At 74.6% G+C, this 42,359-nt stretch carries 37 protein-coding genes and 2 pseudogenes (1 of these 39 only partly in view); 25 read left to right on the top strand and 14 right to left on the bottom strand.

Going from position 1 to position 42,359, the window contains the following annotated elements; translation table 11 throughout:
- Positions 1-356: 356 nt before the first annotated feature.
- Positions 357-1,028 (bottom strand): pirin family protein, encoded by a 672-nt coding sequence (locus AC3EQ1_RS17965; RefSeq protein WP_432095316.1) that lies wholly within the window; start codon positions 1,026-1,028, stop codon positions 357-359.
- Positions 1,029-1,098: 70 nt separating this feature from the next.
- Between AC3EQ1_RS17965 and AC3EQ1_RS17960 the strand changes: the two genes are divergently transcribed.
- The 5 genes from AC3EQ1_RS17960 (at position 1,099) to fabF (ending at position 6,038) form a co-directional block, all read left to right on the top strand.
- Entirely contained in the window at positions 1,099-2,283 is a 1,185-nt protein-coding gene (locus AC3EQ1_RS17960; RefSeq protein ID WP_432095315.1) for a PucR family transcriptional regulator, read from the top strand.
- An 89-nt stretch (positions 2,284-2,372) separates the two neighbouring features.
- Positions 2,373-3,323, top strand: a complete 951-nt coding sequence (locus AC3EQ1_RS17955) for an ACP S-malonyltransferase (protein ID WP_432095322.1) — start codon at positions 2,373-2,375, stop codon at positions 3,321-3,323.
- 13 nt (positions 3,324-3,336) lie between these two features.
- Positions 3,337-4,371: a ketoacyl-ACP synthase III gene (locus tag AC3EQ1_RS17950; protein ID WP_432095314.1), complete on the top strand. Its 1,035-nt coding sequence runs from the start codon at positions 3,337-3,339 to the stop codon at positions 4,369-4,371.
- Between the two features lie 83 nt (positions 4,372-4,454).
- On the top strand, positions 4,455-4,700 hold the full coding sequence (locus AC3EQ1_RS17945; protein WP_388845544.1) for an acyl carrier protein: 246 nt from the start codon (positions 4,455-4,457) through the stop codon (positions 4,698-4,700).
- A 75-nt stretch (positions 4,701-4,775) separates the two neighbouring features.
- A complete protein-coding gene (gene fabF, locus AC3EQ1_RS17940) occupies positions 4,776-6,038 on the top strand; it encodes a beta-ketoacyl-ACP synthase II (protein ID WP_432095313.1) in 1,263 nt (420 codons plus the stop codon).
- A gap of 374 nt (positions 6,039-6,412) precedes the next feature.
- Here the strand turns inward: fabF and AC3EQ1_RS17935 are convergent.
- Together AC3EQ1_RS17935 and AC3EQ1_RS17930 are read right to left on the bottom strand one after the other, a co-directional pair.
- Positions 6,413-7,293 (bottom strand): annotated as a pseudogene (locus AC3EQ1_RS17935) (NAD(P)-dependent oxidoreductase).
- A 123-nt stretch (positions 7,294-7,416) separates the two neighbouring features.
- Positions 7,417-7,911, bottom strand: a complete 495-nt coding sequence (locus AC3EQ1_RS17930; protein ID WP_351506504.1) for a DUF3145 domain-containing protein — start codon at positions 7,909-7,911, stop codon at positions 7,417-7,419.
- A 461-nt stretch (positions 7,912-8,372) separates the two neighbouring features.
- Between AC3EQ1_RS17930 and AC3EQ1_RS17925 the strand changes: the two genes are divergently transcribed.
- On the top strand, positions 8,373-9,488 hold the full coding sequence (locus tag AC3EQ1_RS17925; RefSeq protein ID WP_432095312.1) for an SGNH/GDSL hydrolase family protein: 1,116 nt from the start codon (positions 8,373-8,375) through the stop codon (positions 9,486-9,488).
- 362 nt (positions 9,489-9,850) lie between these two features.
- On the opposite strand, the gene AC3EQ1_RS17920 is transcribed toward AC3EQ1_RS17925, so the two are convergent.
- The gene (locus tag AC3EQ1_RS17920) at positions 9,851-12,844 is read right to left on the bottom strand and encodes a beta-glucosidase (RefSeq protein WP_432095311.1); all 2,994 of its coding nucleotides are present in this window, start codon (positions 12,842-12,844) and stop codon (positions 9,851-9,853) included.
- A gap of 309 nt (positions 12,845-13,153) precedes the next feature.
- Here AC3EQ1_RS17920 and AC3EQ1_RS17915 point away from each other — a divergent pair, with 309 nt between their 5' ends.
- Together AC3EQ1_RS17915 and AC3EQ1_RS17910 are read left to right on the top strand one after the other, a co-directional pair.
- Complete coding sequence (locus tag AC3EQ1_RS17915; RefSeq protein ID WP_432095310.1) at positions 13,154-14,461, top strand: pyroglutamyl-peptidase I; 1,308 nt, start codon at positions 13,154-13,156, stop codon at positions 14,459-14,461.
- Between the two features lie 184 nt (positions 14,462-14,645).
- Entirely contained in the window at positions 14,646-15,887 is a 1,242-nt protein-coding gene (locus tag AC3EQ1_RS17910; RefSeq protein ID WP_432095309.1) for an SMI1/KNR4 family protein, read from the top strand.
- Positions 15,888-16,089: 202 nt separating this feature from the next.
- Here AC3EQ1_RS17910 and AC3EQ1_RS17905 read toward each other — a convergent pair whose 3' ends face one another.
- The 3 genes from AC3EQ1_RS17905 to AC3EQ1_RS17895 all read right to left on the bottom strand — a co-directional run bounded on the left by AC3EQ1_RS17905 (position 16,090) and on the right by AC3EQ1_RS17895 (position 18,845).
- Positions 16,090-16,938 (bottom strand): EI24 domain-containing protein, encoded by an 849-nt coding sequence (locus AC3EQ1_RS17905; RefSeq protein WP_432095308.1) that lies wholly within the window; start codon positions 16,936-16,938, stop codon positions 16,090-16,092.
- Positions 16,939-17,161: 223 nt separating this feature from the next.
- The gene (locus tag AC3EQ1_RS17900; protein ID WP_432095307.1) at positions 17,162-18,178 is read right to left on the bottom strand and encodes a hypothetical protein; all 1,017 of its coding nucleotides are present in this window, start codon (positions 18,176-18,178) and stop codon (positions 17,162-17,164) included.
- Complete coding sequence (locus AC3EQ1_RS17895) at positions 18,171-18,845, bottom strand: RNA polymerase sigma factor (protein WP_432095306.1); 675 nt, start codon at positions 18,843-18,845, stop codon at positions 18,171-18,173. The genes AC3EQ1_RS17900 and AC3EQ1_RS17895 overlap by 8 nt, the downstream gene beginning before the upstream one ends.
- A gap of 264 nt (positions 18,846-19,109) precedes the next feature.
- Here AC3EQ1_RS17895 and AC3EQ1_RS17890 point away from each other — a divergent pair, with 264 nt between their 5' ends.
- A complete protein-coding gene (locus AC3EQ1_RS17890) occupies positions 19,110-19,586 on the top strand; it encodes a cupredoxin domain-containing protein (RefSeq protein ID WP_432095305.1) in 477 nt (158 codons plus the stop codon).
- 266 nt (positions 19,587-19,852) lie between these two features.
- On the opposite strand, the gene AC3EQ1_RS17885 is transcribed toward AC3EQ1_RS17890, so the two are convergent.
- Positions 19,853-20,281: an organic hydroperoxide resistance protein gene (locus tag AC3EQ1_RS17885; protein WP_432095304.1), complete on the bottom strand. Its 429-nt coding sequence runs from the start codon at positions 20,279-20,281 to the stop codon at positions 19,853-19,855.
- Between the two features lie 139 nt (positions 20,282-20,420).
- Positions 20,421-21,440, bottom strand: a complete 1,020-nt coding sequence (locus AC3EQ1_RS17880; protein WP_432095303.1) for an NADP-dependent oxidoreductase — start codon at positions 21,438-21,440, stop codon at positions 20,421-20,423.
- Positions 21,441-21,587: 147 nt separating this feature from the next.
- Between AC3EQ1_RS17880 and AC3EQ1_RS17875 the strand changes: the two genes are divergently transcribed.
- Both AC3EQ1_RS17875 and AC3EQ1_RS17870 read left to right on the top strand, forming a co-directional pair.
- A complete protein-coding gene (locus AC3EQ1_RS17875; protein WP_432095302.1) occupies positions 21,588-22,025 on the top strand; it encodes a MarR family winged helix-turn-helix transcriptional regulator in 438 nt (145 codons plus the stop codon).
- A gap of 307 nt (positions 22,026-22,332) precedes the next feature.
- Complete coding sequence (locus AC3EQ1_RS17870; protein ID WP_432095301.1) at positions 22,333-22,956, top strand: mycothiol-dependent nitroreductase Rv2466c family protein; 624 nt, start codon at positions 22,333-22,335, stop codon at positions 22,954-22,956.
- 99 nt (positions 22,957-23,055) lie between these two features.
- On the opposite strand, the gene AC3EQ1_RS17865 is transcribed toward AC3EQ1_RS17870, so the two are convergent.
- The 3 genes from AC3EQ1_RS17865 to AC3EQ1_RS17855 all read right to left on the bottom strand — a co-directional run bounded on the left by AC3EQ1_RS17865 (position 23,056) and on the right by AC3EQ1_RS17855 (position 25,612).
- Entirely contained in the window at positions 23,056-23,829 is a 774-nt protein-coding gene (locus tag AC3EQ1_RS17865; RefSeq protein WP_432095300.1) for an SCO2400 family protein, read from the bottom strand.
- Positions 23,830-24,238: 409 nt separating this feature from the next.
- Positions 24,239-25,441 carry a PucR family transcriptional regulator gene (locus AC3EQ1_RS17860; protein WP_432095299.1) on the bottom strand — a complete coding sequence of 401 codons (1,203 nt, stop codon included), beginning with the start codon at positions 25,439-25,441 and terminating at the stop codon, positions 24,239-24,241.
- Between the two features lie 3 nt (positions 25,442-25,444).
- On the bottom strand, positions 25,445-25,612 hold the full coding sequence (locus tag AC3EQ1_RS17855) for a hypothetical protein (protein WP_432095298.1): 168 nt from the start codon (positions 25,610-25,612) through the stop codon (positions 25,445-25,447).
- Between the two features lie 455 nt (positions 25,613-26,067).
- Here AC3EQ1_RS17855 and pgfA point away from each other — a divergent pair, with 455 nt between their 5' ends.
- From pgfA to AC3EQ1_RS17805, 10 genes are all read left to right on the top strand, one after another.
- A complete protein-coding gene (gene pgfA, locus AC3EQ1_RS17850) occupies positions 26,068-27,006 on the top strand; it encodes a cell envelope lipid trafficking protein PgfA (protein WP_432095321.1) in 939 nt (312 codons plus the stop codon).
- A gap of 351 nt (positions 27,007-27,357) precedes the next feature.
- Positions 27,358-28,695, top strand: a complete 1,338-nt coding sequence (locus AC3EQ1_RS17845; protein ID WP_432095297.1) for a glycosyltransferase family 4 protein — start codon at positions 27,358-27,360, stop codon at positions 28,693-28,695.
- Positions 28,692-29,441, top strand: coding sequence for a class I SAM-dependent methyltransferase (locus AC3EQ1_RS17840; protein ID WP_432095296.1), 750 nt, complete (start codon positions 28,692-28,694; stop codon positions 29,439-29,441). Before AC3EQ1_RS17845 ends, AC3EQ1_RS17840 begins: the two co-directional genes overlap by 4 nt.
- Positions 29,438-34,162: an alpha-(1->3)-arabinofuranosyltransferase domain-containing protein gene (locus tag AC3EQ1_RS17835; RefSeq protein ID WP_432095295.1), complete on the top strand. Its 4,725-nt coding sequence runs from the start codon at positions 29,438-29,440 to the stop codon at positions 34,160-34,162. Before AC3EQ1_RS17840 ends, AC3EQ1_RS17835 begins: the two co-directional genes overlap by 4 nt.
- Entirely contained in the window at positions 34,159-35,658 is a 1,500-nt protein-coding gene (locus tag AC3EQ1_RS17830; protein ID WP_432095294.1) for a condensation protein, read from the top strand. The genes AC3EQ1_RS17835 and AC3EQ1_RS17830 overlap by 4 nt, the downstream gene beginning before the upstream one ends.
- On the top strand, positions 35,655-36,440 hold the full coding sequence (locus AC3EQ1_RS17825; RefSeq protein ID WP_432095293.1) for a class I SAM-dependent methyltransferase: 786 nt from the start codon (positions 35,655-35,657) through the stop codon (positions 36,438-36,440). The genes AC3EQ1_RS17830 and AC3EQ1_RS17825 overlap by 4 nt, the downstream gene beginning before the upstream one ends.
- A gap of 16 nt (positions 36,441-36,456) precedes the next feature.
- The gene (locus AC3EQ1_RS17820) at positions 36,457-37,524 is read left to right on the top strand and encodes a hypothetical protein (RefSeq protein WP_432095292.1); all 1,068 of its coding nucleotides are present in this window, start codon (positions 36,457-36,459) and stop codon (positions 37,522-37,524) included.
- Between the two features lie 183 nt (positions 37,525-37,707).
- Positions 37,708-37,917, top strand: coding sequence for a Trm112 family protein (locus tag AC3EQ1_RS17815; protein WP_432095291.1), 210 nt, complete (start codon positions 37,708-37,710; stop codon positions 37,915-37,917).
- Positions 37,914-38,711, top strand: coding sequence for an FkbM family methyltransferase (locus AC3EQ1_RS17810; protein WP_432095290.1), 798 nt, complete (start codon positions 37,914-37,916; stop codon positions 38,709-38,711). Before AC3EQ1_RS17815 ends, AC3EQ1_RS17810 begins: the two co-directional genes overlap by 4 nt.
- 186 nt (positions 38,712-38,897) lie before the next feature.
- Entirely contained in the window at positions 38,898-39,413 is a 516-nt protein-coding gene (locus AC3EQ1_RS17805; protein ID WP_432095320.1) for a hypothetical protein, read from the top strand.
- A gap of 21 nt (positions 39,414-39,434) precedes the next feature.
- Here the strand turns inward: AC3EQ1_RS17805 and AC3EQ1_RS17800 are convergent, their stop codons facing one another.
- Positions 39,435-40,115: an endonuclease gene (locus tag AC3EQ1_RS17800; RefSeq protein ID WP_432095289.1), complete on the bottom strand. Its 681-nt coding sequence runs from the start codon at positions 40,113-40,115 to the stop codon at positions 39,435-39,437.
- A 374-nt stretch (positions 40,116-40,489) separates the two neighbouring features.
- Between AC3EQ1_RS17800 and AC3EQ1_RS17795 the strand changes: the two genes are divergently transcribed.
- Both AC3EQ1_RS17795 and AC3EQ1_RS17790 read left to right on the top strand, forming a co-directional pair.
- The gene (locus AC3EQ1_RS17795) at positions 40,490-41,035 is read left to right on the top strand and encodes a DUF6328 family protein (RefSeq protein WP_432095288.1); all 546 of its coding nucleotides are present in this window, start codon (positions 40,490-40,492) and stop codon (positions 41,033-41,035) included.
- A 51-nt stretch (positions 41,036-41,086) separates the two neighbouring features.
- Positions 41,087-41,599, top strand: coding sequence for a hypothetical protein (locus AC3EQ1_RS17790; RefSeq protein ID WP_432095287.1), 513 nt, complete (start codon positions 41,087-41,089; stop codon positions 41,597-41,599).
- Between the two features lie 82 nt (positions 41,600-41,681).
- Here the strand turns inward: AC3EQ1_RS17790 and AC3EQ1_RS17785 are convergent, their stop codons facing one another.
- Complete coding sequence (locus tag AC3EQ1_RS17785) at positions 41,682-41,978, bottom strand: type 2 periplasmic-binding domain-containing protein (protein ID WP_432095286.1); 297 nt, start codon at positions 41,976-41,978, stop codon at positions 41,682-41,684.
- Positions 41,979-42,031: 53 nt separating this feature from the next.
- Between AC3EQ1_RS17785 and AC3EQ1_RS17780 the strand changes: the two are divergent.
- Both AC3EQ1_RS17780 and AC3EQ1_RS17775 read left to right on the top strand, forming a co-directional pair.
- A pseudogene (locus AC3EQ1_RS17780) lies at positions 42,032-42,115 on the top strand (transposase); the annotation flags it as partial.
- A 94-nt stretch (positions 42,116-42,209) separates the two neighbouring features.
- Positions 42,210-42,359 carry the start of an HAD family hydrolase gene (locus tag AC3EQ1_RS17775; protein ID WP_432095285.1) on the top strand. 519 nt of this gene lie beyond the right edge of the window, so 150 of the gene's 669 nt are visible here — the first part of the coding sequence; the start codon lies at positions 42,210-42,212; its stop codon lies beyond the right edge, outside the window.

Genomic DNA, 42,359 nt, shown 5'->3' with positions numbered 1-42,359 from the left:
CCACCCCTGCGCCCCCACCCCCTGACGTCCACCCAGCCCTGCGGCACCGCGCCCTGCCATCGCCGGCCCTGCGCCCCCACCCCCTTGCGCTCACCCGGCCCTGCGGTCCCTGCTGCCGTCATGTCCGGACCGGGCCGGTGGCACCGCGCCCTTGCGTTCACCCGGCCCTGCGGCACCGCGCCCTGCGATCGCCGCCCTGCGCCCCACCTCCTTGCGCTCACCCGGCCCTGCGGCCCCATTCCCTTGCGTCCAGATCGCTGGGTCGGCGCACCGCGCCTCGGCCGGCGGTGCCGCGCTGAGCTGGTCCTCCCCGGAGAAGCAGCCATGCCCGCCGCGCCGACGGGCCTGGCCGTGCGTCACATCTCCCAGATCAGCAGCTCGGCCGGGGTGGCGGCGGTGAGCTCCGGTGCGTGGGGCCCCGAGATCCGCAGCTCGTCGCCCGGCCCGAGCAGCTCGTCCGGCAGCCGCACCCGGCCGCGCACCACCTGCAGATGCGTCCGCGTCTCCGCCCCGCTGCCGGCGTCGCTCATCGGCAGCGCCCGGCTCTCGCCCTCCGCCAGGCGCACGATGTGCAGCGCGGCCCCGGCGTTCCCCAGGGCGTAGGGCGTGCCGGCGGCGATGCCGCGGACGATCTCGTAGGACGGTTCGCCGCCCGGCCGCAGGGGCTCCAGCCACATCTGGACGAAGCGGAGCGGCTCCTCCCCCTCGTTGCGCTCGGTGTGCCGCACCCCGCTGCCCGCGCTCAGCCGCTGGACGTCCCCGGGGCGCACGACCGAGGCGTGCCCGGCCGAGTCGCGGTGGGTGAGCTCCCCCTCCACGACCCAGGTGACGATCTCCACGTCGCGGTGCGGATGCTCGTCGAAGCCCGCCCCGGGCTTCAGCCGCTCCTCGTTGCAGGCGATCAGCGGGCCGAACCGCAGGTTGTCCGGGTCGTAGTGCGGGCCGAACGAGAACGCGTGCCGGGTCTCGATCCCCGCCTGTGGATCGCCGCCCCGATAACGCTCCACGGCCCGCCTCAGCTGCATCATCGGTCCACCGTACCGAGGCACGAGGGAGGGGGCGGGGCAGGACGGACGCGGTATGAGGCAGTCTTGTCACGTGCCTGAATCCGGATCCGCCGACGCTCACCCACACGCCGCGACCCTGCGACGGCTGGAGAAATCCTCCGGCCACCTCGCCGCGAACGCGATCGCCCGCATGGACGAGACGCTGCCGTGGTACCGCGCCATGCCACCGGAGAACCGCTCCTGGATCGGCCTCGTGGCCCAGGCCGGTATCGCCGCCTTCACCGAGTGGTTCCGGCATCCGGAGACCCCGCAGGCGATCAGCACCGATGTCTTCGGGACCGCGCCCCGCGAGCTGACCCGCGCGATCACGCTGCGGCAGACCGTGGAGATGGTCCGGACGACCATCGAGGTCATGGAGGCCGCCATCGACGAGGTGGCGGCGCCCGGTGACGAGTCGGTGCTGCGCGAAGCGCTGCTGGTCTACGCCCGGGAGATCGCCTTCGCCACCGCCCAGGTGTACGCGCAGGCCGCCGAGGCGCGCGGCGCCTGGGACGCCCGGCTGGAGTCGCTGGTGGTGAACGCCGTGCTCTCCGGCGAGGCCGACGAGGGCGCCCTCTCCCGTGCCGCGGCGCTCGGCTGGAACTCCCCCGAGCACGTGATCGTGGTGCTCGGCACCGCGCCGGACGGCGACAGCGAGCTGACCGTGGAGGCGATCCGGCGCGCCGCCCGGCACGCCAAGCTCCAGGTCCTCACCGGGGTGCTCGGCGACCGGCTGATCGTCGTCGCGGGCGGCAGCAACGATCCGCTGCGCACCGCGAAGGCGCTGATCGGGCCGTTCGCCCCGGGGCCGGTCGTGGCCGGTCCGGTCGTCGGCGACCTGGTGTCCGCCACCCGCTCGGCGCAGGCCGCCAACGCGGGGCTGCGGGCCTGCACCGCCTGGCCGGACGCCCCCCGCCCGGTGCCGGCCGACGACCTGCTGCCGGAGCGCGCGATGGCGGGCGATGTCTCCGCCCGCGAACAGCTGGTGGAGGAGATCTACAGACCGCTGGAGGAGGCGGGCTCGGCCCTGCTGGAAACCCTCAGCGTCTACCTGGAACAGGCGAGCAGCCTCGAAGGGGCCGCCCGGATGCTGTTCGTTCACCCCAACACCGTGCGCTACCGGCTCCGACGTGTGACGGACGTCACCGGATGGTCGCCGTCCGATGTACGATCCGCGTTCACGCTCCGTATCGCACTGATTCTGGGGCGTCTAGCCCAAGGAGATCAGCAACTCTAGACTTTTGTCGGACACCCACAATTACCCTGACGGTTCTTGGTCCCTGTCCCCACCGGTCTTCCGGACCGGCCGCAAGAGAGAGTGTGAGAGTGCTCGTACTCGTCGCTCCCGGCCAAGGCGCTCAGACGCCCGGCTTCCTGGCTCCCTGGCTCGAACTCCCCGGCGTCACCGAACGTCTGCAGTGGTGGTCCGCCGTCTCCGGTCTGGACCTGATCCACTACGGCACCAAGGCCGACGCGGAGGAAATCCGTGACACCGCGGTGGCGCAGCCGCTGCTGGTGGCCGCCGGTCTGGTGTCGGCGCTGTCGGTGTTCCCGGACGCCGCCGAGGCCCGGCGGGTCGCGGGTGCGGTCGCCGGTCACAGCGTCGGTGAGCTCACCGCCGCGGCCGGCGCGGGCGTGATCTCGGCCGAGGCCGCGATGGTGCTGGTCCGGCAGCGGGGCCTGGCGATGGCGCAGGCCGCGGCCGTCACCGAGACCGGCATGTCCGCGGTGCTCGGCGGCGACCAGGAGACCGTCGTGGCCCACCTGGAGGGGCTCGGCCTGACTCCGGCGAACATGAACGGCGCGGGCCAGATCGTGGCCGCGGGCACCTCCGAGCAGCTGGCGGCGCTCGCCGCGGACAGGCCGGAGGGCGCGCGGGTCATGCCGCTGAAGGTCGCCGGCGCGTTCCACACCCACCACATGGCTCCGGCCGTTTCCGCCCTGGAGACCCTGGTCCCGGGTGTGACGGTGCGGGACCCGCAGGTCCGCTACGTCTCCAACAGCGACGGCGCGGTCGTCGGCTCCGGTCAGGAGATCGTGCGGCGGCTGGTCGCCCAGGTGTCCAACCCGGTCCGCTGGGACCTGTGCATGGAGACCTTCAAGGAGCTCGGCGTCACCGCGATGATCGAGGTGTGTCCCGGCGGCACGCTGGCCGGGCTCGCGAAGCGCGCCCTGCCCGGGGTGAAGACCGTCGCGCTGAAGACGCCGGACCAGATCGACGCGGCCCGCGAGCTCATCGCCGAGCACGCCGTTCCCGCCGACCGCCTCGCCGAATAGGAGTCGCGAGAACATGAGCGCGAAGATCAGGCCCGGTAAGGGCGCACCGTACGCGCGGATCCTCGGCGTGGGTGGCTACCGTCCGACGCGGGTGGTGCCGAACGAGGAGATCCTCAAGCACATCGACTCGTCCGACGAGTGGATCCGCTCCCGTTCCGGTATCGCGACCCGGCACTGGGCCGGCCCGGACGAGACCGTGGCCGAGATGTCGCTGGAGGCGTCGGGCAAGGCGATCGCCGCCGCGGGCATCACCGCGGACCGGATCGGCGCCGTGGTCATCTCGACCGTCTCGCACTTCAAGCAGACCCCGTCGATCGCGACCGAGATCGCGCACCGGCTGGGGTCGGGCAAGGCCGCCGCGTTCGACATCTCCGCGGCCTGCGCGGGCTTCGGCTACGGCCTGACGATCGCCAAGGGCCTCATCGTCGAGGGCAGCGCGGAGTACGTGCTGGTCGTCGGCGTCGAGCGGCTGTCGGACCTCACCGACGTGACCGACCGGTCCACCGCCTTCCTGTTCGGCGACGGCGCGGGCGCGGTCGTCGTCGGCCCGTCCGAGGAGCCCGCGATGGGCCCCAGCATCTGGGGCTCGGAGGGCGACAAGGCGGACGTCATCACGCAGACCGTCCCGTGGGACGACTTCCGCGTCGGCGACGTGCGGCGGCTGCCGGTCGGCGAGGACGGCGAACTGAAGTTCCCGGCCATCCGCCAGGAGGGCCAGACGGTCTTCCGCTGGGCGGTGTTCGAGATGGCGAAGGTCGCCCAGCAGGCGCTGGACGCGGCCGGGATCAGCGCGGACGACCTGGACGTCTTCATTCCGCACCAGGCCAACATGCGGATCATCGACTCGATGGTGAAGACCCTCAAACTGCCGGAACACGTCACGGTGGCCCGTGACGTGGAGACGACCGGCAACACCTCGGCCGCCTCGATCCCGCTCGCGATGGAGCGGCTCCTGGCGACGGGGAAGGCGAAGAGCGGCGACACCGCGCTCGTCATCGGCTTCGGGGCGGGTCTGGTCTACGCCGCAACGGTCGTTACCCTCCCATAGGCACGATCCACGCAGTCCGGGCCAACCGGGCAGCCCCGTTCCACCTTGTACGGAAGTACCGAAAACACCGAAGGAGCGCCGCAATGGCCGACCAGAAGGAGATCCTCGAGGGTCTCGCCGAGATCGTCAACGAGATCGCCGGTATCCCCACCGAGGACGTCGAGCTCGACAAGTCCTTCACCGACGACCTGGACGTCGACTCGCTGTCCATGGTCGAGGTCGTCGTCGCCGCCGAGGAGCGCTTCGACGTGAAGATCCCGGACGACGACGTCAAGAACCTCAAGACCGTGGGCGACGCTGTCGACTACATCCTGAAGCACCAGGCCTGATCCAGCCGAGCGTGTGTCGCCACCCCGCGGTGGCGCCGTCGATTCGGACCCCTCGAACGTGGAGAAAGAATTCCTGTGAATGCGACCAACCGCACCGTGGTCGTCACCGGTATCGGCGCAACCACACCGCTGGGTGGCGACACCGCATCGACCTGGGAAGGTCTGATCGCGGGGCGTTCCGGCGTGAGCCCGCTCGAGCAGGAGTGGGCCGAGCAGCTCCCGGTACGCATCGCCGCGCAGATCGCGGTCGAGCCGAGCGAGATCATCCCCCGGCCGCAGGCCCGCAAGCTGGACCGCTCGGCGCAGTTCGCGCTGATCGCGGCCCGCGAGGCGTGGGCCGACGCGGGCTTCACCGCCAAGGCCGGTGAGGACGCGGCGGTCGACCCGGACCGGCTGGGCACGGTCATCGCCTCCGGCATCGGCGGCGTGACGACCCTGCTCGACCAGTACGACGTGCTCCGGGAGAAGGGCGTACGCCGCGTCTCCCCGCACACCGTCCCGATGCTGATGCCGAACGGCCCCTCGGCCAACGTGGGTCTGGAGGTGGGCGCCCGCGCGGGTGTGCACACTCCGGTGAGCGCCTGCGCGTCGGGCGCCGAGGCCATCGGCTACGCCGTCGAGATGATCCGTTCCGGCCGCGCCGACGTCGTGGTCGCGGGCGGCACCGAGGCGGCCATCCACCCGCTGCCCATCGCCGCGTTCGGCAACATGATGGCGATGTCCAAGAACAACGACGACCCGCAGGGGGCGTCCCGGCCGTACGACGCGGCCCGTGACGGCTTCATCCTCGGCGAGGGCGCCGGTGTCATCGTCCTGGAGTCGGCGGAGCACGCCGCCCGGCGCGGCGCCCGTGTCTACGCGGAGGCCCTGGGCCAGGGCATCTCGGCGGACTCGCACCACATCACGCAGCCCGAGCCGTCCGGCAACGGCATCGCGCACGCGCTGCACAACCTGATGGACGGCACCGACCTGAAGCCGGCCGAGATCGTGCACATCAACGCGCACGCCACCTCGACCCCGCAGGGCGACGTGGCCGAGATCAAGGCGCTGCGCAAGGTCTTCGGTGACGACGTGGACCACATGGCGCTGTCCGCCACGAAGTCCATGACCGGTCACCTCCTCGGTGGCGCGGGCGGCGTCGAGACGGTGGCGAGCGTCCTGGCGCTGCACCACCGGGTCGCCCCGCCGACGATCAACATCGAGAACCTCGACCCCGAGGCCGACGCGGACGTCGTGCGCGACACTCCGCGCCCGCTGCCGGAGGGCACCATCGCGGCGCTGAACAACTCGTTCGGCTTCGGCGGGCACAACGTCGTCCTGGCCTTCCGGACGGTCTGACCCGCACCACCTGCCGCCACCCGGCCACCGGCCGCCCCGCACCACCGGGGCGGCGGGCCGGGCGAGGCGGCGCCCTACGCGGCCGACGGCCGGGCAGTCACCGACTGCCCGGCCGTTGCGTTGTCGGGGGTGGGGCGTGCGGGCGGGTGTGTGGGCGGTGCGGCGGGTGTCCGGGGCGGGGCACCCGGGGCCGGGTGTCCGGGGCGGGTTCCCGAGGCGGGGTGTCCGGGGCCGGGCGTCCGGGGCGGGGTTCCCGTGGCGGGTGTCCGGGGCGGGGTTCCCTGGGCCTGGGCGCGGCGCGGGTGGCCGGGCCCGTCAGCGTTCCCCAGCGGCTCCGCCGGGTCGGGCGGCGCTGCTCTTCCCGGCCGGCCCCCTCAGCCCTCCCGGATGAACCCCGCGAAGTAGCTCGCCGCCATGTCCTCGTCGCCGTGGCCCGCCCGTTCGGCCCGGTGCAGCCGCTCGGCGCCGGCCTCCGCCAGGTCCATCCGGACGCCGGCCCGCTTCCCCGCCTCCAGGATCAGCCGGGCGTCCTTCGCGGCCGTGGTCACCGAGAAGTTCGGCGCGTAGTCGTCGTTCATGATGGCGCCCGCCTTGAGGCGGAGATAGCCGCAGTCCAGCAGTCCGCCGGCGACGGCGTCGAGGAACGCCTGCGGTTCGACGCCAGCCCGTCGGCGAGGGCGAGCCCTTCCCCGACGGCGTTGTTGAGGGCCAGCACCCAGCTGTTGCACACCATCTTCAGCCGGGACGCCGCGCCGCTCGCGCCGTCCTCGGCGATCCAGACGGTGCGGCTGCCGATCGCGTCGAAGACGGGCGTCAGGGCAGTGCGGGCCTCGGCGGGCCCCGCGGCGAGCACGGTCAGCTTCCCGTCCTCGGCGGGCTGCCGGGTGCCCAGGACGGGTGCGTCGACGAAGAGCAGATCGTGTTCGGCCGCGAAGGCGGCCAGCGGTTCGAGAGCGTCGATGCCGGCGGTGGTCGACTGCGACCACACCGTTCCGGGGGCGAAGGAGGCGGCGGCCTCGCGCATCGTGTCCAGCACGGTCCGCCCGTCGTACAGCATCGTCAGGACGACATCGGCGCCCTCGACGGCCGCCGCCGGATCGTCCGCGATGCGGGCGCCGTCCGCGGCGAGCGGCTCGGCCTTGTCGCGGGTGCGGTTCCAGACCCGGACGTCCAGACCGGCGCCGCACAGGTTGCGGGCCATCGCGGCCCCCATGATGCCGGTGCCCAGCACCGCCACTGAAGTGTTGTCAGCCATGACGGCACGCTACGGCGTGGGTCCGCCCGGGGCGGCGAACCGGGCGGCGGCACCCGGACGACGGCGCTCCGGGGTCGTTGCACGATGAGCACGCGACCCGGGCGGGCATTGCGCAAGAGCCCCTCAGACCACCTGGTGCAGCCAGCGGACCGGCGCGCCCTCCCCGGCGTACCGGAAGGGTTCCAACTCGTCGTCCCAGGGCTTGCCGAGGAGCTTGGCGATCTCGGCTTCGAGGTCGGTCTCCCCCTGGCCTGCCCGGGTCATCGCGGCGCGCAGCCGGTCCTCGGGGATCAGGATGTCCCCGTGCATGCCGGTGACCGCGTGGAAGATGCCCAGCTCGGGGGTGGAGCTGTAGCGCTCGCCCTCGGCGGTGGGGCAGGGCTCGGCCGTCACCTCGAAGCGGAGCAGGTGCCAGCCGCGGAGTGCGGACGCCAGCTTGGACGCGGTGCCCGGCTCGCCCTGCCAGGAGAACTCGGCCCGCCACGTCCCGGGCGAGGCCGGCTGTCTGATCCAGTCGAGGTTGACACGCACGCCGAGCACGCCCGCGACAGCCCATTCGACGTGCGGGCACAGCGCGCGGGGTGCGGAGTGCACGTACAGAACTCCACGTGTCGTCACCGGGACCTCCAGTGTGGGACGAGGTTCGCCTTCCCCAGCGGCCTCGTGCTCCGTACCGGTCGTGTCCTGGACAGCACCTGACATTCTGCCCGAAAAGTCACTTCCGTACCAACTCCCGAGGTTACGTGCAGTAAACACCATGGGGAGCAAAAGTCCGCAAAAGGGGCAGTATGTGACGTGATGTAAGTCAACGATTTCCGGGGTGCACGCGCGCCACAGCTGAGGCGACCGGCCGTCAGGTCACTGCGCACGAGGCGCAGCAGACCGACTGCCACGGGGAAAAGCTACCGTGCACCACCGGCCCGGGGGTGACGTACCGTCGGTCCCGGACGGATATCGGCAAAGCTTTCACTCGCGGGGACGGCGGGAAACCTCCGATCGGGGAACGCCCGAGCGGCCCAATCCGTCATCCGTGGAAGAAAGCGGGAGGAAAGCCACCGACCGCGCGAGGGGAGCCGGCAATGCGGGACACATTCGGGCGCGGGCGCGGACACCGGCACGAGCGCGGGCGCCGTGCGAGCCGGGGCCTGGGGGCGTGGGGCCTGGGAGCGTGGGGCCTGCGGGCGGGCGTCCTGCGGGCGTGGGGGCAGCGGGACGCGTCCCGGCCGGACGGCGGAACGGAATCCCGGGCGGGCGCAGGGGTGGTCCGAGCGAGCGCAGGGGCGGTCCGGCCGAGCGGCGGGGCGGGGTTCCGGCGGAGCGGCAGCGCGGTCCGGGTCGCGGTGGCCGCGGTCGTCGCGGCCACGCTGCTCGGTGGCGTCACCGGCTGCGGCATCGGCGACGAACCGTCCGAACGGGCCTCCCACAGCCCGCGCCCCCGGCCCACCCCGGTGTGGGACACCAGCCCGGAGTCGATCGCCGCGCTCGGCGACTCGGTCACCCGCGGCTTCGACGCCTGCCTGGTCCTCTCCGACTGCCCCGAGGTGTCCTGGTCGACAGGGACGGACCCGAAGGTGGGCAGCCTGGCGGGCCGGCTGCTGAAGGACCCGGCCGGTGACAGCTGGAACTACGCGCGGACCGGAGCGCGGATGGCGGATCTGCCCGGACAGGTCCGCCGGGCCGTGAGCCACCGGCCGGAGCTGGTGACCGTGATGCTGGGCTCGAACGACGCCTGCCGGGACAGCACCGATCTGATGACCCCGGTGTCGGCCTTCCGCTCCGACTTCAAGCGGTCGCTGCGGTCGCTGCGGCGCGCCCTGCCCAAGACCCAGGTGTTCGTGACCAGCGTCCCGGACCTCAAGCGCGTGTGGTCCGAGGGCCGTCGGAACCCGTTCGGCAAGCAGGTCTGGCAGCTGGGCATCTGCGCGTCGATGCTCGGTCAGCCGGACGCGATGGACCGGGCGGCGACCCAGCGGCGGGGCTACGTCCAGCAGCGGGTGCTGGCGTACAACGCGGTGCTGAAGGAGGAGTGCGGCAAGGACCCACTGTGCCGGTACGACGGCGGGGCGGTCTTCGACTACCTCTTCAGCGGGCGGCAGCTGAGCAAGTGGGACTGGTTCCATCCGAGCAGGAACGGCCAGCGGGTGCTGGCAGAGATGGCGTACCGGGCGGTCACCGCGAAGAAGCCGGTGGGGTGAGCGGGGCGGTGGGCCGTGAGGGTGCTCCCGGTACCGCCGCGGGCTCCGGCCCGGGGTGAGTCCCGGGGGCCCGGGGTGAGTCCGGGGGCCCGCGGTGAGTCCGGGGGCCGCAGTGGCCCTGGGAGCGTGTGATGACCCTGGGGAGCGTGTGGTGGATCCGGAGCCGCGGCGGGGGCCGGCCCCCCCGACGCGGCGACGCCCGGCGAGCCCGCGGCGCGGGCGGCCGGGGGCGCCGCCGGTCCGGGAGTGCGTTCCCGGGCCCGGTGACAGGGGTTCCCGGGCCCGGTGACAGGGGTTCCCGGGTCCGGCAGGGGTTCCCGGGTCCGGTGGCAGGGGGCGTCCCCGGACCTGTACCGCCGGGGTCAGTCCGTGGCGTCCAGGGTCCCGGTGAGCCGGGGGTCAGTGGCTGACCGGCCCGCTTCGATCCGGTACCGGCCGGGGACGAACCGCCAGCGGTCCGTCGCCTCGTCCCAGGTCTCGAAGGCGCGGCGCGGGAGGACGACCTCCGCCGCGACGCTCTCGCCCGTGGCCGCCGCGACGGTGGCGAATCCGGCCAGCCGACGGGGCTCGGGGTGGGCTTCCGAGGCGCCCGTCTCCACAGGGTCCGGGGCCGGCGGGGTGAGGTAGATCTGGACGACCTCGCGGCCCGGGCGGGTGCCGGTGTTGCGGAGCCGGACGGTCACCGTGGTCCCGGCCGTCTCGACCGCCTCGTACTCCCAGGTGGTGTACCCGAGGCCGTGGCCGAAGGGGTACGCGGGCGTGGCGCCGGCCTTCTCCCAGGCCCGGTAGCCGATGAACACGCCCTCCTCGTAGACGAGTTCGCCGTCGGTGGGGACGACCCGGGACACCGGGGCGTCCGCCAGCCGGGCGGGCCAGGTGGTGGGGAGCCGGCCGCCGGGCTCCTCGCGGCCGAGCAGGACGTCCGCGAGGGCGGCGCCGGCCTCCTGGCCGGGGAACCAGCCGAGCAGCACTGCCGCCACGTCCTCGCGCCAGGGAAGTTCCACCGGGGAGCCGGAGTTGACGACGACCACGGTGCGCGGGTTGACGGCCGCCACGCGGCGGACGAGTTCGTCCTGCCGGCCGGGCAGCAGCAGATGGGTGCGGTCGAAGCCCTCGCTCTCCACCCGTTCGGTGGTGGCGACGATGACGATCGCGGTGTCGGCGTCCGCCGCCGCGGTGGCAGCTTCGTCCAGCATCTCGTCGGGGTCGCGCACCGGCTCGCCGTGCAGCAGGGCGCAGCTGACCGCGGCGACCGGGGTGTCCGTGGGCTTCACCACCGTGCAGACCAGCTCGACCTCGACGGGCTGTCCGGCCTTCAGATAGAGCTCGCCGCGCGGCATCGGGGAGCCGAAGAAGGCTTCGAAGGGGTCGTCGTGGCCGGGGGCCTGCGCACCGTCGAAGAGGACCTGTCCGTTGACGGTGAGCTGGAAGCCGCCGATCCCCTGGGTGCCGAAGAGGTGCTCGCCGTTGACCCGCGGGGTGAACGTCCCGCTCAGCTCGACGGTGTGCAGGGCCTGGCAGTCGACGCCGTCCGGAAGGTCACCCATCCAGCTGACCTGGCCGCCCGGCAGGGGCTCGCCGCCGAGCTCGCGGCCCTGGCCGTCCCGGCACACCGCGTGCAGCCGGAATCCCTTTTCGGCGACGGCGAGTTCGTCGCTCGGGTCCGCGCCGACGGCGTGGACGACCTCCACCTCCCGGGGGAGCGCGTCCCGCAGGCCGTCGAGCGGGGAGACGACATGGGCGGGGAAGACCTGGGCGGAGCCGCCGCCGAGAATGCGGGCGTCGCGGGCGGCGGCGCCGATGACGGCGACGCTGCGGAGCCGGGAGAGATCGAGCGGGAGGACGGGCTCGGCCGGCCGCTCCCCCGGGGCCTCGGCCGCGGGGGACGCTGCGCCGTTCCCCGGGGCGTCGGAGGCCGGGCTGTCGGAGCCGGTGCTGTCGGAGGCCGCGCCGTCGGAGGACGGGCTGTCAGGGCCCGGGCTGACGGAGGCCGCGCCGTCGGAGGACGGGCTGTCAGGGCCCGGGCTGACGGAGGCCGCGCCGTCGGAGGACGGGCTGTCAGGGCCCGGGCTGACGGAGGCCGCGCCGTCGGCTGGGCCGTCCCCCGGAATTCCGGACCCGCCGTCAACAGGGACGCCGGGGCGGGCCACGCCGGTGGTGTGCGCGGGCCGCTGCCCGGCGGTGTCCGCCGGTCCGTCCGCGGCCGGGTCCGTCGAGTGCGGTCCGGTGGCGCGGGCCCGCTTCTCGCCGTCGGCGACGTCCGCGGGCCTTCCCCCGGTGGCGTCGGCCGGCTCCTGGCCGGGCACCTCCAGGGAGTGGGGGCCGGAGCGGGCCTCCTCGGCGAGTCCGGCGGGTTCCCGGACGGGCGCCGGTTCGTTGCGGAGCAGGACGAAGGAGCGGCGGGCGATCTCCCGGGCGACGTCCTCTCCGGAGAGCCGCTCCGGGAGGTCCTGGGGAGCGACGGCGGCGGGTACGCCGTCGAGGACGCCGACGCGGGCGGCCAGCCGCAGGACCTGTCGGACGGCCCGGTCGACCTCCGCCTCCTCCACCTCGCCCGCCCGGACGGCGTCGGCCAGGGCCGCGCCGTAGACGGTCCTCGGTCCGGGCATGGCGATGTCCAGGCCGCCGCGGATGTTGTCCACGGTGGACCGGGCGGCCAGCCAGTCCGAGACGACCGCGCCGTCGAAGCCCCACTCCTCCCGCAGCACCTCGCGGAGGAGGGTGCGGTGGGAGGTCATGGCGGTGCCGTTGACCGCGTTGTAGGCGGCCATGACGCCCCACGGGCGGGCGTTTCTGACGATGACCTCGAAGGGGGCGAGGTAGAGCTCGCGCAGCGGGCGCGGGGCCACCGTGTTGGTCACGGTGAACCGTTCGGTCTCGGCGTCGTTGGCGACGAAGTGCTTGACGGCGGTGCCGACTCCGCCCTCCTGGACACCGCGGACGTACCCGGTGCCGATCTCTCCCGTGAGGTGCGGGTCCTCCGAGTAGCACTCGAAGTGGCGTCCGCCGAGCGGTGAGCGGTGGAGGTTGACGGTCGGGGCGAGCAGGACGTGGACGCCCTTGCGGCGGGCCTCCTGGGCGAGGAGGTGCCCGGCCCGGCGGGCGAGTTCGGGGTCCCAGGTGGCGGCGAGGGCGGTGGGGCTCGGCAGGGCGACCGAGGGGTCGGCGGCGGTCCAGCGGACGCCGCGCACCCCGACCGGTCCGTCGGACATGACCAGGGACCGCAGGCCGATCGCGGGGAGCGCGGGCAGGGACCAGGTGTCCTGACCGGCCAGCAGCCGGGTCCTGTCGTCCAGGTCGAGCTTGCCGAGCGCGTCCTCCACCGCTGCTTCGCGTGCCGCGTCCTGCGGAGTCATACGGGCCTCCCCTTGTCCGGCGTGCGGCTCATCCTGCCGTGGAGCGCCGGGCGGCGGGAAGGGAGCGCGGGGCGCGCGGGACGGCTCGGCCCGCGCGGTCCGGGGGCTCCCCGTTCCGGGGGCGCTGCTGCGGGGGCGGAGTTCCGGTGAAGGGCGGAGAGTTTGGGGCGACGGACCGGGGCAGCTACCGTCCGCGGTGCCGACCGCTCCCGGGAGTTCGCACGACGGGGCCGGGAGTTCCGGCGACGGGCTCTGGTCACCGCGGCGATCGTCTGCTGGGATCACTCCCGACTCGACGAAGGGATTCCCATGCGACGCACTCGCATCCGGCTGGGCCTGCTCGGTGTCGTTCTGGCGGTCTGCGCTCCGCCGGCTCTCGCCGGGGCGCCGACGGCCGGTGCCGCGGTCCGTTCCGCCGAGGGCACGGTCCGTTCCACCGGGGCCGCGCCCACCGTCGAGGAACAGCGGCTGGACGGCGCCGTGCCGCGGGAGATCCTCCGGAGGAGCGGATTCGACACGGTGGCACCGGAGTTCGCCCGGGAGCTGGCGGCCGTGGAGTCCGTGGACGGGGCCGAGCGCCTGGTGACGCGTTCGGCTCAGCGGCTGTGGCAGCGGGCCGTCGACCGCGTGCAGGGGCGGGGCCCGGCGGGCGGCGATCTGAGCCGGGACGACGACCGGCCGCTGTACTGGGCCCGGCTCGGCATGACGAAGGCGCTCCGGGCGTGGCGGCCGCCGTTCGCCCTGCCGGAGTCCCGGCGGCAGGAGCTGATCACCCGTCTGGAGCGCGGATCCCGGGGGCAGGACAGCATCGATCTGCCGGCGGGCCGGGCGGTGAAGCGGGTCCTGGTCACCGGCTTCGACCCGTTCCAGCTGGATGCGGACATGCGCCGCAGCAATCCGTCGGGGGCGGCGGCGCTGGCCCTGGACGGGACCACGATCCGTACGCCGTCCGGCCCGGCCCGGGTGGAGACCGCGGTCTTCCCGGTGCGCTGGACGGACTTCGCCGAGGGGACGGTGGAGCGGACCCTGGCCCCGTACTTCCGGAGCGGTCCGCACCGGGTCGACATGTTCACCACGATCAGCCAGGGCCGGCCGGGGCGGTTCGACGTCGAGCGCACCAACGGCGCCTGGCGCGGTGGCTACCCGGACAACGACCGGATCTCACGCACCGGGACCGTCCCGATCCCGGCCGGGGTGCCGACCGTCCGTCCGCAGCCGCAGTGGACGGTGACCACGCTGCCGTACGAGCGGATCGTGGCGGCCGGGACCGGTGGGTTCCCGGTGCACGACAACACGGCGGTGACGGAGATCCCGGCGGGCGGGACCCAGCCGGTGGACCGGCCCGACGGCCCGACCCCCGGTTCGACGGCCCGCGCGGGCGGCGGGGGCGACTACCTGTCGAACGAGATCGCCTACCGGGCGACGCTGCTGCGGGACGCGCTGCGCCTCCGGGTGCCGGGCGGCCATCTGCACACCCCGGTACTGCAGTTCGGGGCGGGGAACTCCGACCCGTCCACGGGCACGGTCACGGACCCGGACTTCGTCCGCAACCGGCAGGCCATCACCGATCAGATCCGCGCGATCCTCACGGTGACGGCGGGCACGCTGCCGCGCTGAGGTTCGTTGCCCGGGGGCCGGGCGGGTGCGGGGAGGTTGCGCCAACGGGCCGGAGGGGAGCGGGGGACGGTCCGGAAGCCCGGTGACGGTCGGCGGACGGTCCGGAAGCCGGGTGACGGTCGGCGGACGGTCCGGAAGCCCGGTCGGCGGACCTGGGCGGATGACCGGGGAAACGAGCGGGAGAATGCGTCCTGTTGTTCGACAGCACGCACCGGAGGACCTCGCCGTGACCCTGGACATCAGCGCCTTCACCGACCCGGACCCCGAGCGTCCGCCCGCGCCCGTCGCGGTCGACTGGGCGGCGGTGGAGCAGTGGCTGGGGCTGCGGCTGCCGGACGACTACAAGCGCTTGGCCGACGTCCACGGCCCCCTGGACTTCGGGGAGTTCATCTGGATCCACGTCCCGTGCGTCGAAGAGGGCCGGTTCTCCTACGGGGAGTGGCTCCGGGACACCCACCGCGAGGCCCGGATCGACGCCCGCGACCTGCCGGAGGACGGGCGGCCGCTGCTGCACCCGGCACCGGGCGGGCTGCTGGCCTGGGGGTGCACCCGGGGCAGCGACGTGCTGTTCTGGGACACCTCGGTCTCCGACGACCCGAACCGGTGGACCGTGGTCGTCAGCCATTGCGGCGCCGTCCCGGGCAGTGGCCTGCAGCCGTGGCACCGGTACGACCTCACCCTCACCGAGTATCTGCGGCACACCGTCCGCGAGGGCTGGGAGCTGCCGTCGCCGCCCGGTCCCCTGATCGGCCCGCTGCCGGGCACCGTCGCGCGTACCGCGTTCCTGCCGGACGCCGGGCCCTGGACACCGCCCGAGCCCGTGCCGCCCCGGCTGACCGCGGCGGAGCGGCGCATCGCGCTGGAGACCGGCACCGGGCCGGCCGCTCTGCGGCTGCTGTGCCCGCCTCCGGAGCACCCCTACCTCGGCGGCGGCACCTGGGACGGGCTCTTCGCGGAGCTGGGCACCCGCCTGCCGCGGGAGTACGTGACGCTCATGGACCGGTACGGCGCGGGCTGCTGGACCGAGTGGCTGCGCTTCTTCACCCCGCTGCGGACCGGCGAGCGGCGGTTCGTCCACCACGTCGAGGAGACCACGGACGCCTATCGGCAGCTCAAGGACGGCTCCGAGGACTGGTACCCGCTGACGGCATGGCCCGCCGCCGGGGGCTTCCTGCCGTTCGCCGTCTCCATCGACGGTGACTACCTCGGCTGGCTGACCGAGGGGGACGACCCCGACGCCTGGCCGCTGATCGTCTGGCCCCGCCACGCCCGGCAGGGCCCGCCCCTCGACGGCGGGCTGGTCGACACGCTGCTCGCCTGGCAGCGCGGCACGTTCTCCACGGCGGGGCTGGCCGGGCTGGACGAGGAGGACGACCCGGTCGAGTTCGCCGTCTTCCGGGCCTGGGACGATCGCGCTTACTGGTGACGGCCGCGCGGACTGGTGAGGGCGGACTGGTGAGGGGCGACGCAACGTCCTGGTGACGGGCAGCGCACCGGTGAAAGGGCAACGCAAGAGCCCCCGTCCGGGCAAGGCCCGGACGGGGGCTCTGTGGCTGCGTTGCAGGTCAAGCGGCGTTGCAGGTCGCAGCTCGATGGGGCCAGGTGTACTGCCCCAGGTGTACTGGCTTCTAGGTGTACTGGCTTCTAGGCCCCGGGGTCAGGGTCTTCTGCCCGGCGGGGCCGGGGTGCCCGGTGGCGGCGTTTCCGTGCCCGGCGCCCCCGGTGGTGGGGTCCGGCTCCTCCGGGCCGACCAGGTCCCGGGTCAGCAGCGTCGCCCCGGCCACCGCGCCCGGCATCAGGAAGACCGCCACGAGCGGGATCAGGAAGAGCAGCGCGAGCGGCACCCCGAAGCCGAGAGTCAGCATGCGCCGGCCACGGAGCAGAGCGAGGCGCTGCGGCAGCCGCACGCCGCGGCGCTGGAGGGCGACGGCGGTGAGTTCCTCGGTGAGGAAGAAGCCGGTGACGCAGAAGCCGAGGGCGGGCACCACCGTCTGGCCGATGAGCGGGACGAAGCCGAGCGCGAAGAACAGCAGCGAGTACAGGCCCACCCGCAGGAGGATCGCCAGGCTCTCCCGTGCGGAGATGAACAGTTCACGCCAGAACGGGAGTCCGGACTCGGGGGCGGTGCCGTCCTCCGAGAGGTCGACCTGCTCGGAGAGCGACTCGTAGAAGGGCTGCCCGATGAGCAGGGTGACGGCTGTGAAGGACACCACGGCGAACAGCAGGACGACCGCGAACAGCAGCGCGACGAGGAAGCCGCGGAAGAGGTCCTGCCAGGGCGAGCCCCAGTCGTCGGCGAAGGGCGTGGCCCAGGCCGTCAGATCGGCGCCCCAGAAGCCGAGGCCGGCCAGCGCGGCGCCGTACAGCACCACGGTGGCGAGCGCGGGCAGCAGGCCGAAGCCCCACCACCGGCCGTGTGCGGCCACCCAACGCTGGCCCTTCCAGAAATAGCCGAAACCCGCCCCGAGATCATGCATGGGGAGAGCATAGTGCGGCGTCGTCCGGGGCCCGCCGGGGCCTGCCCCTGGGCGGACGCGGAGGTTCCGGAACGGGGGCGGTCATCTCCGGAACCGGGGCGGTCGTCCGGCGGCGTCCCGGGCGGGCGGCGCGCCGCGGTGGACTCGGCGCGGCGAGCCGGGCGCGGTGGGTTGGGCGTGGCGGGCCGGGCGCGGTGGGTTGGGCGTGGCGGGCCGGGCGCTGTCAGCCGGGGGGGTCGAAGTCGGCGGTGGCGAGAACCATGCCGTCGGCGCCGACCAGGCGTGCCCCGGAGAGGGTGTCCGGATCCACCGGGGCCGGGGCGGCCCAGTGGCCGTAGTCGCCCTTGAGCGTGAACGAACCGACGGTGACGGTGCTGCCGTCGTCCCGCACGAACTGGCAGGAGACCTTGCCGTACGCGTGCGGGAAGTCGAGGTCGTCGATCGACATGTAGACCCAGCTCTCCGGGCCCGGATGGGCGAAGACCTTCCCCACGTGCCGGTTCCCGGCGGTGAAGTCGGCCGTGAGCAGCTGTCCGGCGGCGCCGGCCGTCGTTGCGGCAGGAGCTCCTTCGAGGGCCTGGCCCACCGCCCAGCCGCCGAATCCGAAGCTGATCGCGAGGATGGCGGCGACGACGGTGGCCCGCAGCTTGCGCCGGGTCCGGCGATGCCGGTGGCCGGACGCCGGCCCCTGCCGGGCGTGCTCCCGGCTGCCGGCGGGCCCCGGGCGGGCGTGGCCCGGACGGGTGTGACCTGGGCGGGTGTGACCTGGGCGGGCGTGCTCCGGGCCGGTCCCCCGGCCGCCGCTCCCCCGGCTGCCGGGCTCGGATCCGCCGGACTCAGGTTCGGCGGGACCGAGGCCGACGGGACCGAGCCCGGCGGGATCGGTGGTGCCCGTCTCCCGGCTTCCGGATTCCTGGCCCGCGGGGCGGCGTCCGGCCGGCCGCACGTAGGAGAAGCGCCGTCCGGCGGGTTCCGGGCGCGAGGTCCGCCGTCCGGCGGGGCGGGCTCCGGCCATGCCCAGGCGGCGCATGACCCGCTTCTCGAAGCCGACCGGCGGTTCGCTGCCCGGCAGCAGGCCCAGCAGCCCGTCCTCGGCGAGGGTCAGATGCCCGACGTACTCCCGGCAGCTCGGGCAGCGGTCCAGGTGGGTGATGGCGGCGGCACGCTCCTGGCCCGGGAGGATCCCCAGTGCCAGCTCGGCACCGAGCTCCCTCAGCTCAGCGCAGGTCAGGTCAGTCATGGCCGTCTCGCTCGGGTCGTCCCGGGGCTCGCTCAGGTGGTCCCGGGGTGGTTCGTGAGTCCGCACGGTGCGCCGCCGCGTCACCCTTCCCCGCCGCGTCCGCCCCGGCGGGGCCCAGGGCGAGGCGCAGCTTTCCCAACGCCGCCCGGATGCGGGTCTTGGCGGTGCCGACGGGGATGTCCTCGAACTCGGCGACCTGCCGGGCGGTCATGCCGTAGATCCCGGCCATCACCAGGGCCCGCCCCTGTGCCCCGGGCAGCGCGGCGACCGCCGCCCGGATCCGGGCCGCCGTGTCGTCGGCGACCGCCCGCTGCTCGGGGGTCTCGGTGACGAGTTCGAGCAGGGAGTCCAGGTCCTCGGGGGCCACGGGGGTGGGCCTGCGGGCCCGTACCGCGTCGATGGCCAGGTTGTGGGCGATCGCCGTGAGCCAGGTCTTGACCGAGCCGCGCCGGGAGTCGTACATCTGCGCGTGCCGCCAGGCGCGTTCGAAGGTCTGCTGGGCGATGTCCTCGGCCAGCTGGGGGTCGCTGACGACCGCGATCGCGACACCGTAGACCGTCCGCTGGAAGCGGCGCACGAAGGCGACGGCGATTTCGGGATCGCCGGTGCTGAGCCCCGCCAGAAGCGTCTCGTCCGCGGCGCGCCCGAGGGGGAGGCCCGTCCTCATACCTCTGGATACGGCTCTGCCTTCCCGGTGGATTGCCGGGCGGCCGTGGCGAGGAACGCGGGCGGACATGAAGGGCACCTCACCGCCATTCTCCGCCCGCGCGGCAATCCCGTCACGCGGCTGCCGCCGTATGCAGAGCAGGACTGGGTTCAGGGCAGGACCGGGTTCGGAGCAGGACCGGGTTCGGCAGCGGGACCCGGATCCGAGCAGGTCCCGCTCCGGAGCGGGACCGGACATGACGCCGAAGGGCCGGAGGGCCGAGCCATGACACGCATCGTGACCGTGCGCAGGAGCGTTGGAGCGGGGATCGGCGCCGGAGTCCTGGCCGGAGTGCTCGCGGCCTGCGGAGGCGGCGGGTACGGGGGCGGGTCGGGCGGTGACGGGAACGGATCGACGTCCCCGCCGCCCAAGAACAGCGGGACGACCCGGGTCGCGGTGACGATGACGGACTACCACTTCCGGCTGAACCCCGACACCTTCCACGCCGGTGCCTACACCTTCGTGGCCACCAACGACGGCCACCACCCGCACGCCATGGAACTCGAGGGGCCGGGCGGGGAGCAGCGCAGCGCCACGGTCGGGCCGGGACAGTCCACCACGCTCAAGGTGACGCTGAAGGACGGTAAGTACCAGGTCTTCTGCCCCGTCGACAACCACACGGACCTGGGCATGAAGACCACGATCACGGTCAGCGGGACCGGCACCTCGGACGGGAACACCACCGGCGGCAACGGCTACTGACGCCTGGGACGCACGGGAACACTGTGGCACCTGTGGCGCAGGGCCCGTGGTGGCACCTGCGGCGCGGGCGCGCTGTGGCACCGGAGCGCCGTGAGCGCCGCGGCACGGAGAAGGTGCGGCGCGGGAAAGGTCGGCACGGAGCCGGCGCGGCGCGGCCAGTACCGCGAGCCGGGCACCATGCGCGGAGGGCCGCGCCCCGCTGCTGCGGGTGCGGCCCTCCGAACGGCTCAGTGCCTCAGCGCTCAGCGCCTCAACGCCTCAACGCCTCAGACCACGCTGAGCTCCACGGCGATGTTGCCGCGCGTGGCGTTGGAGTACGGGCACACCTGGTGGGCGGCCTCGACGAGCTGCTCGGCCGTGGCCCGGTCCACGTTCGGGATGGAGACCTCGAGGGCGACCTCGATGCCGAAGCCGCCGTTGCCGTTCTTGCCGAGGCCGACCCGGGCGGTCACGCGCGACCCGGAGATGTCGGCCTTCTGCTGCCGCGCCACGACGCCGAGCGCACCCTGGAAGCAGGCGCCGTAGCCGGCGGCGAACAGCTGCTCCGGGTTGGTGCCCGCACCGCTTCCGCCCAGCTCCTTGGGCGGGTTGACGACCACGTCGAGCTTGCCGTCGTCCGAGGCGACCCGGCCGTCGCGGCCGTTCTCGGCGGTGGCGACCGCGGTGTACAGGACCTCTATGGACTCGATGGACATGCGCAATTCCTCCTGTTGTCGCGCACGGGTGTGCGCGTCCCGACTGGGGTACGCGTCGGCTCACCCTCACATGACCGGAACGTTCCGCACCAGATGTCCGGAACGGCGGGAGTGAGCCCGGCGGTTGAGCTGTGCGAGGTCAGTCGCCGAGGGCGACGACCATCTTCCCGGTGTTGTCGCCGCGGAGCATGCCGAGGAACGCGTCGAAGGCGTTGTCGATCCCCTCGACGACGGTCTCGCGGTACTTGAGCTCACCGGAGCGGATCCAGGCGGACACCTCCTGGACGAACTGCGGCTGGAGCGCCTGGTGGTCGCTCACGAGCATGCCCTGCAGCCGCAGCCGCTTGCCGATGACCATGGCGAGGTTGCGCGGCGCGGGGGTCGGCTCGGTCGCGTTGTACTGCGCGATCATGCCGCAGATGGTGGCGCGGCCGTGCAGCTTGAGGGAGCCGATCGCCGCTTCCAGGTGCTCGCCGCCGACGTTGTCGAAGTAGACGTCGATGCCGTCGGGGGCGGCCTTCGCCAGCTGCTCGGCGACCGGCCCGTCCTTGTAGTTGAAGGCGGCGTCGAAACCGTACTCCTCGGTGAGGAGCCGGACCTTCTCGTCCGAGCCCGCGCTGCCGATGACCCGGGAGGCGCCCTTGAGCCGGGCGATCTGCCCGACCTGGCTGCCGACCGCGCCGGCCGCGCCGGAGACGAACACCGCGTCGCCCTCCTGGAAGGAGGCGACCTCCAGCAGCCCGGCGTAGGCGGTGAGGCCGGTCATCCCGAGCACTCCCAGGTACGCGCCGAGCGGGGCCAGCTCCGGGTCGACCTTGACGGCGCGCTTGCCGTCGACGACGGCGTACTCGCGCCAGCCGAGGCCGTGCAGGACGTGGTCGCCGGGCGCGAAGCCCTCGGCGTTCGACGCCAGCACCGTGCCGACCGCGCCGCCGTCCATCGGGCCGTCGAGCGGGTAGGGCGGCAGGTACGACTTCACGTCGTTCATCCGTCCGCGCATGTACGGGTCGACGGACAGCAGGGTGTTGCGGACCAGGATCTGTCCGGGGCCGGGCTCGGTGACCGCCGTCTCACGGAGAGCGAAGTCCTCGGGCTTCGGCCAGCCGTGCGGGCGGGCGACCAGGTGCCATTCGCGGCCGGTGCTCGGCAGTGCGGTCATGGTGGGCGCGCCTCCTTCTGCCCCAGATGTACTGGGCTCCTGATGTGCTGGGCTCCTGCCACAGGTTTACTGGGCAATGTTTCATGTACTGAAACAACCATGCTCCTGGATGTTTCATGTTGTCAAGTAAATGGGTACCCTGGGGCCATGGCCACTCGCACTGATCCCCTGACCTTCGAGGTCGTCGAGCTCATCGGCACCGTCGTGGCCCGCTACTACGACGAGTACGAGGACGCGGCGGCCGAGCACGCCCTCACCGGCGCCCAGGCGCGCGTACTGAGCCTCCTCTCCCACGAGCCGATGCCCATGCGCCGCATCGCCCAGAAGCTCAAGTGCGAGCCGTCGAACATCACCGGCATCGTCGACCGGCTGGAGAGCCGCGGCCTCGTCGAGCGGCGCCCCGACCCGGCCGACCGCAGGGTGAAACTGGCCGCCCCGACGGAGGAGGGCCGGGCGACGGCGACCCGGCTGCGGGACGCGCTGGGCTTCGCCCGGGAGCCCCTCGCCGGCCTGTCGACCGAGGAGCGCACCACCCTGCGCGACCTGCTGCGGCGGATGCTCGGGGAGGACGGGGCGGGGAGCTGAGGGCGCCGGAGCCGAGCGGCGCCGGAGCCGAGCGGCGTGAGGAGCTGAGCGGCGTGAGGAGCCCCTTCCGCCACGGCCGGACGCACGCCCACGGCGGGCGGCGAGCTTCGCGCCACGGCCGGCAGGGCGCTACAGCGGGCGGCACGGCCGGTCGCGCGCCACGACCGGCGGGGCGGGCGGTCGGCAGGGCGCTACGGCCGACGGGGCACGGGGCTCCGCCGATCGGCCCACGTCGCCGATTGGCCCACATTTCCCGCGATCCAGTGGCCCGGGCCACAGGGCCAATCCCCGGATAGGCTCACCGCCCATGAGCGCTGACCAGACCACCCGGCACACCATCGACTTCTACTTCGACCCCATCTGCCCGTTCGCCTGGATCACCTCCCGGTGGATCCTGGAGGTCGAGCAGCAGCGGGAGGTCGACCTGCGGTTCCGGGTGATGAGCCTCTCCGTCCTCAACGAGGGCCGGGAGAACCTGCCCGAGCAGTACCGGGAGCTGCTGGACCGGGGCTGGGGCCCGGTCCGGGTGTGCATCGCCGCCGCGCAGCAGCACGGCGAGGGCGTGCTGCGCGACCTCTACACCGCGCTGGGCACCCGGATCCACAACGAGGACATCGGCGACTACACCGCGGCGATCACGGCGGCGCTGGCCGATGTGGGCCTGCCCGCGGAGCTGGCGGAGGCGGCCGGCCGGACCGAGTACGACGACGCGCTGCGCAAGAGCCACCACGAGGGCATGGACCCGGTCGGCGAAGAGGTCGGTACGCCCACCATCCACGTCGACGGCGCCGCCTTCTTCGGACCGGTGCTCAGCTCGATCCCGCGCGGCGAGGCCGCACTGCGGGTGTTCGACGGCGTGCGGCTGCTCGCCGGCCACCCGGACTTCTTCGAGCTGAAGCGCACCCGTACCGGAGGGCTCGACTTCAGCTAGCCGACGGCTCCGGCTGTCGCTCGTTCCGGCGTGCCCCCGAGGCTTCGACCGGCCCGCAGCCTCCGCCGACGGGCCGGGGCGGCGCGGCCGCGTGCCGACTCAGGTGGCGCACCACCACAGGAAGCGGGCAGTGCAGGTGGGCCGTGGTTCCGGACGGGGCTCGGTGCGCTGCGACGACGAGGGGGCGGGGGCCGGCGCGGCGGAGGTCCGGGGCGGCGGGGTCGCGTCGGGCGCCGTTCCGGATCCGGTGGAGCTGCGCGTGGTCGTGGCAGCACCCGGCTCGTCGGGGGCGCTGCTCCGCCGCTTCCGGGCGGCGTCGTCGGAGTTCCGGTCGCCCTCGCTCCGGTCGCCGTCCTCGGCTCCGTCGCGGGGGCTCCGGGAGGCCGAGGGGCCGCCGCTCGACGCGCCCTTGCGGCTCGCGGGAGATGCGCTGAGGGAGCCCGTGGACGCGCCCGGGTCCCGGTCGGCCGTGGGCCGTTCCGACCGGACCGCGGCGGATCCGTCCTCCCACGGCGCCCGGAACGTGCCCTCGGTGGCGACCTCCGCCACGGTCAGCGCACCCAGGACGACCCCGAGCACCGCGGCGGCGACGACGACCCGGCGCCCCCGGCCACGACGGCCGCGCCGGCCGCGGCTCGGGCGGGCGCGCGGGCCTCGGTGACCGCTCCCGGCCTCGTGTTCCCGGGCGGCGAGCCGTTCCCGGGCGGCGAGCCGTTCGGCGCGGCGCCCGGTGGGGGCCGCGGGGGTACCGCCGGCCTGCTCCCCGGACAAGGTCGTCCCGGCCCGCGGCGCGGGGTCCCCGATGGGCGCGCCGCATCCCGGGCAGGACAGGGCGCCGTTGAGGTGCCGTCGGCACAGAGAGCAGTAATCCATGGCGCCCGCAGGTTATGTGCCGTCCGGTAACGATTGAAGCGGCCTCCTGTGAGGATTCCGTGTCGACCGGCGTGCCGGGGTGACGCATGCACCGCGGTATACGGGAAACGGGCACGGATCCGGACCGATGCGCTGAGAGGTACCCGGTTCGGGCGCGGGGAACGGTCGCGCGGAGGCGGGCGCAGGGGGACGCGGGGCCGGACGCCGGGACCTTCCCCGACCCGGGTCCTTCCCCGACCCGGGTCCTTCCCCGACCCGGGTCCTTCTCCGGACGGGCTCCCCCGGACGCCGGGCTCTTCCCCGGACGCCGGGCCCTTCCCCGAACCCAGGCCTTCCCCGAACCCGGGCCCGGGGCCCTTCCCCCGCCCCGGACACGGGACCGTTCACCGAGCCGTCCACCCGGGCACGGTCACGGCCCCGCCAGTTCACCCCGGAGCCGGCGGGCGCGCAGCACCATTTCCAGTTCGAAGCGGCGGTCCGGGTCGTCCACGTCGTCGCCCCACAGCTCCCTGATCTGCCGCAGCCGGTAGCGGACGGTCTGCGGGTGCACCCCCAGCCGGGCCGCCACCTCCGGCGCGCCGCCGCGGGTCTCCAGCCAGGCCAGCAGGGTCTCCGCCAGGCGCCGCCCGTGCGCCGGGCCGCAGGCGGCGAGCGGTGCCAGCCGGCGGCGCGACAGGTCGTCGATCAGTTCCTCCGGCGGCAGCAGCACCAGCGCCTCGGTGTGTTCGGTGCACTGCAGCACCTGCCCGGCGGGGAGCAGGCCGCGCTCCATCAGCCGGACCGCGGTCCCGGCCCAGCGCAGCGACTTGGCGGCCTCCACCGGCGGCACCGGGGGGCCGATCGCGCCCGACCAGCCCCGCATCGCGCGGCGCAGCAGTTCGCCCCGCCCGGCGACGTCCGGTTCGGGCACGACCATGCGCGGCTGTTCGCTCTCCATGTCCAGCAGGACGTCCTGGCCGACGGCGGGCGCGACCGCGTCCCGGGCCGGGCGCAGCAGGACCGCGACGGCGACCCGGGAGGGCAGCGGCCAGCCGATGCGCGCGGCGCGTTCGGTGAGCGCGTCGGTGGGGTCGGTGCGGTGCTCGGCGAACAGCAGGTCCATCAGGCGGCGCTGGAGCCGCAGCCGCTCCCCCGCCTGCCGGGCGAAGGCCTCGGCGTGGCCGCGGACGGACTGGGCGACGAGGCCGTCGAGGTACTCGAAGCCGGATTCGACGAGTTCGTACATGGCGGGCGGGGGGATCTCGGCCTGCTGCCCGATCTCGGCGAGCCGGCGCCAGGCCAGCCGGACGCCGAGGCGGTAGATCGCCTGGAGGGAGTCGAGGCTGCGGCCCTGGAGGAGTTCGCCGCGGCCGAAGGCCTGGAACACCTCGGGGTGGACGGTCGGCCGGCCGCGCCCGGCGGCGAGGTGTTCGACGAAGTGCTCCAGCGCCCGCCGGATCCCGACCAGGGCCATGGGCTCGCCGGACTCGTCGAGCACCAGCGGGAGCCCCGGAAAGGTGCGGCGGATCTCGTCGAGGATGAACTCGGCCAGCTCGGGGGCCTCCTTCATGACGAGGGAGGCGAACTGCCGGACCCGTAATCGCGGGACGTCCTGCCAGGCCGACCGGGGCACGGATCAGGGCCCCGTGCCCGGGGAGCCCGAGGGTGCGTCCGGGAACGAGACGAGCGGCACATTGGGCTGTTCCGGGGTGGCGTTGAGCGCGGTGACGATGCCGACGGCTGCCCCGACGGCGAGGGCGGCGGCGGTCACGCAGGTCAGAGCCGCGGCGAGCAGTCTGTGCATGGGACGACGAGCCTCTCTGCTCGGTGAGGAGAACGTCCGGTGCACCGGCCCCGGTCCGGTGATGGCTCAGTGTGGGAGCAATATTGACACTCCGTCAAGAGTCCCCCTACGGTTCCCGGTTCATAGACCGTCTCCCGGCACACTCCGGACGAGTCGGCTCATCCCCTCCGGGGCGGGGACATCACGGAACGGCCCGGCTCCCGGCGGCTGAACGCGCACGGTCCCGGACCCACCCCCACCTTCCAGGAGTTGCCCGTATGCGCCGTTCCTCGTTGCCTGAGAACCCCCTCGGGAACCCGCCGGGGGAGCCGCCCGGGGGCTCCGGCGGAGATCCCTCCGCCGACCCGGCCGGGCCGGCCGGAAGCCCGTCCGGGAGTCCGCCCGGGTCACCCGGAGAGCGCTCGGGGAGCCCGTCCGGTCCGGGAGGTCCGGGGCGCGGGAGGCCGTGGCCGTCGCTGGCGCTGCTGGGGGCCGGGGTGTTCCTGCTGGTCCTCGCCCCGCTGCTGGCCTGGTACGTGGAGCCGCGCGCGCAGCGGACGCCCGTCGACGTGGACACCACGACGGTCTTCACCGGGCGGGGCAGCTACTTCGACACCGGCTCGCTCGACGAGAAGGACGGCCGGATCACGATCACCCGGCGGGTGCTGGGCGACGTGGCCGCGAGCGAGCGCAGCGGCCGGGCGGTGTGGGACGTGTCGACGGCGATCGACACCCCGGCGACGCTGCCGCTGCGGGACCCGCGGAAGTCGTTGCAGTGGACGACCGAGCGGTGGGTGACCGACCGGCGCACCAATCTGCCGGCGCACTGCTGCGACGAGCGGCCGTCCTTCAGCGGGGAGGCATACCTCAAGTTCCCCTTCAATCTGCAGAAGCGCGGTTACCGCTGGTGGGACAACACGCTCGGGGCGACGGTTCCGCTCCGGTTCGCGGGCACCGCCACCGTCCAGGGGTACCGGGGCTATCGCTTCACCGGGACCGTGAAGCCGACCCGGACGGGCACCCGGCAGGTGCCGGGCCTGCTGGTGGGACGGCCGAAGCAGGGTCAGGTGATGGCCGAGGAGTGGTACGCGAACACCGGCATCGAGCTGGTCGCGGACCGGCGCACCGGCCGGATCATCAACGCGAGCATCGCGCCGCGCAAGACCCTGCGGGCCCCGGGCGCCCGGCGGGACGCGGTCACCCTGCTGCGGAGCGGCCGGCTGGAGTTCACCGAGGCGACCCAGCGGGCGCAGGTGGATCTGGCGTCGGAGGACAGCGGACGGCTCGAACTGCTGGGGCGGACCATGCCGTTGGCGGGGGGCGCGGTGGGCGCCGTCCTGGCCCTGACCGGGGGCGTCCTGCTGGCCCGGGGACGGCCGCGCGGCGCGCGGGGAACGGACCGGGGACGGAGCTGAGGCCGCCCCCCGTCCCCCCCGAGCCCCCGCCCCGGAGCCCTGGCTCCACGGCGGGGGCTCGCTCGTTCCCGGGGCCGGGCCGCCCCACAGCCCCCGCAGGCCCCTTGAGCCCCGCCCGGACGCCTACCGCTCCCCGCGACATCGCACAATGCTGCGCGATGTGATGAGTCGTCAGGTCGATACGGGGCGGAACTTGTCATCCCGGTGAGTAGCCGCACCGAACAGAGGGGCGAAAACTGACCACCCCGCGCCATCCGCCGTCCGTGGTCCCCCGGAACGTCACCCCGCACGGGCGGTGGCAGCGCACCCCGCCCCCATAGGTTCCGCACCCTGAGACGAGTTGGAGCTCGGATGCCCCAGCACGTACCTCCGCAGGCCGCCGCTGCCCCCACCCCCGCGCCGTCCCCCTCCCCCGTCCCCGAGCCGGCGTCCCCGTCCGGGCCGGCGTCCGCGCTCGGGCCGGCGTCCGCGCTCGGGACGACGTCCGCGCTCGGGACGACGTCCGCGCTCGCCCCGGCGCCGCTCGGACCCGCATCCTCGGCGCCGGTGCCGCGGCGGATCGTCTTTCTCGCCCGGCGCGACCTCGGCAACCCGGCGGCGGGCGGCTCCGAGCTGCTCGTGGACCGGCTCGCCGACGGTCTCACCGCCCTGGGCCACCAGGTGACCCTGCTGTGCGGCGGGCCCGCCGCGTACCGCGACTACCGGGTCGTCTCCGCGGGCGGCGACGCGGGCCACTACCTGCGGGCCAAGCGGGCGTTCGCCCGGCAGGTCGGCGACTGCGACCTGCTGGTGGAGGTCTGCAACGGCATGCCGTACCTGGCCCCGCTCTGGCACCGCGGGCCGACGCTGTGCCTGGTCAACCATGTCCACACCGATCTGTGGGACATGCGGTTCCCCGGCCCCGCGGCCCGGCTCGGCCGCAGGCTGGAGCACTGGGCGCTGGCCGGGAGCCACCGCGGAAATCTGCTGGTCGCGGTCTCCGGGTCGACCGCCGCCGCGCTGCGCGCCATCGGGGTGCCCCGGGACCGGATCCGGGTCGTCCACAACGGTGTCGAGGAGCCGGGCCCGCTGCTGCCGAAGGCGCCGGAGCCGGTGTTCCTCGCCATGGGACGGCTCGTCGAGTACAAGCGGATCGACCTGCTGCTGCGGCTGTGGGAGCGGGTCCGGCCGGTCACCGGCGGGCGGCTCGTCATCGTCGGCGACGGGCCCGAACGGCAGCGGCTCGCGGCGATGGCCGGGCCGGACGTGGTGTTCACCGGGCGGGTCTCCGAGGCCGAGAAGCACCGGCTGCTGTGCGAGGCGTGGCTGCTGCTGCACCCGTCGCTGGTCGAGGGCTGGGGGCTGGTCGTCACCGAGGCCGCGGTGCGCGGGACTCCGGCGGTCGGCTTCGACATCCCGGGGCTGCGGGACTCGGTGGAGAACGGCGCCACCGGCCAACTCGTGGACGGCGAGAGCGCGTTCGCCGCCGCCTGGTGCACGCTGGCGCTCAGCGGGGAACGGCGCGCCGCGCTCGGCCGGGCCGCGCTGCTGCGGGCCGCGCGGTACCGCTGGAGCAGTACGGTGCGGCAGTTCCGGGCCGTGGCCGCCGAGGCGTGTCCGGCCTACGGCGCCGCCCGGCCGGACCTCCCGCCCGCCGGCCCGTCGTGGCCGCGTCCCGCCGCCGGCGGAGCCGCCCGCCCGGGGAGGTGACCGGGGTGCGGGAGCTCTCCCTCAAGGACCCCTCGCTCCGCCGGTCCGTCGCCCTCTTCCGGGCGTTCCTGCGCGAGCAGTCCGACCCGGAGCACTGCTACCGGCTGCTCGCCCGGGACGCCGCCGACCAGCTGGAGCGGTACACCCCGCTGGCGGGCCGGGTGGTCGTCGACGTCGGGGGCGGCAGCGGGCACTTCACCGCGGAGTTCCGGCGCCGCGGCGCACGGGGCTTCCTCTTCGAGCCCGACCCGCGGGAGCTGACCGCGCACGGGCCGCGGCCGGAGGGTGCGGTGGTCGCCGACGGCTATCTGCTGCCGCTCGCCGACGGCAGCGCCGATGTGTGCTTCTCCTCCAACGTGCTGGAGCACGTGGCCGATCCGCTGACCTTCCTCAGCGAGCTGGTGCGGGTGACCCGGCCCGGCGGGCTGATCTATGTGTCGTTCACCAACTGGCTCTCCCCGTGGGGCGGTCACGAGACCGCCCCCTGGCACTACCTGGGCGCGGACCGGGCCCGGCGGCGCTACCGGCGGCGGACCGGGCGCACCGCCAAGCACACTCTCGGCGAGAACCTCTTCCCGATCCACATCGGCCCCACCCTGCGGCAGGTGCGCGAGCGCCGGGACGTGAGCGTGGTCGCCGCCCGCTCGCGCTACTGGCCGTTCCTCGCGCACGCCGTCACCCGGGTGCCGGGCCTGCGCGAAATCGCCACCTGGAACCTCCTCCTCATCCTCCGGCGGTCTCCATGACTTCGAGCAGTCTGCTGTCCCACCCGGAACCCCCGTCCCCCGCGGAGCCGGGGGCGCCGCGGCCGGGCGGAGGCGCGGCGGGAGTCCGGCCCGCGCCGGCGCCCGGCCGGCGGCGCCGCGGTCTCCTCTGGTTCTGGGCCGCCGCATTCGTGGCGTTCCTGGTGCCCGCGCCGGGGAAGGTCACCTTCGAGACCAAGCTGGGCGTGGCCCTGGACCCGCTGCGGTTCCTCGGTGAGCTGGGCTCGCTGTGGCAGGACCGGGCGGGCTTCGGCGGCCTCGCCGACCAGTACGTGGGCTACGTCTTCCCCGCCCTGCCGTACTACGCGGCGGCCCGGCTGGCGCACGTCCCGGTGTGGCTGGCCGAACGGCTGTGGCTGTCGCTCGTGGTCACCGCCGCGTTCTGGGGGGCACTGCGGCTGGCCGAACGGCTGGGCGTGGGCACGCCCGCCACCCGGCTGCTGGGCGCCGTCGGGTACGCGCTGTGGCCGACGTTCACCATCGTCATCGGCTCGACCTCGGCCGCCGCCCTGCCCGGGGCGGTGCTGCCGTGGGTGCTGCTGCCGCTGACCGCCGCGGCGGCGAGCCCGCGCACCGCCGCCGCCCGGTCCGCGCTGCTGATCCCGTTCATGGGCGGGGTGAACGCGGCCTCGACGCTCGCCTCGCTGCTGCCCGTCGGGCTGTATCTGCTCAGCCGCCCGGCCGGGCCGCGCAAGCGGGCGCTGATCGCCTGGTGGACGCCGGGGGTGCTGCTCGCCACGGCGTGGTGGGTGGTGCCGCTGCTGCTGCTCGGCGCGTACGGCGAGAACTTCATGCCGTACATCGAGCAGGCGGACACCACGACCGCCACCATGTCCGCGACCGAACTGCTGCGCGGGGCGGGCAACTGGGTCGGCTATCTGCACTTCGGGGAGGCGTGGCTGCCCGCGGGCTGGACCGTGGTCACCGCGGCCGTGGCCGTGCTCTCGTCCGCCGTCGCCGCCGCGCTGGGGCTGGGCGGGCTGGCCCGGCGCGACCTGCCCGAGCGCCGCTGGCTGCTGCTCACCGTGCTCGCGGTCGCGCTCATCGCGCTGGCCGGGTACGGCGGTGCGCTCGGCGGCCCGTTCCACGGCACCGTGCAGAACGTGCTGGACGGCGGGCTGCGGCCGTTCCGCAACATCTACAAGTTCCAGCCCGGACTGGCCCTCGCCCTGGCGCTGGGCCTGGCGCACCTGACGGCGGTGGCCGCCGAACGGCGCGGCACCCGCCCGCTGCCGGGCCGCCGCTTCGTCCCCGCGCTCGCCGCGCTGCTGGTGCTGCCCGGCCTCGCCCTGCCGTACGTCAACGGCAGCATCCTCCAGCCCGGCGCGTTCGACCGGCTGCCGGACCACTGGTCGAAGGCCGCCGCCTGGCTGGAGAAGCACGCCGCCGACGACCGGGCGCTGGTCGTCCCGGCCACCGCGCACGGCCTCTACACCTGGGGCTCCCCCATCGACCAGCCGCTGGACGTGCTCGCCGGGAGCCGCTGGGCGCAGCGGGACTACGTGCCGTTCGGCACCGCCGGGTCGCGGCGCGCCATGGACGCCGTCGAGCAGGCGCTGATGTCCGGCGGACACGTGCCGGGGCTGCGGGACTTCCTGGCACGGGCCGGGCTGCACACCGTGGTCGTCCGCAACGACCTGGACCCGGACCAGATCGGCTACGTGCCGCCGCGGACGGTGAAGCGGACCCTGGAGGCGTCCGGCTACCGCCGGGTCACCGGCTTCGGTCCGCTGCTCACCGGCGGCCGCATCCCCCGCGACACCCCGCTCCAGGTGGCGGGGCTGTTCCCGCGGCAGCAGGCGGTGGAGATCTACGAACCGGACGCGGGCGGCAGCCGGCCCGGTCCGGTCGCCCTGCGCCCGGCGGCGGACACCGCCGTCGTCAGCGGCGGGCCGGAGGCCCTGCTCCAGCTGTCCGCGGACCCGGCGCTGCGGGACCGGCCGGCCGTGCTCACCGGGGACAACCACCCGGGCGTCGGCACCCCGCCGCTCCAGGCCGTCGCCGACGGGCTGCGCCGCGCCGACACCCGCTTCGGGCTCGTCAACTCCGGTACCTCCTATACCTATACCGCCACCGAGCGGAACCACTCCGGCAGCCTCCAGGACCCGGGCGCCGAGCCCCGGCAGATCCTCCCGGTGGACGGGGTCGCACACCAGACGGCGGCCGTGCTGCGCGGGGCCCGCTCGGTGACCGCCTCCAGCAGCGGCAACTGGCTGTTCCACCTGCCGCAGTACGACCCGGTGAACGCCTTCGACGGCAACCCCGACACCGCGTGGGCGGAGGGCAGCCCGGGACGCCCGGCCGGCCAGTGGCTGCGCGTCCGGCTCTCCTCACCCGTCAAGCTGCCGTCCTCGATCCGGGTGACCCCGCTGGCCGGGGACGGGATGCGGGCGGCGCCGACCCGGATCCGGGTGGAGACCGAACGGGGCGGCGTGGAGAGCCCGTTGCAGCCGAACGGCACCGCCCAGACGGTCCGGGTCCCGGTCGGCGTCACCGGCTGGCTGCGCATCCGGATCCTCGCCGCGCAGGAGGCCGGTCCGGGGCTGTCCGGCGCCGGGTTCTCCGAGGTGTCGGTGCCGGGCGTGCAGGTGACCCGGCTGCTGGCGCTGCCGCGGGACGCGGAGCGCGGCGAGGCACCCGCCGAGGTGTTCTCCCTGCACCGGGGCAGCGATGCCGGCGGGCTCTCCCCGGCGTCCTCGGAGGTCGGCCTGCACCGGCAGTTCGGCACCCGGGCCGGCGGCGCGTACCGGGTGACGGCGTCCGCGGTGGCGGTGCCGGGCGACGCGCTCGACGGGCTGCTGGACCGGGTGGCGCCCGGCAAGCGGAAGAGGATCACCGCGACGGCCGACTCCACGAGCCGGACCGGCATCTCGCTCAGCCCCCGCAACCTGGTGGACGGCGACCTCACCACCGCGTGGATCGCGGGCGACCGGCCGGTGATCCACCTGCGCTGGCCGGGGAAGAAGAAGATCAGCGAGATCGTCCTCGCGGCGGCGGGCGGCGTGTCCACCCGGCCGGAGGAGATCCTGATCAGCTCGCCGGACGGGGCGGCGACCGCGGGCGTGGACGCGAACGGCCGGGCGCGCTTCGACCCGATCCGCACCGACCGGCTCGACATCACCGTCAGCCGCACCGCGCCGCTCACCGTCCACAACCCGGTGGCCGACGGGCGGTTGCAGCTCCCGGTGGGGCTGAGCGAGGTGTACGTCCCGGCCCTGGACGACCTGCGGGTGCCGCGGCCGGGGCCGGACGAGACGTTCTCGGTGCCGTGCGGCGAGGGCCCGCCGCTCGCGGTCGACGGCACCCTGCACGCCACCCGGGCCTCCGGCCTGGTGCGTGACCTGACGGAGCGGCGGCCGGTGCGGGTCGAGCTGTGCGCGGGCGAGGCCGAGGACGGAACCCTCGAACTGGCCACCGGGCGGCACCGGGTGGAGGCGGGCGACGCGGGGCCGCTCGCGCTGACCGATGTGACGCTGTCGCGGGGCACGCCGTCGGCGGTGTCCGGGGCGGACCGCCCGGCCGAGGCCGGCGACTGGCACGGCGACCGCCGCACGGTGCGGGTCGGCTCCGGCGCGGCCTCGTACCTCCAGACGTACCAGAACGCCAACGACGGCTGGAAAGCCACCCTGAACGGCAAGGAGCTGACCCCGCTGCGGCTGGACGGCTGGCAGCAGGCGTGGCTGGTCCCGGCGGGCCGGGGCGGCACCGTCACCCTGGAGTACACCCCGGCGCGGCTCTACCGGGCGGGGCTGATCGGCGGGGTGGTGGGCGTGGCGGCCCTGGCGGCGCTGGCGTTCGTCCGCCGGGGGGCGTCGGGCACGCGGCCGGCCGGCAGCGGGCCGACTGCCCTGGCGTTCCTCCGCCGGGGAGCTGCGGGACCGGTGGAGGGGGAACGGCAGGCCGGCGCTGAGGACGAACGGCAGGCCGGTCCGGAACGGGAACAACACGCCGGTCCGGAGGGGGAACGGCACGCCGGTCCGGAGGGGTGGCCGCTGTCGGCCGTGCCCCCACTGGAACCGCAGCCGCTCGTCCCGGCTCCGGGGGTGCTCCTCGGCGTGGTGGCGCTGACCGCTGTGATCGCCGTGATCGCGGGCCCGATGGCCCTGCTTGTGCTCCCGCTGGCGGTGCTGGCCCGGCTGCGGCCGGGTGCGCTGGTGCCGGTCGCCCTGGCGGCGATGTCGGGCGCGGGCATCGCGGCGGCCACGGGGGCGGGCCAACCACCGGCCGCGGACGAGGGTCCGTTCGGCGCCCTTGCCCAGGCCCTGGCGCTGGTGGCGCTGATGGCCGCGGTGGTGACCACGGACCGGCCGGGGCGCGACGGCCTCGTCGGAGTTCAGCCGACTGGGAGCGGGCCGGATACGACGGAGTGGAGCGCTGCGGGGGCGGTCGGGCCGGAGGGGGCCCGCGGTTCGGAGAGTTGGAGCGGTTCGGTAGGTGTGGAGGAGCCGGGTGGCTCGGAGAGTTGGAGCGGTTCGAAAGGTGCGGAGGAGCCGGGTGGCTCGGAGGCACCGGGCGGCTCGGTGGGACCGGACAGGCCGGAGGGGCGCGGGCCGGCCGTGGAACCGGACAGGCGCGCACCGCAACGAGCCGGATCCGGCACCATCCACCCATCCGGCAACACCCGCCCGCACGACAACGGCGACAACGGCGACAACGGCGACAGCGCGGGCGGTTCCCCCGCGGGAGAGGAGACCGGCCGATGACAGCGCTGCCGCACACCCGACGGGCCGGGGCCGGGGCGCCGCCCGTGGCACGGATCCCGTTTCCCACCGTGGATGAGGTGTCCCGGCACTGTGCCCAGGACGAGGAGCCGGAGACGGTGCTCATCGAGGTGCACCTGCCGGGCCGGCCCGAACCCGGGCGGCTGCGCGAGGCGTTCGGGGAGGCGCTGCGCCGCCATCCGCGGATCCTGATGCGTCAGGCACCGGGCCACCGGTTCGCCCGGCGCTACCACTGGGAGCTCACCGGCGACGCCGATGTGGACCCGGTGCACTTCCCGCCGCCGGGCCCCGACGCGCTCGACGAGGCTCGGGCCCGGGCGCTCTCGGTCTGTCCTCCGCTGTCGCTCTCGCCCCCGATCCGGCTCGACGTCATCACCCCCGTGGCCGACGGCGACGGCTGCGTCCTGCTGCTCACCATCAACCACACCGCCCTCGACGGACCCGCCTGTCTGCGGGTCCTGGCCACCGCCGCCGAGCTGTACGGGGGTACGGACAACTCCCCCGCGCCCCCGCCGGTCCGGTCCCCCGGCGCCGGCACTCCCGCCGGAACCGTCGTCCCGGCGGACGCTCCCGGCGGGACGGGCTGGGCGCGGCCCGCGCGGGTCGCCGCGGACGCCCGGACCGCAGGCACCGGGAACGGCCTGCTGCTCACCGAACTCCCGGTCCCGCGGCGGGCTCCGCGCGGGGCCGGCGGCGGCCCCGGGTACACCGTCAACGACCAGCTCCTGGTGTCCACGGCGCTGACGGTGGCCCGCTGGAACCTGCTGCACGGCCGCCCCACCGGACCCGTCCGGATCACCATGCCGGTCGACGACCGGACCCGGGGCGCCCTGATGCCGATCGGCAACGGCACCCGGCTGGTCGATGTGGCGCTCTCCCCGGAGGACCGTGCCGACGAGGAGCTGCTGAGCGCCGAACGGCCGGACCCGGAGGCCGTCGCCCGGCTGCTGCGCCGCACCGCACAACGCACCCGCGCCCTCAAGTCGGTGTCCCGGCCGCCGCTGGGGCGGGGCGCGGCGCTGCTCACCGCCCCCGTGCTGCCGGTCGCCGCCCGCGCGGCGCTGACCCGCCGGCTGCGGCGGGCGGTCGCGCCCTGGACGTCGACCACGCTGGTGAGCAACATCGGCCGGATCCCGTACGCGCTGGACTTCGGCGACGCGGGCCGCGCCCACGCCGTCTGGTTCTCCGCGCCGGCCCGGATGCCGCGCGGGCTGACCGTGACCACGGCCGGCACCGCCGGGCGTCTCCATGTGGCGCTGCGCTGGTCCCGGGCGCTGCTGGACGACGACGCGGCCGCCGCCCTCGCCCGTCTCTTCGCCCAGTCCCTGGAGGTCACGTCGGCGGTCACATCGGAGGCCGCGTCCGAGGCCGCGTCGGAAGCGATGCCGGAGAGGACGTGGGGGGCCACGTCGGAAGCGATACCGGAAGTCCCCTCGGAAGCAACGTCGTCGGAGACCGCACCCGGAGGTGCCGGATGACCGCGCCGGCCGGCAGCCACCCACAGCGGTCCCCCACGGGACGCACCGCGCCCCAGGAACCACGGCCGGGGCTGCGGGACTTCTACGAGAATCCGGCCGTCCCCGTCGCGAGCGGCACCGAACGGGCCTTGCGGCAGGCCCGGATGCTCGCCGCCGCCCTCGGCCCCGTGGGGCCCGGCCGTCCGCCCGCGACCGTGCTGGACATCGGCTGCGGCGACGGCTCGGCCGCCGCCACCGCCGCCCGCGTCCTCGCCGGGCACCGGATCGTCGGCGTCGACTGGTCGCAGGACGCGCTGCGGCGGGCGGCACCCCGGATCCCCCGCGTCGTCCGCGGCGAACTGACCGACGGCGGGCTGCCGTTCGCCTCCGCGGGGGCCGACGCGGTGCTGTTCAGCGAGGTCATCGAGCATCTCGTCGACCCCGATTCCGCCCTGGAGGAGCTGCACCGCGTCCTGCGCCCCGGCGGCCATCTGCTGCTCTCCACGCCCAACCTGGCCGCCTGGTACAACCGGGGGCTGCTGCTGGCCGGGGTGCAGCCGGTGTTCTCCGAGGTGAGCCTGCGCCGGATCCACGGCCGTCCGGGCCGCCAGGTCGTCGGCCATCTGCGGCTGTGCACGGCCCGCGCGCTGACCGGGTTCGTCGCCGCGTCGGGGTTCGAGGTGGTGCGGGTCGCGGGCGCGCCCTTCCACGGGGTGCCACGGCCGCTGCGTCCGCTGGACCGGGCCCTGTGCCGGGTGCCGTCGCTCGCCTCCATCCTGCTCGTGCACGCCCGGCGGGTGTAGCGCGGTGTGGTGGGGGGTGGCCTCCGCGCTGCTGGCGAACGTCCTGTACAGCGGCGGATTCGTGCTGGAGAAACGGGCGTTGGCGGCGTTGCCCCCGCTCCGCGCCGACCGGCCCGCCCGGGTCGTACGGCTGCTCCTGGGCAGCCCGCTGTGGATCGGCGGGTCCGTCGCCCTCGCCCTGGGCTTCGCCGCGCAGCTCGCGGTGTACCGCACGCTGCCGATCGCCGCGGCCCAGGGGCTCTTCGTCTCCGGGCTGGTGCTGCTGCTCCTGCTCTCCTCGCTGGTCCTCGGCGAGCGGCCGACCGGGCGGGAGCGCAAGGGCGTCGCGGCCATCACCCTCGCCCTGCTGATGGTGGTCGGCTCGCTGCCCGGGAGCGCCGAGCCGATCGGCCGCGGGGCGCCCGCCGGGCTGCTGCTGGCGCTGTGCGTGCCCTCGCTCGCCGCGGGCCTCTGGCTCTACGCCTCCGCCGAGCGCCGCGCCCGGCACCGCCACCGGCTGCCCACCACCGGCGTGGAGTACGGGGTGGCCGTGGGCCTGTTGTACGGGGTGAGTTCGCTCGCCGTGAAGGGCGTCTCGGGGCTGCTCGAAGCGGCCGATCCCGCCGGTACGGCACTCGCGCTGCTCCGCTCCCCGTACCCGTATCTGCTGCTGTTCACCGGCGGCACGGGCCTGGTGCTGTCGCAGACCGCGCTGCAACGCTGCCGGGCCTCCCTGATCGTGCCCGTCTGCACCACCGTCACCTGCGTGTTCACCGTGGTCAGCGGCACGTTCGCGTTCGGGGAGCCGCTGCCGCAGGACCCGCCGCGGCTGGTGCTGCGGCTCGGCGGCACCGCCCTCGCAGTCCTCGTCCTGCTGTCCCTGCCCCGGCACGACGCGCCGGAGGGGACGCCCGGGTGGGCCGGCGGTCCGCCGGGCGGGCCCGCTGCCGGGCGTTCCGACGATGCCGGGGGCCGGGCCGTCCCGCCCGGGTGGTCCGACGGCGGGGCGGGCGGGGCGGCGCCCGGGTGGCCCGGTGCCGCGCCGGGCCGGGCGGTCGCGCCCGGGGGCGCACGGGACTCGCCGCTGCGAGAGCCCCCGGCCTGAACCGGCCGGCCGAAGGCCCGGACCGTCACCCCGGCCCGTCTACCCCGGACCGTCACCCCGGACCGGGGCATCGGCCGCAGAGCACCCGGCGAACAGCACACCTCGCGAAGACCGCACCCGCGAACACCGCACGCCTCGAGTACCCCGCGAACAGGGCGACATCAACCACCGGAAGGAGCTGCCGTGGCCCCGGACGACCCCCTGCTCGACATCCTGGTCTGCCCGCTCGACAAGGGACCGCTGACGCTGGTCGACGCCGGAGAGGCGCTCTACAACCCCCGGCTGCGCCGCCGTTACCCCGTCCTCGACGGCATTCCGCAGCTGCTGCCCTCCTCCGGCGAACCGGTCCCGGACGAGGAGCACGCGCGGCTGACCCGCCGGAGCGGACCGTGACGCTCGCCGCCCGGCTCGCTCCCCGGCTGCCGCCCCGGTGGGTCGGCGCGGCGGCGGCCCTGCTCTATCCGCGGTTCGAGCCGGAGCTGGCACGGCTGGACGACTTCTGCCCGCCCGGCGGCACCGCCGTGGACGTTGGCGGCTGGTACGGGCCGTGGTCGCGGCGGCTGGCCCGGCGCGCCGACCGGGTCGTCACCGTCGAGCCCGTACCGCACCTGGCCCGGCTGCTGACCGCGACCGCGCCCCCGAACGTGACGGTCGTCCAGGCCGCCGCCGCGGAGGAGGACGGGCAGGCGCAGCTGTGGCTGCCCCCGGGCGACCGCGGCGACCGCGGGGTGTCCTCCCTGGTCCGCCGCGAGGTGCACGGCAGCGCGATGGAGGTGCGCTGCCGGTCCCTCGACGGCCTCGGGCTGACGGACGTCACCTTCGTCAAGGTCGATGTGGACGGCAGCGAACTGGCCGTGCTGCGCGGGGCCGAGCACACCCTGCGCCGCGACCGGCCCGCCCTCCTGGTCGAACTGGAGGTCCGCATCCAGCCCTTCGGGCCCGTCCTGTCGCATCTGGCGGAGCGCGGCTACCGGGGCTGGGTGCTGCCGGAGCGGGCATGGGTGCCGCTGGTCTCCTTCGACCTGGCCGCCCACCAGCGCCGGACCGGGCACGTGGCGGAGCACGGACTGCTGCGCCGCACCCTCGCCCCGCACAGCCGGTCCGTCCGCTACGTCAACTCCGTGCTGTTCCTTCCCCAGGGGAGGCGCCCGGTCCTTCCCCAGGGGAGGCGCCCGGCCGGCCGCTGACCCGCGCCTGTCCGACGCGGCGGCTACGGTTCTCCCATGCCGGATCCCTCCTCACGCGGGCCGTTCCCGGACCGGTCCGACCCGGACGGGCCGTCCTCGGGCGGCGACTCCGCAAGCGCCCCCTCCCCGGGCGGGCCGTCCCCTGCGTTCGGCCCCGCCCAGTTCCAGCTCGTCCTGCTGCGGCGGATGGCCGACCACCGGCCGGAGCTGGTCGAGGCCGCCCTCCGGGAGCTCGGCACCGGGCGGGCCGAGATGCGGGAGGCGAACCGCCGCTGGCAGGCCATGGTCCGCTCGCCGCGGGCCCGCGCGGCCGTGCGGCGCTACCGTTCGGTGCTCGGCCCGCCCGAGGAGGTCCTGCGCCGGCGGGTCGGTGACCTCGACTGCGAGGCCCTGCGCTGGCCGCTGCCGCTCTGGCCGGACCTGCGGTTCGAGGCGCTGACCGGGCCCGGCGGACAGATCTGGAACGAGTGGCTGGTGCGCGCCCCGGACTCAGTCGGCCCGGAGCTGCGGACGACCGACGATCTGCGGCCGTGGTGCTGCACGGTGGACGAGGTGGCACGGGCCTTCGCCCCGGCCACCCCGATGGAGGGCTCGGCGCCCACCCGCTGGGGTCTCGCCTTCACCGCACCGGACGGCTCGGGCCGACGCGCCCGCCATGTCGCGGAGTTCACCTGGGGGCTGCTCCAGCGGCTGGATCCCTGAGGGGCCGGGCTGCCGGTTGGCTCAGCGCCGTCCCGCCGGTTCGCCCGCCCGGCCGGCAGCGGACCGCACCTCCTCCGCGGCGTCCTTGCCGAGGGCCACCCGGACCAGCGCCGCCGCGAGCCGGGGCAGGTCCTCCTCGTCGACGAGGTCGGCGAGTTCCTTCGCCGAGGCCGGCAGGCCGATGCGCCGGGCCCCGTCCAGCGCCTTGCGGTCGAGATAGGGCCGGAACTCCGGCCAGACGGCCTGTGCCTCGCGCAGGAAGATGTGGACCCCCGTGGGGCCGATCCCCGGGACCTCCCGCAGCTGCCGCGCGGGATCCGCGCCGTCGCTCCGGCCGCCGCCCTCGCGCAACCGCCGCAGGTCACCGCCGTACTCCCGGAGCAGCAGGTCGGCGCCGTCGCCGAGCTGGGTGGCGGTCCGTTCGTCGTAGCGCCGGTACCCGCCGTCGCCGAGCGCGTCGACCCGCTGCTGCCAGGTGGCCCGCGCCATGCCCCGGGGGCTGCGTATCCCGGCGGCGAACAGCGCACGGGCCGCGGACACGGCGATGTCCGCCCGGATACGCGCGCTGAGCAGCAGCGACAGCACCAGCAGCTGGTAGAGCGGGGCCGGGGTGTTCCGCAGCGAGATCCTGGCCTCGGCCGCGTAGGTCCGTCCGCACCGGTCGAGCAGCGCCCGTACCAGGTCGTCGTGGTTGTCGCTCATCACGCCTCACCTCCCCTTCCGGGGTGCCTCACCTGCCCTTCCGCCGGGTGGAGCCGGCGATCCGGGAGGCCCGGTGCCTGGGGTGCCCACGCGCGGGGCAGGCATTGCGGCCGCCCGTCGATCGTGGTGAATGCCCTGCCCGGGTGCCCGTGTGCGGGACAGGCATGCGGACCGTCCGGCTCCGCACTCTCCGGGGACACCGGGTCCGGCGCTCTCGGACACCCGGCACTCTCCGAACACCGTCCCCCACCCTCCGGACACCGGTCCCGCACCCCGGTACACCGGCACGGCCCCCTCAGCGGACCGGGACACCGGCCCCGCACCGGCACCGCCGTCCCGGTTTGTGGCCCCCGCGGCGGGGAACCCGTCCGGCCATGAGTGGCGAAGCCCGGCCACACGACGGCTCCGGCCGGGACGGCTCCGAGCCGGACAGCTCCGGCGCGGTCCGGCGCACCGGACGCAACGAGAGCCGGGACGAACGCGCCGACCGGCTGTGGATGGAGCTGCTGCAAGAGGTGCGCGTCGCGCAGACGGGTGTGCAGATTCTGCTGGCGTTCCTGCTCAGCGTCGCCTTCACCCCGCGCTTCGCGCAGCTCGGCAGCTTCGACAAGGGCATCTACGTCACCACCATCATGCTGGGCGCCGGAGCCACCGGGGCCCTGATAGCTCCCGTCTCCTTCCACCGCATCCTCACCGGTCACCGGCTCAAGACGGAGGCCGTCCAGTGGGCCTCGCGCTGCACCGTCACCGGGCTCGTGCTGCTGCTCGGCACGGTCAGCTGCGCCCTGCTGCTGATCCTGCGGGTGGCGGTGGACAACCAGCTCGCCGTCTGGCTGACGTTCGTGGCGCTGCTCTGGTTCGGCGTCTGCTGGTTCCTCCCGCCGGTGTGGCTGCGGCACCGCGAGCGGCGGAGCCGCTGAACCGCGCCCGCCCGCACCGGACTTCACCACCGGACTTCCCGGAGGACCACCATGGACCGTTCACCCGCACTGCTGGGGATCTACCTCAACGACCATCTGGGCGGCTCCACCGCGGGGGCCGAGCTCTCCCGGCGCATCGCCCGGGAACACCGCGGCGCGGCGCACGGCAGCGAACTGCGCCGCATTGCCGACGAGATCGCGGAGGACCGGCGGGCGCTGCTCGACATCATGGACCGGCTCGGTTTCCCCGCCCGCCGGTACAAGATCTACGGCGGCTGGGCCGCGGAGAAGGCCGGGCGGATCAAGCCGAACGGCCGGGTCCGCCGCCGCTCCGGCCTGAGCACGGTCATCGAACTCGAATCGCTGCGCCTGGGCGTCGAGGGAAAGGCGGCACTCTGGCGCGCCCTCCTCGGGCTGTCGCCACGGCATCCGGGCCTGGACACGGACCGGATCGAGCGCTTGCTGCACCGGGCCGAGGACCAGTCGGAGACCCTGGAGAGCCTGCGACTGGCCGCCACGTCACGCGTGTTCGACCCCACGCACGCGCCCGAGCGGACCGGCTGACCCGGCCACTCGCTCAGCTCCCCTGCGTCCCGCTGCCGCCCGCACTCCGCTCCGTACCCACCACGTGTACGGGGCGACCCACCTACCGCGAGCGTTCTCGGTCCAGCACAGCCCTGGTCGCCTGCCGCAGCGCGATGACGGCGGGCCGGTCACGGTCCTGGCCGCGCCAGGCCAGGGCCGTCCAGCACAGCGGAAGATCGCTCACCTCGACATACGCGACGCCGTGACGCTGATAGAGCCAGCGGGCCGGTTCGGGAGGGAACTCGATGCCCTCGCCCATGGCGATGGCGGTGAGGGCCGGTTCGAACTCCGTGATCTGATGCGTGGTGTGCGGTGCACCGGGGTACCGTCCGGCCGGGGGTCGGTCGGCGTGCGGCATACTCGCTACCGAGGAACCGATCGTGCAGGAGGGCCCCGAGCCCCCTGTGATCTAACGGCCGGATCGTCCGCGTCGGCCGCGAAGCATTACGGAGCCTCCTCGCCCGCCGTGGCGTCACCTTCCAACGCACCAAGACACGGCCGTTCACTGGAGCCCGGGGCCCGGGGCGTGAGATGAGCTCTGAGGACCACTTCATAGATGATCTCCGGGGCTCCCTGGCATGATCACGGTGTGACCCTCAAGCCTGCGCAACTCGGCCCCAGGAAGTGCGTCCTCTTCGATGTCGACGGCACATTGATCGACGCCGTGGACAACCAGCGTCGGGTCTGGGCCGCATGGGCGGGGCGATACGGACTGGATGCGGTTGAGGTCTACCGGGTG

The sequence above is a fragment of the Streptomyces sp. bgisy100 genome, assembly GCF_057709105.1.
This window is presented reverse-complemented; position numbering and strand designations above follow the sequence as displayed.

Excerpts from the sequence above, each read along its gene's own strand:
- AC3EQ1_RS17915 (WP_432095310.1), top strand. The coding sequence starts at position 13,154 with ATGCGACGCACTCGCATCCGGCTGGGCCTGCTCGGTGTCGTTCTGGCG.
- AC3EQ1_RS17945 (WP_388845544.1), top strand. The coding sequence starts at position 4,455 with ATGGCCGACCAGAAGGAGATCCTCGAGGGTCTCGCCGAGATCGTCAAC.
- AC3EQ1_RS17920 (WP_432095311.1), bottom strand. The coding sequence starts at position 12,844 with ATGACTCCGCAGGACGCGGCACGCGAAGCAGCGGTGGAGGACGCGCTC.
- AC3EQ1_RS17795 (WP_432095288.1), top strand. The coding sequence starts at position 40,490 with ATGAGTGGCGAAGCCCGGCCACACGACGGCTCCGGCCGGGACGGCTCC.
- AC3EQ1_RS17890 (WP_432095305.1), top strand. The coding sequence starts at position 19,110 with ATGACACGCATCGTGACCGTGCGCAGGAGCGTTGGAGCGGGGATCGGC.
- AC3EQ1_RS17845 (WP_432095297.1), top strand. The coding sequence starts at position 27,358 with ATGCCCCAGCACGTACCTCCGCAGGCCGCCGCTGCCCCCACCCCCGCG.
- AC3EQ1_RS17785 (WP_432095286.1), bottom strand. The coding sequence starts at position 41,978 with ATGCCGCACGCCGACCGACCCCCGGCCGGACGGTACCCCGGTGCACCG.
- AC3EQ1_RS17875 (WP_432095302.1), top strand. The coding sequence starts at position 21,588 with ATGGCCACTCGCACTGATCCCCTGACCTTCGAGGTCGTCGAGCTCATC.
- AC3EQ1_RS17805 (WP_432095320.1), top strand. The coding sequence starts at position 38,898 with ATGGCCGACCACCGGCCGGAGCTGGTCGAGGCCGCCCTCCGGGAGCTC.
- AC3EQ1_RS17830 (WP_432095294.1), top strand. The coding sequence starts at position 34,159 with ATGACAGCGCTGCCGCACACCCGACGGGCCGGGGCCGGGGCGCCGCCC.
- AC3EQ1_RS17885 (WP_432095304.1), bottom strand. The coding sequence starts at position 20,281 with ATGTCCATCGAGTCCATAGAGGTCCTGTACACCGCGGTCGCCACCGCC.
- AC3EQ1_RS17950 (WP_432095314.1), top strand. The coding sequence starts at position 3,337 with ATGAGCGCGAAGATCAGGCCCGGTAAGGGCGCACCGTACGCGCGGATC.
- AC3EQ1_RS17900 (WP_432095307.1), bottom strand. The coding sequence starts at position 18,178 with ATGACTGACCTGACCTGCGCTGAGCTGAGGGAGCTCGGTGCCGAGCTG.
- AC3EQ1_RS17880 (WP_432095303.1), bottom strand. The coding sequence starts at position 21,440 with ATGACCGCACTGCCGAGCACCGGCCGCGAATGGCACCTGGTCGCCCGC.
- AC3EQ1_RS17825 (WP_432095293.1), top strand. The coding sequence starts at position 35,655 with ATGACCGCGCCGGCCGGCAGCCACCCACAGCGGTCCCCCACGGGACGC.
- AC3EQ1_RS17905 (WP_432095308.1), bottom strand. The coding sequence starts at position 16,938 with ATGCATGATCTCGGGGCGGGTTTCGGCTATTTCTGGAAGGGCCAGCGT.
- AC3EQ1_RS17925 (WP_432095312.1), top strand. The coding sequence starts at position 8,373 with ATGCGGGACACATTCGGGCGCGGGCGCGGACACCGGCACGAGCGCGGG.
- AC3EQ1_RS17965 (WP_432095316.1), bottom strand. The coding sequence starts at position 1,028 with ATGATGCAGCTGAGGCGGGCCGTGGAGCGTTATCGGGGCGGCGATCCA.
- AC3EQ1_RS17790 (WP_432095287.1), top strand. The coding sequence starts at position 41,087 with ATGGACCGTTCACCCGCACTGCTGGGGATCTACCTCAACGACCATCTG.
- AC3EQ1_RS17800 (WP_432095289.1), bottom strand. The coding sequence starts at position 40,115 with ATGAGCGACAACCACGACGACCTGGTACGGGCGCTGCTCGACCGGTGC.
- AC3EQ1_RS17855 (WP_432095298.1), bottom strand. The coding sequence starts at position 25,612 with ATGCACAGACTGCTCGCCGCGGCTCTGACCTGCGTGACCGCCGCCGCC.
- AC3EQ1_RS17910 (WP_432095309.1), top strand. The coding sequence starts at position 14,646 with ATGCGTCCTGTTGTTCGACAGCACGCACCGGAGGACCTCGCCGTGACC.
- AC3EQ1_RS17865 (WP_432095300.1), bottom strand. The coding sequence starts at position 23,829 with ATGGATTACTGCTCTCTGTGCCGACGGCACCTCAACGGCGCCCTGTCC.
- AC3EQ1_RS17835 (WP_432095295.1), top strand. The coding sequence starts at position 29,438 with ATGACTTCGAGCAGTCTGCTGTCCCACCCGGAACCCCCGTCCCCCGCG.
- AC3EQ1_RS17870 (WP_432095301.1), top strand. The coding sequence starts at position 22,333 with ATGAGCGCTGACCAGACCACCCGGCACACCATCGACTTCTACTTCGAC.
- AC3EQ1_RS17895 (WP_432095306.1), bottom strand. The coding sequence starts at position 18,845 with ATGAGGACGGGCCTCCCCCTCGGGCGCGCCGCGGACGAGACGCTTCTG.